Below are 56,827 nucleotides of genomic sequence, written 5' to 3'. Positions count from 1 at the left end.
GCTGCCCGAGAACGTCTGGGGCTCGAACCTTCGCGGAATCCTCACCCGAGCCGAGTGGGATCGGCTGCGTATTCCGGCGTGCGAGCGCGCCGGGAACGTCTGCGAGGTTTGCGGCCGTGCGGGATACGACCCAGTCAGCGGACGACGTCGTCGGCCAGACTGCCACGAGCTCTGGTCGTTCGAGATCCGGGGCGACCAGTTCGTGCAGCGGCTCGACCGGCTCATCGCGCTCGACGCGGGATGCCACCGCACCCAGCACATCGGTCTCGCAGGGATCAGGGGCGAGACGCATTTGGTCCGTCGCAGACTCGCAGAGGTGAACGGCTGGGACGCTCGGGTGTCCCAGTCCGCAATCGAAGAAGCGGTCGCAATCTACCGCCGCCGAGCGAGCTTCAATTGGGACCTCAATCTCTCCCTGCTCCAAGGCCAGATCCACGTCGAAGGCTTCCCTCAGCTGTTCATTCCCGCCGAGGAAAGACAACGGTTGGGGAATTCCTACTTTGGCGGATAGAACTAGAGGCCAAGGGGGCCAGGAACACCTAGTGTTCCTGGCCCCCTTGGGGTGCCGCGGCTTGCCCGGCTGCGGCTTTGAGCGAACACGGATGGCAAATGCCCCGAGCTCTTCGTGCTCGGCACGGTACAGGATTCGGGAACCAGCGATTTGGCTGGGCATGTCGAGGTTCGGGTAGATCGCCCTCGCTCTCGTAGTAGCTGTAGCGTGCGTTCCCACTTCTCGGGGAGTCAAGATTCCTGGTCAGCAAGTAGTGCCGCTCAAAACGGTGTGCGTGACGACAATCAACCATGAGTCCCAGCGACGGCAGCCTCGTGTGAGTACAGGTCTTCTCAAGTAGGACTATGACAACGGGGGTTGTTCGATACTGGACCGCTGCCACTCGGCAGTGATGGTGAAGTTGGCCTCGGCTGCAGCCTTCGCAAGGATTGCCGTCGTCTCTCCAGTGATCTTGACTCCGAACTGGATGGCAATTCGGTCCGGCTTCGACGGAGTGCCACGGAGCTGCTCCACCACTTCCTCGACTGCGGGCGTGATCTCCGAGAACGCCTTCCGCAGGGTCCGGACAGTGGTAGCAGTCGCGTCAGCAACCCGTCCGACCGGCTCGATGAAGGCTTCAGAGTTGTCGGTGATCTCAATGTCGACACTGCCACCACTCTCTAGCGGCATGGTCACGATCCTGGTACTCACGGTTGCTGTACCGTCCCTTGAGATTCGCGTTGGTACGATCGTGGATCAGTGTAGATGCCGGCCACCCCTGTCACGGCCCGCTGGCGGATCGGAGCCACATCCCTATGGCCCAAACACCACGCTTGCCGAGCCCTCTCGGCACGGTAGTCGCACGCATACTCGGCTCACACGATCGCCCGGTCGGCACCGCGTTCCTCGCAGCCCCTGATCTCTTGCTGACGGCCGCCCATGTCGCGAACCTGTCGCTCGGCTACGAAGTGGGCAGTACAAGACGACCGTCTGGCATGGTCGTGCTCGATTTTCCCCTTTTGGCACCAGGACGGCGCTTCCATGCGGAGATTGAACACTGGGTACCTCCAGGAGAAGAGCGACTCAGCGACATCGCTGGACTGCGACTGGTTGCGGGACCGCCCCTACCTGCTTCACCCGCTCCCATCGTTGAAGCTGAGACGTCCTTCGACTTGATGGCAACCGTTCTGGGGTTTCCCGCCCGCGCCGACGACGGCGCCTGGAGCATCGTTCGCCTACGCGGCGGCCAGGGCACCGGCAGAACACAGATCGATCTCGACCAAGTCAGCCAGTTTCCCATCGAGCAAGGCTTCTCTGGGGCCCCCGTATGGGATCCCACGCGAGGCACCGTCCTTGGCATGGTGACACACGCATGGAGCCGCGGAGGACCCCAGAGCGCATACATGGTCCCTGCCGAAGGCTTGTTTGAGGCCTGGTCAGAGTTGAGGGATCTCGCGCGTCCCCCGTCACCGTACCCTGGCCTTCGACAGTTCACCGAAGGTGACGCTGAGGTTTTCTTCGGCCGAGAGGCCCTTGCTAACCAGATCGCGGAGCTGTCGACGACAAATCCGGTCGTCACGGTAACGGGAGGATCGGGAGTCGGGAAATCCTCACTACTCGCGGCAGGTGTCATTCCGCGTCTGCGAAACAGGACCGACACCCTGACAGTGCGTTGCATCCCTGGAGAGGCGCAGACACCAGTCCGAGCACTCGCGCTCGCCCTAGCAGAGGCATACGAGCCAGATGCCGACACTGAAAAACGCTACCAAGCCGTTAATCGGTACGCAGATGCGATGCTGCGCGGCCAGACTGCCGAGATCATCACTGATCTGCTCCACCGACGGAAACGCCGCCAACTGGTGGTGATCGTAGACCAGTTCGAACAGGTACTAGCAGGCTCCAAGGAGCAGATCGCGTCCTTCGGTGCCGTGCTGGCAGCCCTCGTCGCCACAGACGGGCGCCCCTGCCTGCTGCTTGGCATCCGACACGATTTCCTTCCGATAGCAGGGAAGTACCAACATTTTGACGAGTTGATCGCGCGGGCCTATCAAATCCCTGTTCCCGAGCTCGACACCACCGGTCTTCGCGAGGCCATCGAGCGACCTCTCCAGCGGTTGCAAACCGTAAGGTTCGAGCCGCAACTGGTCGACCACCTCATCTCCGAGGTAGAGAACCAGCCAGGAAGGCTTCCACTGCTGCAGTTCGCGCTGAACCGCCTGTGGGAACGGCAGCACGACGGCCTGGTCACGTACTCCTCCTATCGAGAGCATGGCGACCTTCGCTCGATGCTCACCGACTATGCCGATCGAATCTGGGAGGGACTGACCGAGTCCGAGAAGCCACTCGCTCGGCGCCTCCTTTCCCAGCTTGTCCACCCGATGCCAGGTAATGACCGAGCGTTCACCCGGCGAATCGTGCAGCGCAGCGACCTCAGCGATGAGCTGTGGGCTGTCGCTGGCCGCCTCGCCGCTGACCGCCTCGTCCAACTCAGTTCCGCTGATTACCGCGATGAGCATGCCGAGTTTGCTGTCGAGCTCGCGCACGATTCTTTGATCGTCCACTGGAATCGGCTGGCGGCCATCGCAGTCGAGGACCGCGAGTTCCGGCTCTGGCAGGACGCCATACGGCATCGGGCTGATCGGTGGGCACAGCGTCCTGCAGACCGGCCCATCTCGTACTGGAGCCAGGTCCTGCGGCCTCACATTCCCCGCAGGAGCGATTCAGCAGGTTCCAGGGCGCGACTGATGTCGATTGGGGATCTTTGGGAGGCCCGGCAGTGGCGGACCCGTCGCGACGATCTCAGCGATGTCGAGTTGAAGTACCTCGCGGACAGCCGAACGCGGCAGTCCGTGTTGTGGACCCGCGCTGCTGCCATAGTGGCGATCTCCGCGATCATTCCGCTTTACTTGATCGTCGATGCCAACCGCGAATTGAGCGAGATCTACGACCTGAGGAGGTCGCAGGAACTGGCCGCTCAGAGCACGGAAATCGCAGCCACCAACGGGCCCCTTGCGCAACTGCTCGCCGCGTCCGCCTGGCAAGTCAGCAAAACTGACGAGGCATGGAATGCTATGAGTAACGCTGTTAACAACCCGATGATCGGACTGCTCGACGGCGGCCACCGTGCGCCACTTACTACCCTCGATCTCAATTCGGATGCCACCACCATGGCCACGGGTGACGACGACGGGGCTCTGGTCCTCTGGGACACCGCGACCTGGATACCGACCATGATTCCCGAACAGCTCGGTATCGGAATCGAAAACCTCGAATTCAGCCCAGACGGCACGCATCTGGCGGCCGTTTCGGCTGGAGAAGTGCTGATCTGGGATGTAGCGAACGACAGCCTGCTGCACCGGTTTAACGCAGACGAAGGCAATACCTACGATACTTCAATCGCCTACAGCCGAGACTCAACCATGCTGGCGACCGGAACGAACGACACCACAGGAGTACTCCGAATCTGGAACGCGGCAACCGCCGAGATGGTGACCGAGATTTCCACAGGCAACGGGATCACCGAGCTAATGTTCAACTCGAAAGGCGAGTCGATTCTCGCCGGTCAAAGCGATGGTATGCTACGCCAGTGGGAGATCGCGACCGGCAATGAAATATGGCAGGACGACCACCAAGCGCCTGAGCCAATTGAGTCACTTGTATCGAGCCCGACAAACCCAATGCATATCGTGGACTGTGGCACGTACTGCATGTTCACCGATGTCGAACAGAACAGGGCCACAGTACTGTCGGAACGTTCCGGAGGGCGCAGTCTCTTCAGCCAGGATGGGTCAATGATGCTGGTGCACAACACGTCAGGAATTGCCATCTGGAATGTCGAACAACGCTCGATTATCGGCGTCGCGCCGACCGATATTCGAATCTCCGACCTTGATTTCGGCCCTAACGGTGTCATCACCGCAGCAACCGACGACGGAGTACTGCTCTGGAGCATTGACCGGATGCAGAAGGTCACGATGTTCGACATTGATCGCACAGGAACCGGCAAGGACCTTGAGGTCCTCGCCGATGGAACCGGCGTCGTGACAGCGGGTGACTTTGGATCAGTGACTGCAGACATCGTGACTGGAGAGACCGAGGTCGAGCACAGCCCTACCGCTGGCATGACTCTTCTGTCAGCCCAGGCAAGCCCAGACGGTTCGAAGACCGCACATGCATTCGTCGGAGCTGGTGCCCCAATCACAATCACCGATATCAGCAGCGGCGGCGGGATGCTGACCATCAACGCGTACCCCGTCGATACAGAGGCACTGCTGAACTACATCATGACCATGGAATTCAGCCGGGATGGAAGCATTCTCGCCGCTGGGTTCCGAAACGATTTCTCCAGCGCCCCTGAAGATCTCCCGCAATTGAGCCTTTGGGATACCAATTCCGGCGAGTTGATTGCGCCACTGGGTGAATTCGATCTTTCCGGACTGAAGGCCGTTGCCTTCAACCACGACGGATCCTTTATTGCAGCAGCGGATGGAAATGGCATCGTTCGTATATGGGAAGTCCGTAGCGGAAATCTAATAAAGGAGTTCCTTCCCGAAAGCTCGGATGTGTTCGCTCTCGAGTTCATCGGAAACACGCCGGAGCTAGCCATCGGGACCGGAATTGGATTGACAATCTTGAACCTACACGATGACGAAGCCATCAATTATGATCTCGGAGACGATGAGATGGTCGAGGAAGTGCGCTCCTCACCGGATGGGAGGTACCTGGTACTCAATCTGTGGATCTCCTTGCAGACGGCAATCTGGGATACTTCAACGGGCGAAATTGCGGCCACATTTCACCTGGGTACCTTTCCGAGATTTACCCCCAACAGTAATGCACTGCTGATGCTCACGGACGGCTACATGCACGACATTGACATCTCGTTCCTTCGCGACCCCTATAGCGCCGTTTGCGGTCAGTCTGGGCGCACGTTCACGGACGATGAATGGGATCTCTACCTGGGCGACTACGATCCCTCGTCGCTAAACGTTTGCGGCGCATAGGGTAGACATAGTTGCCGACCTCGCGCAACTGTCAACAAACCACACCTCGCCTCTTCACCGCTCCGCCTGAAAGTTAGACTCGCGACCTTGGCATTAGTGGGCTTCCCGGGTTGAGCTCTGCAATCTGTTGAGGATCTTCACCCGGTACCGCGGCACGGTCGGACCACATGACGCGCAGATCAGGCATGCGGTCGGCGGAGGTGCGAGCCCTGCTCGACCGGCGCGTTCACGAACCGCTCGAGCAGGGCTCGCACCTCCGCCTCGAACCGATCGAGCTTCTTCGGCTTCTTGCTCTGGCTCTTCCCCAATTCGTTTCTACCTGCCTTTCAAACGCGCCGCTCTGACACACACCTTCCACAGGTCGCCCACGGCGTGAAACATGTTATCCACAGGCCGTGAAACAAGTTATCCACAGGGATCTAGCTGCACTTACGCGAATCGGGCTACATATGCGCAGGTCAATGCCCCAGTGTGGGACGTTTTCCTGTGTCACGGCCGTTAGGTACAACGGAGAGATGGACTTTTCGACGCTCTCTCTCTGGATCGCAGGGGGTTTGGCCGCCCCAGCCGCAACTGTCGCGTTCGTCTCGCTGCTCGCGCTCCGCGGCTCCAAGCCTGCGGAACGGGCAGAGATTCTCCGCGCACTCGCGGTTCTCGCCCTAGCGCTCCTGGCCCGTCGTGCGGGGACGGCTACTCGGCCCCGGAGAAAGAATTAGGCCTTGGGCTGTACTCCTTGGGCGCTATGGAGCGAGTTTCGTGTGGAGATTTCGGTAGAGGATCGTGGAGCTGGCCTTTTGTTTGTCGAGGAGGGCGATCGCGGCGGGGGCTGTGACGCGCATCCATTCGGTGTCGTCGTTGATCCACCAGTGGCCGAGGTATTGGACGCAGTTGTCGATCTGGGGTGAGAGCGGGGTGACCTCGCCTCGTAGCCAGGCGATGCGGATGCGCTTGGTGGTGATGACGTGCGGGAGCGGCTTCGGGGTCTGGGCCCGTTTGGTCGTGGTCTGCGGCTGGCTCATCGGAGGCCTCCGCCGTGGCCGGGCAGGTGCGTCTCTGTGGCCTGCGGGCCGGGTGCGGTCGTGCCGAGGTTGAGGTTTTGGGTCGCGGTCAGGTCGTGTTCGAAGGGTGAGAGGGCCGTGGAGTACTCGGCGCTGACGCGGGCGTCTTGAGCGGCGATGGCGCGGGCGGATTCGGTGCCAGTGTGGACGGCGGTGGGGGTCTCCCGCAGACGCTGCACGTAGGCGGCGTCGGGTTCGGGGTAGTCGGGCTTTTCGTATCCGGCATTGACGAGAAGTTGTTCGGCGCGGCCGAGTTGGTAGAGCAGGTCGAGGTCGGAGGCCGCATCGCGGTTCCAGGCCATGGAGGCGACGAGTTCGTAGACGGTGCGGCTGCGGAAGTCCTGCAAGGTCTCGGGCGGGGCGATCTCGACGACGGTGCGGGCCTGCTCGGGGTTCGCCAGGAGCGAGGCCACGAGCTGTTCTTCGAGCGCGGTGCGGCTGTCGTTCATGGGCGCGGGTCCGCTGTCGGTGCTCTGGGTGTAGTCGCGGTCGAGCAGGTCGAGGCGTTCGCCGCTCTTGCGTTCCATGAGTTCGAAGTCGCGTTGATGTTCCGGGCTCAGGATCACACCGTCTCCGTGCAGCGTCTCCCGGGCGAGTTCGCGCCATTCCCGCATGAACGCGGCTTCCTTGACCATGCCCGCATAGGAGAGGAGGTGTTCGCGGTTGTCCGGTGCCTCAGCTCGCATGAGTTCGAGAACGGGTTGGTCGATCCCGGGGACGTCGGCAATCTTGGCGACTTCGGAGGAGAGGTCGGGGCCTTTGCGGTAGCTCTTCTCGCGGACGTAGCCGATTGCGGCGTAGACCGCGCCGTAGGCGGGGTTTGAGAAGTCGTCGGCGGAGATCGACTCGCTCAGGTCGATGCTGCGGTCGGCGAGCATCGCGCCGAGCAGGCGCCGCTCGGCCTCGGTTATGAGGGTTGACATCGTTCCTGCTCCTCCTTGTCTGGTGTCAGGGCCTCAAGCATCAGGCCCCGTCAGGGCCGTGACCATCGATCTGCATATTTGACAAATCCTGGGGCTCGGAAAGCTTCGTATCCTCGCCTTCGAAGTCTTCGGCGAGGAGGTCGAGTTGTTCGACAATCCGCTCGTCGTCGACGCGCTGCCACATGCCGGTCTCGAGGTTGCCGATCCACCAGTGCCCGCGTGAGGCAACGACGCTGGGCAGGCCAGCGGGGTGGACCTCGGCTTCGCCGCCGGTGATGCGGCGGCGCATGTCGCGCTCGGTCAGCTCGAAGACCGGCTCGGGTGCGGGGTCGGGTGCTTGGACGCCGCCTAGCGGGTCGGCCGCGGCCCACTTGGTCCGGAGGTCATCCTCGGGGTAGTCCTCGGCGAGGGTTGAACGCTTGTGCCCGGTCAGGCACTTGGGCGCGTAGAACTTGATCTGCGCGGCGAGGGAGCGCAGTTCGTTGTGCCAGCCGCGGGTGTAGAGGGCGAGCGATCCGGCGCGGCGGCCGTGGGTGACGCCTTCGTTGGGTTTGGTCGTGTACAGGGCTTCGCGCCAGCATTTGAGCGACCAGAGTTCCTGGACCAGGCCGGGGTGTTCGGGCCAGCATTTGGGGAGTCGGTATTCGCGGCCGAGCTCGTAGGTGTCGTAAAGCCAGATGACCCAGTCGACCAGGTCGCCCCAGTGTCGCTGGCGGTCCTCGGGCTCCAAGGCGTGCCACTCGGTCAGGCGCCCTTGGATCGACAGGACCGCCGACTCCTGCTTCTTCTCGTCGTTCTCGGCATCGGGTGGGGGCGCGTCGTCGGGGCGCCCGCGCTCGTCCATGATCTCGTTGCTCACCAGCGCCGCCCAGGCTCCTCAGTCGTGACGGGCTCTGCGACAACTGCACCGCGACCCAGCAGCTGCATGGTCTCCTCGACGGAGGCGGCGTAAGTGGCGGCGTCTTTGGATTTGTAGTGGCGGACCATGCGGGTCTTGACCGGGGCGACGCCGCCGGCGATGACGAGGGCTTCGCCCCGGTCGGCGTCAAGCTGGCGGACCTGGGAGGCGGTGATGACGTCGCGTTCCCGGTCGGTCGGGGCGTGGCTGGTGCCGTTCGGTCCGTACTGGACGCCGGGGACGTGCTCGCGCCATTTCCCGGCGAGGTCGGCGAAGTCCTCGGCTTCGTCGCCCGACAGGCCGCCGAGCGCGATCTTCACCGTCGCTGCACCCCAAAGCATGTCAGCGCCGTCCCTTCCCCAGCCGGCGCGGGCCTGGGCGCTGTTCTGCAGAATCGCGGCGATGAAGATCCCCGAGCCGGCGGCGTAGGACATCAGGTCGGGCAGCCGCTCGTAGGGGGTGACGTTCTTGACCTCGTCAAGGGCCATGAGCAGCGGCGGGTCGAGCCGGCCGGTTGATGCCTTGTTGGCGAGGTCGGTGGCGATCTCGGTGACCTCGTCGACGAACGCGGTGATGAGCGGGGCCATCTCCGAGGCCTTCGCTTCGGGAACGAGGAGGTAGGCGGTGCCGGATTCGCGTAGGAACGTCACGATGTCGAAGTGCTCGCTTGGGCTCGGGCAGAACACGGCGCGGGCTCGCGGGGAGAGGATCGGGGTGAGCGCGGTCTGGACCGTGGCGTAGAGGCTGGAGCGCGTCTCGGGGGCGAGGTTGTAGAGCCCGTCGACGTTGCCCGCGACACCTCGTGCGGTCCCGGGGTGCTGTTCGAGGATGACGGCGGCTTGACGGTCAGTCTCGTCGAGCGCCCATGCGGCGATGTCGCCGAGATCCTTACCGTCGAGGGCGGCGGCGTGGAGCCAGGCGGCCAGGAGGTTGACGGCGTTGGCGCGGAAGAACCCGGCGTTGTTCGAGTCGGTGCCGGACTTGCCGACGGTGACCATGACCTTCGCGCGGCGGCGGGCCTTGTCGTAGTCCTCGCAGCCGATGACCGGCGACCACCGCAGCTGGTCAGGCCAGGCGATGTCGGAGATGTCGAGAACGGCGACCGGGCCGAGTGCCTTGCGGTGATTGTAGGTGTTGAGCACGATGTCGGGCCGGACTGAGGTCGCGAGCGCCGGTCCCTGCCAGTGGGCGAGCCAGGGAATGACGACCTGGGACGACTTGCCCTGGCGGGGCGCGGCGAAGACGAGCACCGAGTTCTCGATGTCTGCCGCGAGGCGCATGCCCGCGCCGATCGCCTTGCCGAGGCTGACCGCGACATGGTCGACGGTGGCGCGCACCGCAAGGCTGGGCCGCAGTCGCTTCGCCTTCTTCAAGGCCGCAGCCGGGGAGAGTTTCCTACTGAGTTGCGCGCTGGTCGCCATGCCGCGTTTGCCCCCACCGCCACCGAGGCGACGGTAGACCTTGAGCGCGCCGACGAGGCCGATGACGGTGATCGCGAGCGCGAAGACCGCGGCGACGGCGAACCCGGTCTGTCCAGGGAGGTGCGGGCGGGTGTGCGCGGGCCATGCTGCGGCGGGGTCGCCAAGATTGGCCGGGAGGGCGAACGCGGCGGAGAAGACCTCGGTGAGGCCCACGTTGATCCAATGGAATCCGAATAGGAGCCCGGCGATCTGGCCGGTCAGCCACACCCACACCACTAGGCCGACTACCAGGCCGGTGCCCAGGAAGAGCAATGCGTCGCTGGGGGTGATGACCATCTTCGTATTCGACTGCGTCACTTCGACACCCCGTTGTTCTGACCGATGGCCATGCGCGCGTCCGTATCCACCAGGGGTTCTTCGGCGGCCGAGAGGATGGTCTGCACGACATGGGAGTGGTCCCTGCCCACCTTCCACAAGGCTCGGCCTTTGGTGAGGGCTGAGAACCCGGCGATCTGGGCGGCCTCGGTGTCGGTCAGGCCAACCTCTTCGCGGATCACCTTGAGCGGCTTGGTGTCCTGGGCGAGGCAGACGCGGATGTCGCAGGAGGCGACGATGCCGCGCGCGATGGCGACTTCCTCGGAGTCGGCGGCGCCGACCGCTTCGAAGTCCGAGAGGCGGTGTGTGCTGAGCAGTTGGATGGTGCCCTGGGAGCGGGAGAGGCGCAGGTCGGAGTCGAGCTTGCGGACCATCGCGGGGATGCGCATGGGCCGCCACAGCTCGTCGCGCACAATCAGGCGCAGCGGCCCTCCCGGTTCGTCGATGGCGGCTTGGCCCCAGGTGGAGACGCACGCGAGCGTCATCGACACGGTCTCGTCAGCTCGTCCGTCGAGCCGGGAGATGTCGACGGTTTGCAGGAAGGCGTCGAAGTCCGGGGCCACGGTGGTGGGGCCGTCGAACAGCCCGGCGAGGGACCCGGAGACCATGATGGCGAGCGCGTCGGCGGCGGGCCGGATCGCTTCGCGCAGCTGCTCGACGTTGGTGAAGCGCAGTTCGGCGGCCATGTCGTCGGTGGGGTCGCGCAGCAGCGTCCACACCTGCGGGATCGTCGGGTCCTTGAGGGTCGAGTTGCCGTCGTGCTCGCCGGAGGCGTGGCGGATCGCCAGGGAGACAGCGACTTCTTCGGTCGGCTCCAGGCGGCGTCCGAGCCGGACTTCGAGGAGCGACGCCAAGAGGGTGAGGCGGCGGCGGTGAATGTCATCGAGGCGTTCGCGCAGCTCGGTCGGGTCGGTCGGCAGGTTGCGTCCCGCTGGGCCGGCGTCGAGCGGGTTGATGCGGTTGCGGATGCCGGGGCCGAGCTCGACCGGTTCGACGCCGACGGCGCGGGCGAGCGCGGAGTACTCGTTCTTCAAGTCGCCCAAGACGAAAGCGCGGACGCCGCTCGCCATGAGCCGCAGCATGAGCACCTTCAAGAGGGCGGATTTGCCGACGCCGGGGTTGCCGGTGATGAGCAGGTTCGGGTTGGTGGTGATGCCGCGTTTCAGCCATTCGACCGGGTGGGCGGAGAACGTGCCGCCGGAGAGGACGTCGACGCCGATGTAGACGCCGAGTGGCGGGAGCGGTTGCCCGTACAGATAGGGGTAGAGGCCGGAGACCTGGCCGGTGCTGCCGCGGTGGACCGGGACGGCCGGGAGCAGCGGGGCGCGCCCGGCGTAGGGACGGGCCCAGCCGCGACCGGGCGGCGCAGGTTCGGTGAACGGCTTCGCTTGCGGCTTCGACGGCTTCGCTCGCTTGGCCGGTGTGGTGTTCTGGGACCATTCGGCGAAGCCGAGGTCGGCGGGGCGCAGTTCGCGCTCGGCGCGCGGGAGGCGGGTGCGACTCACGTTCACCACCGCTTCTTCGGCAGGCCGAATCCGAGCGGCAGCGACCCAGCGGCGAAGCCCATGTCCTGCCCGTACCACATCTTCCGGATCTCGATCCTGGCCGCGGAGGCATCGGCTTCCAGTTCCGCGCAGGCTTTCTCGAGGTCGTCCCGGTCTTCGACCGTGACCGTCAGGTAGGCGTTGAACCGCACGAGCCCGTGCCCGGCGGCGCGTTCGGCGTCCTGGCTGATCGCCCTTTCCAGCGCGGCCTTCTCGTGTTCGGGGACGACTTGGCCCGCCTTTTCTCGCATGCGTACGGCCACATCGCGTTCGGTGCGCTCGCGCATGACTTCGCGTTCGGCCTGGCGGGGTCCGAGTGGTTCGTAGTGCATCGAGTACGACCTGCGGTGCTCGCCTTCGCTGAGCAGCGGGGCGAGGACCGTCGCATGTGTCTGGGCGCGGGGCCACTCGTACACCCAGTAGGTCACCGAGAAGGCGCCGTCGTGGGCGTAGTAGCCCTGGTGGGCTTCGGCAGCAGCAGGTCCGGCGGCGCCGGGGTCCACGCCCGGTTCCATCCCGCCCGTCGCGACGCGGCGTTCGGCCATGAGCCGGGATGAGTGCGGGTCGTATGCAGTGCGGATGACCTCGGCGAGGCCCCGCACGGTCAGCCAATGGTCGACCTGGAGGTCGGCCACGCCGACCATCGACGTCAGCGACCGCAGATGCCGCGAGAGCACGACCATCGCGCCCGCCGAGCCGCCTCCGGCCTGGCGGATCGCGTGCTGGGCCTTCTTCGAGTCGAACACCACGGCCAGATAGGTCTGTCGCTGCGCGGTCGCCTGCGTAGCGGTCGACAGCAACTGCTCGTTGACCTCGCGGGCGATCGCGGGCGCGTCATCGGCGAGATGGTCGGCGTGCCAACGGCGAAGCGCCGCGCCGCTCTCGGGCACGAGCCGCTGGAGGACTTGGACGCGCACGATCGGGGAACCCTCAGCGCACAGTCCCGCGAGCAGACCGCCCCACCCGCCGACGCGGGCCTCACGCCGCTCCGAATCGACCAGGCCGATGCCGGCGAACCGGACGCTCGCAACGGCCGTGTAAGTGCCGTCGCGACGGTGCCGCACGATGGCAAGAGGTTCGGCGTTGTGCAGCCGTTCACCTTCAAGGATCTCCAGCGGAGCGAGCACGCCGGGGAGGTCGGCCCTGCGGCGGCGGCGCAGCCTGAAGGTGAACCAGCGCTTGCGCGACGGTTCGTCATCGGACGAGTCGGTCCCGGAGTTCGCAGTGTTCTCGTCGGCCTGGTCTTCGTCCGCGAGGGCCGCTTCTTCATCCTCGACGGCGACCGCTTCGACCATCGTGTGTTCAGGACTGAAGGGCCCGCCCGCGAAGCGGTGCCAGCTCAAGGCACGCCCGAGGTGGTAAGTCCCCCACGCGGCGATCCACTCGTCGACCGTGCGTCCGGCGAGCCGCATGAAAGCGCACCCCGTGATGAGGAAGGCCAGCGGCCAGCACACCAGGCCGAGCTCGAAGTTCGCCGCACCCAGCGGCCAGGCCGCCATCAGCACCGCGAACATCAGCATCAACGACCGGGAGACGGTCAGGCCGAACAGGAAGTTCACTCGTTCGGTCTGCCAACCGAAGTACGTCCTGGGGGTCTGCGCCCGCTCGGGATTGCTCATGATCGGACTCCGTCCTTACTTGTCATTGCCGGGTAGCGAAGCGTTGGGAGGCGTCGGCGGCACCGGGGGCGGTGCCTCGGGGCCGCGTGGCGCGCCCGAACCTTGCCGTTGATCCCCGTCTGCGGTTCCTCGGTTGGCTTGGGCGGCTTGGATAGCCGAAAGATTTTGGAAGCTCTGGCCTGCGGGGAGCGCGTACGGGTTCGCACCCTGCACGCCGGCGTGACCAGCCATCTGCTCCGTGCGCTGCACCAGCGTGTTCGCTCCCTTTTGCACCACTGATAGTCCGGCAGCTGCGGCCATGCCCCAAGGCCCGGCGAACTTCCCAGCACTAGCGGCCTTCCCTGCCGCACCGCTGGCTCCCGCGCCGCTTGCGGCGTGCTGCGCGCGCGCGACCGTGCTCTCGTTGCGGGCAGCGGAGGACTGAGCGAACTGGGCAGGGGCGATCCCCACCGGGCCGGCGACTTGCGTCGCCGCGCCTGCTCCGGCCCCGGCAACTGCCGCAAGCCCGGCACCACCACCCACCGACGAGGAGGCGAACGTCATGAACCTGGCAACTGCGGGCCATGCGAGCGCGGCGAGCAGCAGCACCAGCATCCCCGAAAGGGTTCCTGCGAGGTTCCCGCTCTCGGCTTCTCCGCCGAGCAGCCAGAAGCCGACTCCGAAAATCAAGGCGATGAGCGGCTTCAGGATGATCAATTGAATGGTGGTGCGGACCAACTTCGTCCACCACTCCGAAGTTCCCGAGCCCACCTGGCCGGCAGCGGCGATCGGGGAGGTGGCGATCAGGACGGCGATTGCGGCGTTGCGCAGCAGCAGCTCGAACCACAAGACGAGGGTGAGCACGATCCCGGCTATCGCCAGGATCAGCACCGATGCGATCGAGACCCCCGCGTTCGCGGAATACAGTGTCGCGAACTGCTCGCGCAGCACCTCCCCACCGCTCTGGTCCTCAGTCCCGAAGGTGAGCTTGATGATCTCCTCAGCGATCTGATCCGATGCCGCCAGCGCGGTCGTCGCGAAGGTCAAGGTCAGGATGAAGGCCATGAACGCCTTCATCAGGCCGATCAACCCCTGGGCGATCGGGCGGCCCGAGTGTGTGAAGGCCGTCATCCCGATCTGGACGAGGAACAGGATCACCGCGACGAAGATGCCCAGTCCCAGCGAGATCGCGTAAGCGCCCTGGAAGCCTTCGCCCGTGAAGTCGAGTTCCGGCATCGCGGTGAACGCGTTGGCGAAACCCTCCAACATCTCCACCGCCGCGTCGGCGAAGGAGTAGCAGATTTTTTCCCACGCGTCCTGGAGCCAGCCGGCGACCAGACCACCGTCTTCGGTTTCTCCGGCGGCACTCACGCAGGCTTGTGCGGTTTCTTTGCAGCTCATGGCAGTACAGTCCGGTTACCAGATGAGTTGTTGCCAGCCGAGGTGCTTGGCCTCGTCGCTGTACTCTTCGCCGACATCGACTTTGAGCGCGGTGTAGTCGGCGCTCAGGTCGTCACCGGAGTCGGCCCAGTCCTCCCCGGTCCAGACCAGCTTCATCGACTGCAGGGTGTTCGCCGAGGTCGACCCGTAGGGCGACGTAGCGGTGAGCCGGACGAGGAAGACAACCTCGATGCTTTCGGGTGTCGCGTTCCTGGTCTGGTAGGCCATGGGTGAGGCGTTGAGCCCCCATCCATCGGGCACCGATCCGGTCGAACCGAGGCCGATCTCCTCGCGACGCTTGAGCGGCCAGTCACGCCAGTCGTCCGGATTTTGGTTGGCGTTTTCGACCAGGACCGCGTCGCCGAGCTGTTCGGCGTAGTCCGGGTCGAGCGAGCTGCCGAGGGCGCTCAGCCAGTTGAAGGCCGCCGAGACAGCTCCGACGTAGCTGCGCTCGTAGCCATGGAAGATGTACAGGTCGCTGTCGTACTCGGCGCCATCGACGACTGTCAGCGGGTCGTAGACCTGGTCAGCACCGGGCAGCCCTTCGGCCCCACCCACGGAGTCCGACTGAGCCGCGCCGGGTTCATCGTCCGAGTCAGCTCCGGCACGGTAGGCCACCACGATCGCGGCGGCGATCACCGCCAGCACTACGACCGCCGCAACCGCTGCGCCGATCGGCTTGCCGATCTTTGGCTTCTCGAAGAACTCGGACATCGCAACTCACCTAGCCCAGCGAGTCGACAAGCGCATTGATCATGGGAATCGCGGTGAAGGTCAGTACCACGCAGCACAGCGCCACTGGAATACCGAACTTGCCGTTCGACAGTGCCTTCGGGTTGTCAGCGAACCGGCCGAAGATCAGGTAGTAGATCGAGATCAGCGCCCCGACCGCCGCGGCAAGAACGGCCCCACCTTTGAGCATCGCGAGCAGCACGGTGCCGCCTTCAGAACCGCCGGTGGGATCGACGGGCGCAGGGTTCTCGACGAATCCGGCTGCGATCGAGGCGCTGTCGAGCAGCGAGTTGGCGGCGTCCGCCAGGGCGAGAGCGTGGAAGACCACGGACATGGGGCATCTCCTTGAGTTATCAACCTGGGGGGTGGCCTCACACAGGAGGCCGAGCACGTTCAGCGAGAATCACTTGCTGTAGTCGCGGCGGGGGAAACCGTAAATGGCAAATGTCCGCATCGTCCAGCACCCTCAGGCGTAGCGAAAATTATCGTGATCGGATAGTTACATAAGATTCGGACATTCGATGCGCCTGCGCTGCATAGGTTTTGGCCCACGCGACATCGGCAGGCGAATTGCATGGATGGCATTCGCGCCTGTCAGCCCTCAAGCCAGTGGGCGCGGATCGGCGGGCGCTCGGTGAGATCTAGGTCTCTACTGACGCCTAGGCGAGGTACCTGTCGGTAACGAGTTGGCTTCATTCATTGGCGGTGCTTTGACCTGCTCTTACCGTGGCTCTCCACTGGGCTGCGCCGTCCCCGCGAGGTCTCCCCGCCTCTGCTGCGCGCAGCTCGGCGTCGTTCCCCGTTCCCCGGAAGCGAGAGCCGGCCTTCATGTCGAAGATCCCCGTCGCCGTCGTCGGCGTGATCTGCACGCTCGTGCTCGCCGTCGCCATCATCGGCGGCGGCATCGCGATCGACGCGGGCTTGATCTTCCAGGCGTCGAGCACGACCTCCAGTACCGGCGGCGAGTACGAATGCGAGATCGAGGACCGCGACGCTCTGCGTTCGGCGATCACCGGGAACACCGGCTGGGACGAGGCGCAGCTCGACAACGCGATCGTCGTCTACCTGACCGCGGCCCAGCGTGGTCTCGGTGACCAAGGTGCGATCATCGGCATCATCACCGCCTATACGGAGTCGCACCTCTACACGTATGCCAACTTCAACGTCGAGGAGAGCTTGGGGTACGAGCACGACAAGATCGGGGAGGACCATGACTCCGTCGGTGTCTTCCAGCAGCGTCCCAGTGCGGGCTGGGGCACCGTCTCGCAGCTGATGAGCACCGACTACGCCGCCGGAAAGTTCTACGACAAGCTCGTCACGATCGACGGCTGGCAGTCGATGCCTCCTGGTGAGGCCGCCCAGGCGGTCCAGATCAGTGCCTTCCCCGACCGATACGCCGATCACGTCGACATGGCGACCACGATCCTCGATCACTTCAAGACCTACGTCACCTGCACTCCGGTCGGCGGCGACTGGGTGAACCCCTTGCCCAGTGGCACCTTCTGGGGCGGGTATCGAACCTCGGACCGACCGGACCATCAAGGGATCGACATCGGGGCCGACAAGGGCGCCGAGATCCTGGCCGCCAGTGCCGGTACCGTCGTGACCTCCAAATGCGACGCGGAGCTCCACGGGAACGAGTACTCGTGCGACATCGACGGTTCGGGCGAGGTGCTGGGCTGCGGATGGTATGTGGACATCGAGCATGCGGGCGGTTTCGTGACCCGCTACTGCCACATGGTCTCTCAGCCGCTGGTCGCGGTCGGCGACACGGTGTCGACGGGGCAGCTCATCGGCTACGTTGGCAGCAGCGGGAACTCTGGGGCAGCGCATTTGCACTACGAGACCCATGTTGGCGGAGCACCTGCCACCAAGGCAAATTCGCGTGAGCCCTTGGCGTTCATGGCCGAACGCGGGGTCGACCTCGACTAGTCCGCTCATGGCCGCCACTGACACTGGTAGAACACCGAGGTCAGGAACGCGTGCACCAACCTGTCGGCCAGCTCTTCCCCGTATCCCGAGCTCTCGCAGATCGCGCGGATCTTCTTGGAGTCGCGCCGTAGCCGCTGGCGCAGCTTGTAGTCCGAAGCGTAGTCCTCGCGCATGATCGGCTTCGGGAACACGTCCGCGATCGACTTCCAGTAGGCGCCGCAGTCGGCTCGCCCTGCGTCCCAGATGAAGTCAAGCGGCTGGTCGTGCAGGTATCCCGGATCAATGTCCGGGAGCAGGTCGCCGATGAGGTGGTATTCCTCGAGCGCGGTCCAGTCCACGTCGTTGTCCTCCCACTCGCCTTCCTGGTAGAGCTCAGGCAGCGATGGCATCGGCCGCAACGCCTTCCAGTGCGACGCGGTCCTTGCGCAGCACGCCCTGCACTTGGTTCAGGTGCTGTTCGATAGCCTCGACGGCGTGTTCGAAGACGGTCCAGGCCGAGCCGGTGAAGTAGAAGCAATGCTCCCACGATCGGCGTGGCTGTCCGGTCTGGCAGAGCACGCCAGCGGTCCGCAACTGGCGCATCAGCTCGGCGCGGCCCCACTCCCATCCGCACCGGACCCGCAGGAGCGCCGCGAGCTCGGCGAACGTCAGCGTCGGCGTCTCAGTTGCGGCCTCGTTGTACAGGACGTACGCGCCTGAGCGTCGTAGACCCGGTAGGACCTCGTCGAAGACCCACTCCTGGAACCGCTCGACCATCGCGCGAAGGTCCGCGTCGGCGATGCGGGAGGCCAGCCGTTGGGAGATGAGGCGGTAGAAGCCTGGCTCCGTCACGGCGGCGACCTGTTGCGTGCCGCCGGGAGTCGCGATGATCGCGGTCGTCTGATGCTGCTCCGGCAGCATCCGGATCATGTCCCGGTGGCGGGAGAACCCGAGTGCAGTCGCGAGCGCCGCTGAGGGCACTTTGAAGGACTGTCCTTCATAGATGATTTGGAGCTTGAACTCCTCATTGGACATTTGCTTGACACAGATCACTCGGGGAAGCCCTTTCATTGAGGTGGTGGGGATTCAAGCTCGGACGGCGGAGAGGGCCGTATCGATGTAGGCGCGGACGAGGCGGGCAGTGAGCCCCTCGCCGAGTCCCGCGTCCAGGCAGACGGCCCTGAGACGGGCGGCGTGTTCGCCGAAGCGCATCCAGCGGCCGGTCAGCTCGGCCAGGCCGAGTCGGCGGCCGAGGTCGTCGAGTTCTTCGAGAACCCGCGCGTAGTCCTCCGGGTCGCCGAGCACGCCGGGCTCGAGCTCACAGTCGTCTTCGTTGAGGTGGTCATTGCCAGTGAGGGCGGCTTCGTAGTAGTTCACGCCTGCCCTCCGCGCTCGGTCTCGTCGAGGTAGTCGAGGAGCCCTTGGACGGTGATGAGGTACCGGCCACCGATCTTGCGAATTGGTGTCGGCCATTCGTTCTCGCGCGCCATCCGGTAGGCCAGCGTCCGGCCGATCCCGATGATCTCGGCCGCAGTCTCGACCCCGCAGGTCATGCCGAGCGCCTTGATCCTCTCCCTGGTCCAGGGGCCGCTGTAGCGGCGTGCCTTCGTGGTGCTGAGCGCCATCGTCGTGCCCTTCAATCGTCGTCACCGGGGAGTCGTTCTCCGTGGTGCGACCAATCCTGTCGAGAGAACAAGTCCCCTACAAGACCGAAGGGGTTAATCTGTTTATATGACAAATTCGGACGAGCAAGCCGGGATAGAGCCGGGGCCGACCGTCCTCACCCCCAACGAGGTGGTCGTCATGCGCATGCGCGATATCCGCAAGGCCCAGGGCCTCACGGTCGATGACCTGGTTGACCGCCTCGCCGATATCGGCCGCCCGGACATCACGAACCACCGGATCTTCAACATGCAGGCCGGCCGCGTCAAGCCCTACTTCGACGTCGTCCTCGCGATCGCCAACGCCCTCGGCGTCTCGCCGCTCACCTTCTTGACAGTCCCCGACGACGCGAGCATCTCCATCGAGGTCGCTCCGAGCGTTGAGATCTCCCCGATCCGCTTCAACGCCTGGTCCACTGGCGCCCGCCCGCTCCCCGGCGGCGACGAGGAGGTGTTCGCCGAGTACCACCCTTACGGCACCGGCCTGACCAGCCGACAGGGAAACCCAGAAGAGAGGGCGCAGGCACTGGTCACCCGCCTTACCGCTCGGCTCAGCGCAGTGAACGAAGTCGTGGCCGCGCTCGAAACCGAGGCCTCCGAGTTCGCGGCCGGATTGCAGGAGCTCGACGGCGAAGACCTGCCGGAGGAGCAGCGCCGTGCCATTGACGCCCTCATGAGAACTCTACGAAGCAGCTCGCCGAAGTCGGGCTTGCAAGGCATACAAACACCTACCGATTTTGCAGATTGATGAACTGGCCCTGCCCTCCGACCACGGATTCGATTCGGACAATGTAGCTTCTTCGATGGCAATTGCCCTAGGGAGCGGGGCTATCGGTTCAGCGACACATCGCCTCGCCCATCTCCCATTTTCGTAGTTGACTGCAGCGATCACGCTAACCTGCTGCGTCGCCTACGAGATCCGGGATCGGCTGTCGTTCCTCGAGTGGGTGGGCACCGACGAAAACTGGCGGTACCAAGTTAGCGACAACTATCGAGTCCTGCTCACCCGAGAATCACCGGCCGGGGCCGGGCGATAGCAATCTTGATAAGCCGTCGATTCAGCACTGTTCCTGGGAAGTAAATTCCCTGCGGCAGCCTAGCCACGTTCTCGTGGATGGATTCAAGCGGTCGGAACGAGTCGAGAACGTATGCATTCAAGACGTCGGCCTCAGATGCGCACCAGATGCTCTCCTCGGTAGGGCGCCCAAATCCGTCCAGCTGGCTGAAGAACAGGTTACCTTCATCGCGCCCGACGAAGTGGTGGTAGTTCGGCTGACCTTCAACTGCGAACCGCACCTCCTGGCCGAGCACCAGTGACTCCACCTGTCGTTTCACATCAGTACGAGTCTTCACGTCAAGTCCTTGCCAGGCTTGGTCTCTAGCAATAGCATCAGCGATTGTGCGTTCTTTTTCTTTGGCCTGAGTTTCTGCCTCCCTCCGAGCCTTATGTTTCGCTAGAGCGGCTTCAGCCTCAGCTAGTACCTTCGCGGCAGCATCCATTACCTCCTGTGCCTTCGCTGCAGAGACGGCCTTGGCGGCGTCACGTTTGCTTCGTTCTTCACGACTCCAATGAAGCGCGTTTCGAATGCGAGACAACCTGGCATGCAGCATCGTCGCTCGCTCCTTCGGAAATTTTCGCCGAACGTTCGCAACGCCTGGCAGTGACCCTTGAATCCGATCAATTTCCATAATGGCTTGCTCAACAACCGAAGGATCAGTCTCAACAAGCTTCGCCTGGACTTCGGAGGCAGACGCTGGAAGCGATTCGCCAACAAACCACCGGAAAAGTGGACCGCGACCCGTGTCGAACTTCCTAGCAACAACCTTGATCTCGTCAGCGACATCCCGGTATGGAATGAGCTTTTCGCAAGTTCCGAGAACTAGTGTAAATGACGCTATCAATAGCACGACTGATTCGATCAAAATTACAAGCACCAGCGGCACAATCCACCATGCGCTCTGCTCGCCGCCAAACGAGTACACGCCCATCACTACGCCGCCGACCGGGAGCACCAACAAATACGGAATTCCGAACCATTGATTGTTTTGATCATGCATGATCCGGCACAGCGCGAATGCAAACGCAGTACCCGAAGCCACGATCGCAAATGCAACCAAAATAAGACTTGTGTGCCCAAGCGCACCCCAGAAGGTCAAGTCGCCCTCCGATACCCAGGCCCACAGCCGGGTTGCGTCCAAATTCGGCTTGTCATCCGCTTGAATCTCGTCAACGTCCGGCAAGGTGGCGGCAACTTCGATTTGCGGTGATCCCTCCTCCGAAGCATCGTTTTCTGCCGATTCGGAAGATGCCCGCTTATCTTCGGGCCCAGAGGAAGCATCGGATGTAGCCGAGTCCATGGGCTCAGAAGCATTCGAATCCGCAAGCATCCCTTTTGCCCACGGTACGCCTCCGAGGTCGTTGAAGACCATCCATGCGGTGCCAATAAGGGTAAGAGCGGCCGAAACAAGTGCGATTTTCACAGCGATGCGGGAAATACGCAGTGTTTCCTTGTTGAACTCGTCCTGGCGCATCGCGCGCTGCCTTCCAATTCGGGATCGGGCAAGTTGAGTTTCCCAGGCTTCGGTCACATCATGTGACCCGGACCCGTTGATTCCAAGATGATCGCACTGCCACAAATAGACTTAGCACTTGTTCTGCCACAACTGAATCTAGCTGAATAAGGAGCACCACCCTTATGAGTGAAGTAACCGCTCTCGCGCGCCGCTACGCCATCGACATCAACACCGGCACGACTGCCGCGCCCGCTTGGTCGCGTCTACTCGGCGTCCGCGAGTCCTCGACGCGTGGCTCGCCGAGGACCGGCCGCGCCGGTCAAGCGCGGCGTCGCCGAGGGCCGGGCCGACATCGCCCGCGCCCTGAAAGGCCAAGCCGTCTGTCGCACGGAGGAAACGAAGTAACCGGACGTAGAGCCCACCACATCCGACTCTGTTCCGCGATGCGCTACAGTGCGAGAACAGGCGTTGACCCGGCCATCACCGGTGAGCCTCCGGAAGAACGGTTCCAGTGGAATCTAGTAGAACCGGACGGGAGCGGCCCGTGACAGCCGTCCAACGAGCGGTTGCTCCGAGCGAGCAGCAAAGTGAGGTGGTACCGCGGATCGTCGGGGGTGGCCCGGCGGTTCGTCCTCGCACGGATTACACCTACCGATGCCGAGGACCAGAATGCCTGCCGAGCCCGTAGTGCGCGCGTTGCCCGCTCGAATCGACCTGCCCGCCGTCGACCACGAAATCCTTGCGTTCTGGCGTGAGCGCGAGATCTTCCAGCGGAGTCTGTCCCAGACCGAGGGCGGCCAGGAATGGACGTTCTATGAGGGCCCGCCGACCGCCAACGGCCGCCCCGGGGTCCACCACGTGGAAGCGCGGGTCTTCAAGGATGTGTTCCCGCGCTACAAGACCATGAAGGGCTTCCATGTGACCCGGCGTGCGGGCTGGGACTGCCATGGCCTGCCGGTGGAGATCGCCGTCGAGAAGGAACTCGGTCTCTCCGGGAAACAGGACATCGAACGGGTGGGCATCGCCGAGTTCAACGCTCGCTGCCGGGAGTCCGTCCAGCGTTACGTGAGCGACTTCGAGGCGATGACCGAGCGGGTCGGCTACTGGGTCGACCTGACCAAGCCCTACCGGACCATGGACCCCGAGTACGTCGAGAGCGTGTGGTGGGCGCTGCGGCAGATCCACGACAAGGGGCTGCTGGCGGAAGACCACCGGGTCGCCCCGTATTGCCCCCGCTGCGGAACCGGCCTGTCCGATCACGAAGTCGCCCAAGGCTATGAGATGGCCGAGGACCCGTCGGTGTACGTGCGTCTCCCGGTAGAAGGCGAGATCGCCGGTGTCGCTGGCGCCGAGCTGTTGGTGTGGACGACCACCCCGTGGACGCTCGTCTCGAATACGGCGGTCGCCGTCCACCCCGAGGTCACCTACGCGGTTGTCCGCAGCGAACGCGGCACGTTCGTGATTGCGGAAGCTCTGGTCTCCAAGGTGCTCGGGGATGAGGCCGAAGTCCTCGCGACCATTGCCGGGCGCGACCTAGAGAAGATCCGCTACCGTCGACCGCTCGACTTGATCGAGGTGCCGGACGCGCACTTCGTGATCCTGGCCGACTACGTGACCGTCGAGGACGGCACCGGCCTGGTCCACCAGGCCCCGGCGTTCGGCGCCGACGACCTCGCCACCTGCCGCCGCTACGATCTGCCGGTCGTTAACCCGGTGAACGCCGACGGCACGTTCGAATCCGGGATCGAGCTCGTCGGCGGCCTGTTCTTCAAGGACGCCGACCCGGTGCTGGTCGCCGAGCTCGACCGCCGTGGGGTGCTGCTGCGGGCCGAGACGTTCGAGCACAGCTACCCGCACTGCTGGCGCTGCCACACGCCGCTGATGTACTACGCACAGCTGTCGTGGTACATCCGCACCACCCAGATCCGTGACGCACTGCTGCGGGAAAACCAGCAGACCGGCTGGCACCCCGAGCACATCAAGGACGGGCGCTTCGGCGACTGGCTAAACAACAACATCGACTGGGCGCTCTCGCGCAACCGCTACTGGGGCACACCGCTGCCCTTGTGGCGGTGCGAAGAAGGCCACATCACCTGTGTCCAGTCCCGCGCCGAGCTCGGCGAACTCGCCGGGCAGGACCTGTCCGACCTCGACCCGCACCGCCCGTACATCGACGCGATCCACTTCGCGTGTCCCACTTGCGGTACGGACGCACAGCGGGTGCCGGAGGTCGCTGACGCCTGGCTCGATTCCGGTGCGATGCCGTTCGCGCAACTGGGCTACCCGTGGGTCGAAGGCAGTGAGAAGGCGTTTGCGAAGTCCTATCCGGCCCAGTTCATCGCGGAGGCGATCGACCAGACCCGCGGCTGGTTCTACACGCTCATGGCCGTCGGCACCCTCGTGTTCGATCGTTCCTCCTACGAGCACGTCCTGTGCCTCGGCCACATCGTGGCCGAGGACGGACGCAAGATGAGCAAGCACCTGGGCAACGTCATCGAGCCGATCCCGTTCATGGACAAGCACGGCGCGGATGCGCTGCGCTGGTACATGCTGTGCGCCGGCTCCCCGTGGGTCTCCCGCCGCGTCGGTGACACCGGGCTCGAGGAGGTCGTCAGGAAAGTCCTGATGAGCTACTGGAACACCGTCTCGTTCTTCACCCTCTACGCCGAAGCCAACGCCTGGGACCCGAACACTGCTGTCCCCGGGTCGGACTTCACGCCGCTCGACCGGTGGCTCCGGGCCGAACTCCATCACTTGGTGGGCCAGGTCAGCGAGGCGATGGAGGACTTCGACACCACGAGCGCCGGGCGTGCGCTCAACCAGTTCATCGACGACCTCTCCAACTGGTACGTGCGTCTTTCCCGGCAGCGGTTCTGGGCGGGTGAGCCCGCCGCACTCGCCACCCTGCACGAGGCGATTGACGTCCTCACCAGACTGCTCGCCCCGTTCACGCCCTTCATTACCGAACAGGTCTGGCAGCAGGTGCTCCGCCCTGTCAACCCTGCCGCCGCTGAGTCGGTGCATCTGGCGTCCTGGCCGGAGCAGGACCGCGCCGCGCTCGACAGCGACCTGCGCGAATACATGAGCGTTATCCGGTCGATCGTCGACGCCGGCCGGACCGCGCGCAAGACCAACAGCCTGCGGGTCCGTCAGCCTCTGGCCCGTGTTCTCGTCGGTGTCCCTGGTCGGGAGCTTCCGCCGCAGGAGCTGCTCGCCTATGTCGCCGATGAGCTGAACGTCCGCGTGGTCGAAGCGCTGGAATCGGGCGGCGAAGTCGTCAACGTCGAGGTGAAGCCCAACTTCCGTGCCATCGGCCAGCGGTTCGGCTCCCAGACCCAGCAAGTCGCCGCGGCCATCAGGTCTGCCGACGCGGCTGCCATCGCGGCCGCAGTTGAGGCCGGCACGACCATCGAGCTCGACGCCGATGGCCAGGCAGTTCAGATCGGCGCTGATGAGGTGTCGGTAGTCCAGACACCGCTCGAAGGCTGGGCGGTGGCGACCCAGCGGGACGTGACGGTAGCGCTGGACACCACGATCACTCCTGAACTTCGTCGCGCGGGGCTCGCACGCGAAGTGGTCCGCCTGGTCCAGGAGGCGCGCAAGCAAGCCGGCTTCGCCGTGACAGACCGCATAACCCTGGTCTGGGAAGCTGAGGGCGAGATCGCTGCCGCTGTCGAGGAGTTCGCGGCCGACCTCGCCGAAGCGGTGCTGGCGGTCTCCGTGGAGCGATCGGACCCGGGCAACGATGCCGAGGAAGCCGACGAGCTTGACCTGCGGTTCGCAATCGAGCGGGTCGAGCAGACAGGCTAGACACCTTAAAGGCGGCGGGGCCGTGGAACCGATATCGGTTCCACGGCCCCGCCCTTGCTCGGCTCCTGGTCAGTTGCTGCGGCCTAGCGCTGCCATGTATAGCGGCGAGTGGTCGACGTCGGAGACGCCCAGCGTCTTGCACATCGCCATGTCGTCGATGGCCGGGGTGGCGAACGACCGCAGGCCGATCGCGTTGGCGAGCACCTGGACCGTCTGCATGAACGCGCCGCATTCGGTCAGCGCGAATCGGTAGGCCCTCGGGAACCGGTACTTCCACATGTACTGCTGCCAGTCGACGCAGATGACGAGCATTGCCGGGGCGTCGTTGACATAGGACTGGCTCCACATGAGGTCGTCCAACTGCCCGATGCCCGTGTCGGCTTGGACGAGGCCGAGCGCATGCTCGACGGGGTCGTAGTGGTAGACCGCGAAGTCCTGTCGGATCTCGGGCGGGGCTCCGGAGCCGCCCGTGATCACGAAGGCGTTGAACGGGGCGCCGAGGCTGTAGGACTGGGTCGTGTACAGGTACGGGGACGATTCGGGGAATCGCGGTTTGAAGGTCAGGCCAAGGATCGTGGCGAGGTCGCCGAGGTCGATCGACGTGCCGCTGAAGTTGCGGTGGGTTCGCCTGCTGTCGTGGACGTCCCAGAAGTCCGCCGGGATCGGGCCCGGTGCGGGAAGCGGCAGTGATTCGGTGATCGACGCCCGCCAGCGTTCGGGTCGGGGCGTGTCGGGTTGGACGTTTTGGTCGACCAGGTTGCGGGTCATGACCTGTGGGGAGCCGCTGTAGTCGTGGCTCCAGATCGTCCTGCTCGACGCGCGGTGGTAGTCCAGGGCGTCTTCCCAGCCCAGGCCGATCCAGGTTTGCTCCCCTGTGGAGAGGCCGCTCGGTTCGGTGCACCAGTAGCCGTAGTCGAGCAGGTTCCGGACCACCTCAACTGCGGCGGTGCCGGAGGCCCCAAGCTTCTCGGCGATGAGCTGCTGGGCCCGCGCGGCGCTGACGGTCTGCGGCATGGAGATGAGCAGTCCGGCGAGGTCGGCGGAATCGGTGGCGAAGTACTCGCGGTCGGAACCGCGGCCCCAGGCAAGGGTGTAGCCGTCCTTATCAGAGGATTGAAGGACGATGCCGGCGGTGAGGTACAGCGTGGTCTGGTCGCGGAGTGCAGGCGTCATCATCGAATCCCTTCAGCGCCGATGCCGATGGCGTACAGCGGGCCCTCGATGCCGTCGTCGTCCAAGCCGAGGAATTCGAGCATGGCCGCGTCGTCGACGGAGGGGCAGTGGTAGGCGCCGAGCCCTCGGGCCGCCGCGGTGAGATTGAACGTTTGGACCAGGTGCCCGAGTTCGAGCATGATCATCCGGTAGGACCGCGGGTAGCGGTACTTCCAGCTGTGCCTGAGCCAGCGGCAGGTGACTACCACGACGGCTGCGGCGGTGGCGATGCCGCCCTTGCCGAAGCAGATCGTGTCGATCTCCTCGGGTGCGCCGGCGCCGGGGACGGGCCTGAGCCGGTGGTCGGTCGGCTGGAAGTGGTAGACGCCGCCCGGCATGCCGTTCAGGTGTTTGGCAACCACATAGCACTCCAGCGGGTGGCGCGCGCCGCCTGAGGGATGTGCCTTGATCAGGTGTTCCCCGAGGGTGCCGCCGACGGTCCGTTGGGCCCCGGCGGCGTCGCCAAGGAGCCCCACCACGTCGGCGGCATCGAGCATCGATCGTTCGAAGTGGTTGATCGGCATAAGGCCGTTCAACACCGTCTCGGCGGCGACGGGAACCCTGTCGGTGGGTTCGACCTCGACCGGTTCGCCGTAGAGGTCGACGGGCTTCACCGCCGGGGGCTGCTCGCCGACGTCCTGGCTGTTTTCGAGCAGCTGCCGGTAGTAGGTCGGGTAGTCCATGCCGTCGAGCGTGTCGGGGTCGAACCGCTGTCCGAAGGTCGCCGAGTGGAATGCCGCCGGATCGAACCAGCCGAACTCCTGCCAGCGCTCGGCGCGCACCCGGGCGAGGTCGCTCGAGTCCTTTTCGATGAGCGCTCCGGCCTCGATCAGCTCCTTCAGGACCTGTTTGGCCGCATCGGTTTCGATACCGAGGTCGGCGCGCAGCGACGCGAGCAGCCCGGATTCGGTGGCGGGGCGGCTGGCTTTCAGCAGCCAGGTGATGAGTTCGGCGGGTGACGGAGCGTCGACTTCGACGCCGTAGCGGTCGTGTCCTGAGCCCGTCCAAACGAGCGGGGCATTGCCGGCCCGAAGCCGACGCACCCTGAGGTCCGGTGAATGAACGTACTCGGTTTCCATGACTGGCACCTGAGTCCTTCCTGCGAGGTGTATCGGCTCCGGGTTCCGGAGGCTAGTTGTTCTGCTGGATGGCGAAGGTCGCCGAGGTGTTGCGGCGGGTCAGTCGGATGACGCCGGACTCGGTCGGGATCACGGTCGAGACCGCGGCCTTCTTGAGCTCGGGATCGGTGTCGGCCTGCCCGGCCTGGGTCGGTGAAGTGGCCATTTGCCCTCCTCTTCGTGTTGTCGGATGCTTTTCAGTCTCGGACGGTGTGCGTGTTCGGGGAAGGGAGCTTTGGGGGGATGCCTATGGGATGCTTGTAATCTCCCCCGGACCGGCAGTCGCGATCCGCTGCCGCGAGTGATCGCAGGAGCCCACCGTGAACAACGCGTACGCGAACAACCGATTGCGGCGCCTTCGCGAACAGACACGCTCGGAGGAGGCCCCGGCACAGTCCATGTCCCGCATCGAACTGGCGGGTGCGGTGAACGCATGGGTCCAGGCTCGACGTGGGCGTGAGTGCGACCTCGACGCGAACTACATCGGGAAACTCGAGCGGGGCAATATCCGCTGGCCGCAGAAGGACTATCGCGATGCACTGCGGGCGATCCTTGGCGTCGACACCAACGAGGAACTCGGGTTCCAGCCTCCGCAGCGTCAGGTACTACCAGCAGTATCCGAGGAAGAGCAGCAACGGGAGTTCACGCCCGTGAACAGCTCGGGGGCTAGACCGTTTCCATCGTGGGGCGAAAGCAGCCGGGGTCGCACTGCGCACCTCATGAAGCAACTGCGACAACATCACGCGCGTCACTACCATCGGCCCGAACCGGCGGTTGCAGCCTTCGACAGGTTCCTGGCATCTGCCGACCGGGCGCTCCTCGTCACCGGTCCGGCCGGCACCGGGAAGACCAGCCTTACTCTCCACCTCGCTGAGCGCCATCACACCGAAACAGTGATCCAACTCCACAACGGCAGCGAGTGGGACTCCAGCACTGACCTTGCCCGCGAGATCCTGCGATACGACTCCCGGTCCTGTGGAGACGATTCGCTACTTTCCTTGGAGCATGCGCTCTTCAATGCGGGAGCGACGACGGTCATTGTCATCGACGGGCTGGACACCCCCGAACGCCTCGACACCGCCGCCCGAGGGTGCGACACCCTCATCCGCTACATCTACGACCACCGCCTGCGCTTCGTGCTCTGCTTCAGGACCCCGCCGATCCCTGACCTCTCTCGTTTCCCGCTCCTGCAAACCAATCTCCACACCGTGGGAACCGAATCAGGGATCCTCCTCGACCGCTGGACCGAGGCCGATGCCCGCCGCATCTGGTCTGAGCACGCCAATCCCCATGAACCCGACTGGGACCGGCTTCCTCCGCTGATGCGCCGCATGGCGCGAACACCGCTCTTGATGCGCATGATCAAGACCCAGCTCCCCCAAGGACAAGCCCGCGAAGGAAACACGTATACCTTCATCGAGCAGTGGCTGAACTCGCGGCACTTGAACGAGCCGGTGATAATCGAACACGACGTGCTCGACGACTTCGAACAGGCGCGTCGGCACCTAACCGAACTGCAGGTTCTGCGTGAACCCGGTCGCGCGATCCAGAAGCTCAATGCGCTGGCCACCACGAGCCTGACTGACGCCCGCTCACGTGTAGCGCTCGCCTTGACCCTTGCCGGCCTCGCATTCCACCAACCTGAACTACTCAGCAGTGCCGCGCTCACCCCCGGCTGCGATCCCGAGACCACGCTTCCGATGATCCTCGAGATTGCAGCCGAGCACGACCTGGAACTCAATCGGGAGGTCATCCGCACCGCCGCAGGCCAAGCGCTCCAGGCCGACCGCGTGAGGTTGGCTTCCGCCCTCCTGGGATACCACCGACCCGGCCTTAGCGAAGCTGAACAAGCTCAGTGGATCTGCGACGCCCTCAACCGCTACGGCAGCCAGCTCTGGCCCGCGATCAACCAGTTCGTCGCCGAGTCGGCAGGGCCAGTGGCAACAGCCCTTCTGACGAAGCTCAACCTGAGCAACCCCTCGCATGCGATCTACATGGCCCGCTACCTGGGTGAATCGACCCCACTCGGCGAGCACGTCATTTCAGAACTGCAGACCCATCCGGATTGGCGAGTCCGCGCCGCACTGGCGGAAGCCGCCGCCGACCACCTCTCGACGAACACCACGAGCTTGACCGCGCTTGCGCACGACCCGGATTACAAGGTCCGCAGTAGACTTGCCGCAGCGGTCGCTCGCACGTCCGGCGGCCTGGCCGAGTCGATCACCGAAACCCTTCTCTCGGACCCGAACTGGCATGTCCGCACCACGCTCGTGCAAGCCGTCGCTCACGAAGCCGACCCGCGGCTTGACGCAATCATCCTCAGCCACTGCCAAGGCCCGGAATGGCGTCGTCGTCCCCCTGCCGCAGCAAAGGCACTCGGCGAGATCACCGCTCGAGGCGCCGCCGATTCCAACCAACACGTCCTTGCGACAGAACCTCGCAGCGATCGGCGGATCGACCGGAGCGGCTACCGCCGCCTGAGGGTACGCAGATCACTCCAGATCGCCCTGGACCTCTACGACCTCGAACGGGCCCGAGAGGTCGCATCCGCAGTAGCGAAGGCCGGCGTCGACCTCATCGAAGTCGGCGACCCGCTCATCAAGACCAACGGTGTCGCGGCGATCGAAGCCATCCGACAATCCGCACCGGAATCGCTGATCATCGCCGAGATGATGTCGGCGGACTGGGGCCGAGACCAGGTCGAACTGGCCGCCAAAGCCGGAGCCGATGCCGTTCTGCTCATCGGCCCCGCCAGCTTTGCGAGCATGGATCAGGCAGTCACTGCCGCACGTAAGTACGATCTCCCGGTCACCATCGACATCCCCGACGCCCATCGCAACCGAGAGTGGATTCAACAGGCTGAACACATAGGCATCGACGGCTTCACCATCACCACGAACATCGACCTCGGCATCGCCGGACCAACCCCGCTTGAGCAAGCCAAACAGGTCAGGTCACTCACCCAACGTCCGATCGCGGTAAGCGGCGGGTTCAGCCTCAGCGACCCCGAGCTCGTCCTCCGGGGCGGCTGGGACATCCTCATCGTCGGCCGGGCCGTGGTCGACGCGGTCGACCCAGCCCAGGCTGCGAGGCAGCTGCTCGACCTCATCGACCAACCAGCGACACCAGAAAGAAGGCACAATGGAGCTGACGACACTCCGTAAGGAACACATCCCGGCCCTCACTCGGCTCATGGAGCAGGGGGAGCCGTACGTGCGTGTCCGCGGCGAATCCGACTACTGGCTCTATTCTGCGCTCTTCGCCGATACCTGCCCGATCATGATCGAGGACGGACAGGTCATCGGCGCGGTGCTCGCCTTCCACTCGCAGGTCGATTCGTTCGAGACATATATCCAAGATGTCATGGTCCATCCTGATCATCGCCGCAAGGGCATCGCATCGAAGCTGATCGCCGTTCTTGCAGATCGGACACGTGACGCCGGGAGGACCCTGATCTATCTCACCTCCGAACCCGACAACACCGCCGCTCACGAGACCTGGACGCGACTGGGATTCCAGAACAGGCCAGGGACTCGCAAGGACGGTGCCATCGAGATCATCGAGAACTTCAAGGGCGCTGGCAAGGATCGCGCCGTCTACGATCTGGATCTATCGACTCCGACCGCATCATGACCTGATCCTCGCTTCCTTCAGCCGAAGTAGGCAGAAGGGTTGGGGCATTTATACGGAGCTGCCGAAGATCGGGGGGTCGGCGAGGCGCCCGTAGTCGCCGAACGCTCGGTTGACGGTGGCTTCGTCGAGGCCGTAGCGGTCGAGGGTGTACTCGTGGGGGCGGCCGGGGCCGCGGTCGGTGGCCGCTTCCACGCGGGCTCGGTCGGACGGTGTCCATTCGAGCCCGAGGGTGCCGAACAGCTTCTCGACGGTGCCGAGCGGGTCGGCGGTAAGCTCGGGGTAGCGCAGGTCGATGACCTGGTGCCGGGGAATCCTGGTGCGGTCGTCCCTCCCTTTGGCGACCAGGGCCGACATGGTGGCGATGGCCATGCGGCCGATGTCGTGGAGGTCGTCGGGTTGGAGCCGCCGCTGGTGCATCGCGCGGCTGGTTTCGACCAGGGAGGAGATCGAGCCGACGACGGTGACCGGGTCGCGGTGGGTCCACACGATCGTCGCGTCCGGGAAGAGTTTCAGGATCAGGTCGAGGCGGCCGAGGTGCGTGGGGCACTTCAGGACCCATCTCCTGTCCGCGCGGTTGTGTTGGAGGACTTGGAGGCCCTGCCGCAGATACCGATAGTCGGGCTCGAAGTCCCGTTCGCGCAGCCACGCCTCGTACCCAGGCAGTGGTACCCGCGCGAGGTGCTGCTCTCCGTGCGGGAGGAAGAAGGCGCATTCGTCTGGGCGCCTTGCGACTTGCGGGTGGATGTCGCGCATGGCCGGCGCGAGTGTGGTGACGAGGCGCATCGCGTTGTCGACGCTGCGGATGACCTTGCGCTGCGCTGGGGCGGGCAGCGGGACGCTGGTGTGCAGCAGCTCCCACAGCATCGGGCCGCGGGCGCCGGGGGCTCCGGCGAGGATGTTGTGGGCGAGTGTGGTCGCGGTGCGCGGGAGGCCGACGACCACGATCGGCCGGGCGATCGGTTCCTGTTCGATCTCGGGGTGCGCGGCGAGGATGCACAGCACTCTGGCCCGGTTGCGCAGTCGTCCCTCGATGTCGCTGTAGAACGAGAGCCATCCCAGGTTCGAGAGGCGTTCGACCCGGGTGACCTCGCGGAGCAGGAGCCGCATGTCGTTGATGAAGTCCGGGTCGTCTTCTTCCCGGATGTTGTTGCGGCGCAGGATCTTCTGTATGAGCCGGTTGGCGTCGCGCGGGGGCGTGAACGGTGTGAGTCCGGCGCTGAGCACGGGGGTGAGCGGACTGGTGCGGGGGTGCATCGAGTCTGGCCTTTCAGGAGTCAGGCGAGGTAGGTGGTGGCGTAGCTCCAGGCGCCCACGATGGCGGCGATACCGGCGCCAGCCCAGGCCAGCTGCGCGAGGCGGTACTTCATCTTCGCGCGTGCGTAGGAGCTGAAGATGTAGAGCGCGATGAGGATCATCGCGATCCCGGCGATGATGCCGGGGGATGCTTCGAGGTCGCTGATGAGTTGGTCGTAGTTGCTTTCGTCCATGGTGGATCAATTCCGGTCGGGGGTCTACAGGTTCGGTTGCGGGGGTTGGGCGCGGCGGTACTCGCGGACATTGCCGACGGCCCAGGTGATGCAGGCGGCGACGCCGAGCGCGATCACGGCGAGGAAGGCCAGGGCGTATTCGCGGTCGAGGGCGCCGTTCGCGGTGTCGAGCGCGACCTGGATGCCGCAACCGGCGAGGACGGCGCAGGCGAGGATGGGCCAGAACAGGTGGGTCAGGTACGGTGCGGCCCGCAGCAGGAGGGCCAGGATCAGGCCGCCCATGCCGCCGCCTCCGTCCCACGGGTCGGCAGGTCGCTGGGGATCAGCGAGCGCGGGTCGGGGGTGAAGTCCCATTCGCCGTCGAGGCCGTCGCCATCGAGGGCGGCGGCGATCTCTACAAGGAACCGCATGAGCACCGGGCCGCCGGCCCCGGCCAGGCCGAAGCCGAGGCGTTTGGCGTCGGCGTTGAGCCCGGGGTAGAGCATGCCGCCGCGGGTGAGTCCGACCTCGCCCAAGGGCGTGTCCGACACGCTCCCGCCGAGGGAGCGGATCGCGAAGCGGCGGGTGCCGTTCTCGGTTTCGTCGTAGGTGACGTGCAGGTCGTAGCCGAATGCGTGGAGGACACCGAGGTCTGTCGCGGTGGGGTCAGCGGTAGTCGGCATGGCCGGTGCGCCTCCTCGCGGGGAAGGTCAGTGGGTTCAGGCCGGTGAACGGGATGAGCGCGTTCGCGACTGAGGTGAGCCCGAGTGCACCGAGCGCCTCCAGACTCAGGCCAAGGAGGGCGCAGGCGGCGGACCAGCCCGTGGCGGGGGCGAGGCCGAACAGTTCGCGCAAGGCGACCACCATGAAGACGGCACCGGTGGCGAAGACGAGCGCGAAGATGATGAACAGCACCATCGCGACGGTGAAACCGACGCGGGTGAGCTGCGGTGGAGGTGGTTGATCCATTCGGGACAGACTCCGTTTCGAGTTAATGGGTCGGGTGCGGCGGCAACGGCGGGCGGATGGGAATCAGGGACCGCCGTTCTTGGGAGGCGCCGCCGCACCCGAGCGGGTGACGGGTGGCCGGTAGCGGAATTCGCGATGACCTTCCGGGCGTGGGAGACCTGGCCCGGTGATCGCGTCGCGGGGTCGCTACCGCGGTATGTGGTCTGGTTGTGTCGAGGCGTCCGGCTCGCGGTCGCTTCCGGCGGCCGCGGCCTCAGCGATGACCCGCTGGGCCTGTAGTTCGATCCAGGGCCGCCACCAGTCCAGGAACCAGCCCGAGAGCCAGCCCGGGGAGGTGTACGGGTTGTAGATGTGGCAGACCGGGATCGGGACCGAGTCGCCCTCGCGGGCCTCGACCCGGTGGACCTCGCCGTCACGGCGGAGGGTGAAGACGTACTGGTCGCGGGTGAACTCGCCGACCAGGTCAGCGTCGTCATGCATCGGGACCCCTCCGGTTCGCCTGGTTCGGCAGCGCGGCCGGGCACCAGCGGTGGGCCGACCGGGCGAGCGTGGAGGCGGCGCGCGCGAGCCGGTACCGGGCCGCCTGGCCCGTCTCCCCGATGACGTCGGCGCCGAACACGTCCTTGTAGACCGGGCTGGTGGAGATTTGGACCTGCATGTAGTCCTTGTGCAGCGCCGTCAGGGTGGCGACCCACCGCGGTTCGGTGCCGTCCTGCTCGTCCACGACACGGACGACGCCCGATCTCGCCTCGGTGGACATGACGAACACGAAGTCCCCGAAACGGATCGACGCGGTCACCCTGAGAGCGCGGCGGTAGGCGTTGACTATGGCGGTCTCAGCGAGGTCGGCGTTGCCGTTCGCTGCCCAGGCGGCCGGGAAGGTGAACTTCGTGCGGTGCTCGTCGTACCTGTCGAGGCGTGTCGCCTCGGCGATGCCCTGGCCCCGTTCGGGGTCGGGATAGACGCGGTTGACCTTCACCGCGTTGTCGTCGTGGAGGTACATCCGGTACGTCCACCCGCCACCGCTGGCGGTGTCGAGGTGGAACTCGCCGATGTTCAGCCCCCGGGTTTCGTGTTCCGGTCCGGCCTCGGGGGTCGCGGTCTCACTCATGCGGCACCTTCCTCTGCGTGTCCCTAGAGGACCGCCACACGTTCCCGGCGGCCTCCTTGATCTCCTGTGAGAGGTCCGAACCGCCGAAGCGCGCGGCCCAGTACACGGACTTGAGCCACAGCTCGGTCTCGGCATCGCCGGCATCACCGACGCGGCGGGCCTGGCCGATGTAGCGAGGGGAGCCGACCGCGGTGTGAAGCGAGACCGCTCGGTGCGCTGTGTCGGGCGTGAACGCGATGCGGAGCCCGTCGACGGTGAGGACCGTCGAGTCCTTCCCTGGCGCGAGGATCAGCGGCGGCGCAGGCTCGGCCGGTGCCGCTGCTTTGAGGGCTGCCATCGCTGCCTCGTATGCGGCATAGGCGGCCTCGCGCACGTCGCGGCGCTCGTCGGTGGTGAACGCGGGGGCGAACTCGGTCTCGACCCGGAACTGCGGGCGACGCAAGTGCAGGGCTGAGACCGTCCCGGCGAACTGCGGCTCGCCGCCGGTCGTGGAGACCGTCACCAGGCCGTCTCCGGCGAACACCCGCAGGCGTACTTGCCGCTCCCGGTCGCCTTCACCGATCGTGACCGTCTCGGTCGAGGGAGCGATCACGGCACCGATCTGGTTCATCGGATCGACCTCGCCCGCATCGTGTTCCGGTAGTGGCGTTGCGCGGTGCCGCGGATCTCCCGGCGGTAGTGGGCGAGCCTCTTGAAGTAGGCCGACTCGAACGCGACGCACGGGTAGTCGCCCCCGGCGAGGCCGTTGATCGCGCCGACCAGGGCGTCGTCGGCGTCGGCGTCCGCTAGGAGGACGTGGTCTAGACCGGGGAACGCGATGTAACGCAGGCGCATCCGGTCTTCCGGGCCACCCGAGACGAGGACCACCTTCGCCACGGGTTCGTTCTCGCCGCTCATGCGCCCACCCCCGCCGGAGACTCGCGGCGGCGATCGGCACGGGGCCGAGATGCGTCTCGTCGTTTGCGGCGGTGGGCCCGCGGCGGCCGCTGCTCAATCGGCGACGGCGGGCGCTGCGCAGGGATCGGTGCCCTCGGCACCGGAGAGCGACCGACGACGGTGTGGAGCTCAGTGTCGGAGAACAGACCGGCGTACGGCTGAGCGGTGTACTTGTCGCGGTCGCGCTCGTCGGCACGTCTTTGGAAGTAGGACAGCGCTTCGCGGCGAATCTCGCAGCCAGCGCGTTTGCAGCGCTCGGCGCACCACTCGCAGCGCCACAGACCGAACACGGTCCGGTACGGCTGGTGCAGGTCGATGTCGATCAGGGCGACGCCGAGATCGACGTAGGATTGGGTCAAGGTCATGAGAGAAGGCCAATTTCTCCCGTGGCCGCTGAGCGGCCCACGCCAGGACGGATCTCCGCAAAAAGTTCCCGATCTGGCGTGGGCCGCCGTCTTGTGTGCGGCCGTGGATACGAACACGTCTGCAGTTTTCGAGGTGGCCCGCCCGCCCCACCGTCTTCGTGACCAACGTCAGAAGCGGGCGGACCATGGGCCGCATTTGCGGCGGGGCGCGTCAGCCAGTAACCCCTCTCGACCGGCTGGCGCTGTCAGCACCGTTCCGATCTCGCAGCCCTGAATCAAGTTGTCGATGCCCTGGGCCCTGCTATCTAACGCGTAGCCTCAAGGCGCACATCCGAACGAAGTTGGTTACGGCTGCCTCTGGCGGTGGAGGCCAGCTTTGGACTGACTTGCTTGACCGATATGGAACGTCACTACGGGTACTTGCCACAAGGCATTCCTTCGGAAGGTTGCCGGAAACTATGCGGAAGTCCTTCCGACTCTCCCTGCGCTACGATCGAACTCTGCCTGGTCTGAAAGCCTATGGAGCGCCAATGTCCGAGGAACGCACCGCACTGGTCAAGCGGCGCACGCTCGTCGGGCACAGTCAGGAATCACTTGCCAGAGCAGTTGGCTCCACCTCCCGTTCAGTCCGGAACTGGGAGCATGGGATTAGCACTCCCAGCCCCCGGCTTCGTCCCTCGATTGCCAGAGCGCTCGAAATCAGTCTCGAAGTGTTGGACCGCCTGCTGAACGAGGACTCCCAGCCCTCAGTCCCAACTCCGAATCACCTCGTGCCCATACCGGCGGATGTGCATCCAGCGCCCGAACTGGAATACCTCTTCGCCAAGCTCATCTCCCGCTCACACCAGTCCGAGATTCCGGAGGTCGAGACCACATCCCCGGGTTCAATGTTCGAGCTCCCTGATGGCACACCGCTGCCGCTGGACTCGCTCGGAACCACTAGCGATCTTGACGAGCTACTGCTCGGACCGTTGGCTAGCTGGGCGGCAGCTGACAACAGAATCGGCCCGCATCCACTTCGAGGCCTCGTAACCTCTCACTTCAGAGTCATTGAGTCATTCCTGGACAGCGCCCGTGGGACCGACTTCAAGCAAGTCACCTACGCAGCCGCCCGTCACGCTGAGCTGGGGGGATGGCTGGCTCAAGATGCTGGAGATCTCCCGGCTGCCGCGGCTTGGACCAAGAGCGCTCTCGATGCTGCGCGGATCAGCAGCAACCGTGAACTCGAGTCGTACATCCTCATGCGGCAAAGCAACATCGCCACCGACCGAGGCGACGCCAAGCTCGCCATCGCGCTCGCTGATGCCGCGTGGCAGACGGCCCGGAGCCAATCGGAAGCGCTCCATGTCCTAGCGCTACGTCAGCGCGCTCATGCTCATGCCGCTCTCGGGGATTCTGCAGCGGCACTGCGCGATGCAGAACGCGCTCGTACCCTGCTGCTGCATGACTCTCCGGAACTGAGCGACCTAACCGGGTATTGCACGCTTGAATTCCTGACCATGGAGTCCGCGTCGTGCCTGGTGGACCTTGGGTTCGCAGCCGAGGCGATTCCGATTCTCGAGAGTGGCCTGCAGGATTGGGACCCGACGCGTAGAAGGGATCTCGGCCTGTGCCTGGCGCGCTTGGCGCTGGCGTATGCTCACTGCCGCGAAACCGAAATCGCAATGTCAATATCGCAGCAAGCCGCTGACATCGCAGCCACCACTCGTTCTCACCGTACTCTTCGTGTGCTCCAGCGGGTTTGCGACGAGTTCCAGCGTCTAGGCTCCCTGGAGCAGATGCGAGACCTTCGCACAGTGCTGGGAACCTGACGCCGATGTTGAGGGAGATACCCCGTGGCACAATTGCCGTCAATCACCGCCGCTGACATCGCCGAGATGAACCCACCCATCGCACTGTTGCCGGTCGGAAGCTGGGAGCAACATGGCGATCACCTTCCGCTAGCGACCGACGCGCTCATTGCCGCCACCATCGCAAACCGGATCGCCTCCAGATATCGACTACTCGAGTTGCCACCGGTCACGATCGCCTGCTCCCATGAACATGAGAACATGCCGCAGCGCCCGGGGACGGTCTCAATCTCGGCGACCACGCTCGCTGCGCTCATCAACGACGTTTACGCTTCCCTCGCCAGGTCGGGAATCCACAAGCTGATCCTCGTCAACGCTCACGGCGGAAACTACATGTTGTCGAATCTCGTCCAGGAGGCGAACGTCGCCGGCCAGCGCAACATGGGTCTTTACCCAGGCAGGTCAGATTGGGAGGCAGCGCGAGCAGCGGCGCGCATGGAAAGCGACCATGTTAGCGATATGCACGCCGGAGAGCTGGAGACCTCGATCCTGCTGAGCGAGCACCCTGAGTTGGTACGCGACTCGTTCAGAAACGGCGATTTTGAGGCGACGGAACGACCACATCTCCTCGTCCTGGCTATGGCCGGATACACCTCTACCGGCGTCATCGGGAAGCCTTCAGCCGCGACAGCCGAAAAGGGCGCCCTCGCGCTTGAGAGTCTCACGGAGCGCTTTCAGCCGCTTCTGCAGCTGTTCGACGAAAAACCGACCTCCTGAACCTGGTCATAACGTTGAGACAGGGTGGCTTCTCCGGCGGAAGGAGGCCATCGTGAACTCAGACTTCGGACTCGAGGCTCACAGATCCGCGAGGTCGGCGATCTCACCCTGGGCGAGCACGGCGGCGAGGTGATTATCCCGGTTGTACTCAGCAGGGTCAGCGAGTGTGGCGCTGAGCTGCGTCCGACCGCCCGGTGCGCGTTCGATCAATACCTCAGCCTCACCGAAAACCAGAAGGCCTGCGAGATCGGCAGTCTCGTTGAGCTGCTCGACAATCGCACTGAACAAGTCGTGATCGGCTCGGTTCTCTTCTTCCGCGGAGAGGCCCTTGGAGGGTTCGAAGATCACCATGACCATGTCGTTGACGTCGACGCCGATGCGGGCGGCCTCAGACTCCCAGTCCTCATCCGGATCGTAGGTGCGCACCCACCATCGGTCGCTCTTCAAGGGGAACGGGGAGTCGCCTTCGACGCGCGTCAGCTCCAGCCGCTCTGCGAAGTAGGTCGACAGGTCCTCCTCCGGAACGGCAGGACGGTAATAGGTGTAGTCAGACAACATTCAGTTCACGCTCTCAGTTTCAGATCGTGGACATGACCGTCCTTGATCACCTTGAGTTCCTTGAGGTTCTCGAGGGGTTTCCGTTGCAAGAGTCCCTCGATGTCAGCCGGCGCAAACCGTGATCGCTCAGCTTCGGGCCCCGCGTCCAGATTCACGACGATACGGTGCGCCTGTACCTTCCCGTCCTTGGGGTTGACCTTGCTCTTGATCGCTCTGCGAACTTGATCCAGGTTGCCGGTATGCGGCGTGTAGCAGTCCCAGTAGTCGCCCTCCATGAGGTAGTCGGGCTCTTTGCCGTTCGGCTTCGGTGGCGGATTTTGCTCAATCCGATAGCCCGAGCGAGCGAGCACCGCCGCAGCATCGTTCTCGGACTGGATGTCGAGTTGCTTCGACAGCTTGGCGCGTTGCGGGATTGGAGTATGGCCTCTATCGGGCTTGCGGTCGAAGTCTGGTGGAAGCGAAGGCTTGGTGACGTGGCCAAGGGGATGATCCGACCCTGTCGCAGTGCCGGACTTTGATTGTGTCGCTGGAAGCGTCGCAGGAACAGCACTCGGCTTCCCTCCTGCAGCCCGGGGCGAGGCCAGTAAACCGCGCCAGGACTCGATCTGAGATTGCAGCCCGTCAAGAGCATCGGCGATTCCGTTGGCTTGGCCGCTGAGCGCCTCGGCGCTCTCCTGCGCGGCATTCGCCTCGCTCGCCCTGGTCTCCAGGCCGATCGCTGCCATCGCACCGGCCAAGGATTCTATGGTCTCTTTCGACGCCTGGATGCTGGCGGCGAGTTCACGCGCCTGCTCGGCGTTGCTACCAACAGCTCCGGACGCCTCGTCGATGCTCGACACGGAGGGGGCTCCTCGATCAATGGGGGACGGTCAGACTACTCGATCGCAAGGTCGGGAACCGGACGGGACTTGGCCTGCATGGAGAACGAGGTCGCCAGCCCTCCCCCCAGTAGCTGTCGGTCTTTAAGGTTCGCTCGCTCGCGAGACGTCTAACAGGTCGCCCGCGCGACACGACCCTCACCCACGTCCATCCTTCCGACACCGGTGACATCGGGACAACTTCACAACAGGATCGGGTGTATCCGCTGGTCGCTGGCGCGGATTGCCGCCGCCAGGATACCCGGCGGCCGGTCGGGCACGCTGCGCTCGCACCGTCCTCGCTCCTTCGTCGCGAGGCATGCGCGTCCCTTCCTTCCCCGCCGGGTGGGCGGACGGGTCAATCCGGCCGCGACCGATACGGGTCGCGACCCCGAACCCGGAAGGAGTCGAACATGTCCGACGACATAGGGACCGCCAAACTTCGTGACTGCGCGGACCGCTTCGCCGACGGCCTGTGCGAGCGCCTGGAAGGCGCATGGCATCGCACCGACCAGGCGCAGACGGTCGTGAGCATCACCGACGGCGAGCGTGAACTGTGGCTGTGGGGATTCGAGCATGCGGGCAAGGTGCGCCTGCGCGTGCAGGCGCAGCTGCCGGATGGCTGGACCCTCCTTGAAGAGCCTCCCGAAAGGCCGGAGATCACGGCCAGCTCCAGCCGTTCCGTCGAAGCGGTCACCACCGAGATCACCCGCAGGCTCCTCCCCGCCCAGGCTGAGGCCGCTGTCGCGACCAAAGCCCTGCTCGACCGCGACGCGGAGCGCAACGCCGCCCGCGACAAGGTCCTGAACCACTTCCTGGCGCAGCTACCCGCCAGCGAACGGAACCTGTACAGCCCATACGGGTCGGCCAACAGCCACGGACCCGGCCCGTTCACCGCCGAGATCCACCCCAGTCAAGACGGGCAAGCCGCCGATCTTCGACTCCGCTACGTCCCGGCCCCGCTCGTGCAGCGCATCGTCTCCTTGATCGGCTCCGAACTGCGCGACGGCGACGACCCTGCCAGCTCCGCCGGGGTGCTCGACGATCTCGCGAACGCCATCACCGCGCTCGCCTCCGCCAGGAAGACCATCGAGCTCAAGCACCTTCTACGCGAGACCGCGCTGAATGTCCTCATCCTCTCGCGCATCGCCTCGAACCGGCTCCCCGACCGCATGCGGCGCGAGGAGATCGAGTCCGCCACCGATCACCTGATCACCCAGCTCCGCCACGCCTCGTGGGAGCTGCCGGTCCACTCCACGTCCGACCTGCCGCAGCCCGAGCAGTCCTGATCCCGTCTGGAGCATCCAATGTCCGAGACCAATTCCTGGATCGTGGAAGAGCGACAGCGCCACGCGATCGCCGAGCGCTGCGCCGCCGGCCTCGTCGAGCACCTGCCCGATGATTGGGTCCGCTGCGACCCCAATGAGTACGTGGTTACGATCGCCTCGGACGACCGGCGCCTGGTCGTCCGCCCCGAACGCACCGGCACGCTCTGGCGCGTGGTGATCGCTACCGGCCTCCCGGACGGCTACCGCGAGCACACCCGTATCGAGCCCTCCCAGACCTCCGTCGCCGCAGACCGCCCACCAGCGCACATCGCCGGTCAGGTCCGGCGTCGTCTGCTCACACCCGAGTACGACGCAGACATCCAGGCCGTCCACGCGGCCCTCGCTGCCGAACGCGACCGCAAGGCCGCGCTTGCGGTGGCGCTCGCCGAAATCGAGGCGTTCCTTCCCGGCGCCGGCCCGTACCCGCACGACGGCGAGGGCTACACCCGGTTCACCGGCCCGGACCTCCTCCGCGGCTCATTCCGGTTCACCCACAAGGCAACCAAGGTCGACATCAAGCTCGACTGGGTCCCTGCCGACCTCGCCCGGGACATCGCCGCGCTCATCGGCAAACACCTCAGCGCGTACACCGCCTCCAGTACCGAGGAGTGAGCACAAGACCCGAACCCGCAACCCGATCGCTCATCCGGGCCGACCAGCACCCGCTGGTCGGCCCGTTCCCGTCCCTGCTTCCTAATGGAGTATCCGCATGTCTTTCTCTCCCATCTCTGTCGGCGAGATCGTCAAGGCCAGGCCTCGGCTGCGCGCCCCGCGCAGCCCTTCCAGCGTCCGCGAGCTGGTCTGGCCCTTCCACTACCCCGCCCGTGTCACCGCACTGTTCGGCGAAGACGGCGCGCTCCTCGAATTCCTCGACTTCGACCCCCGCGGCGCCCGCGACACCGTCATCACCCCCTGGGAACGCAGTCAGGGCTACTCGCTGCGCGAACTCCACACCCTCGACTGCAACTGCGGCACTTGCGACCCCGACGATGTCCTCCACGACCCGAGGATGCGCATTGACCAGCTCGAAGCCGCGCTCGCTGCCGATGCCGACCAGGCCACCACGGCACTGCAAGATGTCGGATACGCCGGACGGCTCCTCGTCCCCCGGGCCGACGCCCTCGCCCGCGGCGACTTCCTGCTCTTCCCCCAGCAGCACGTCCACGAGGTCACCGACGCGCACGGCGACATCCGCCTGTCGCTCTGCTCCGGGAGTCTCGTCGTCGGTGCGGCCAACCGGTTCGTAGTCTTCCGACCCGAGCACCCCGCGCCGGTCTGCGACCCGAGCCGCCCCAAGTTCGACGCCGCCTACAGCAGCGGCCTCGGCAGTGAGGACACGACCGCTTTGGAGCAGGCCGCACTCGTCGGTATGGCCATGCTTGGCCTAGTCTCGATCCCCGCCGGTCCGGTGGATAACGCTGTGCACGAGGCTTCCATCCCGGCGGTCGTGCCCCACGGTGGTTGATCGCTGTCCCATCTCCGACTGCGGGAAGCGGTCATATGCTCTCCGGCAGGAAGCAATGAGCACCGCCACCGGCATGCCGGAGCCCGCCGAGCGGCCTGAACGGACTGCGCGACCTGGCCACAGAAGGCCACTTTCGACCACAGGCTCCAGCGGCCGTCATGCCCGTGTGGAAGGCTCGATCAAGTCAGGTACTCGTCTTGGACTTCTTCGGTGCCGAGCGCCGTGATGATGCGGATTCGGGGTGCAGTCCAGGCTGGCGTCATGTCTCCGACAGCGTCTTTGATCGCATCCAGACTGGAAGCCTCCCATGCCTCCCGTGAAGTAGCGAGGACAATTTCGTCCGCCTGCAGTGTGTTCGCAAGTTGTACCCGCTTGCGCGCGGCTTCGCGCCTGGCTCCGCTCTTCGAGCCCAAGTTGTTGGAGCTCTTCGCTTCAGCAACCAGGACTCGACGGTCGCTCAGTGCAATGAGGTCGGCCTCAGCGATGGGCTTCTCCCCCTGGAGGAGTTCCATCTCTGGGGCATCGGTGTAGGTGGACGACTTCTGCCGGAGATGGTGGGAGAGAAGGACAGGGACTTCGCCGTTTTCATTGAGGAAGTCTCGGACTATGGGGTGGAGGTCATAGAACCATGTCGGCTCGATCCCGTCCCTATTCCAGCTTGAAGCGGTGAGTGGATTCGATCCGTCGCAGCGCACGCATCGATTGACCTGCGCGAGCCGGCCAACCGGAATGAACGCGACACGGCGGCAATGTTCGCAACCGAGAACGAGACCGCGTATCAGGATGCCGAGCGTAAGAAGGGCGTCAACCTCATCTCGCAGGGCCTCGGGCTCGCCGCCATGGAACTTCGCGATTCCCTTAAAACGCAGGAAACCCTCCTTTGGCTGGCTTGTCGACCCGCCTGAGGCGAGAACGACGCCTTCGCCGTCTGGGTAGCCAGTTATGGACATCTTCGCTGGCGTGTTGAATGCCTTCAGCGCCTTCAGCATCGGGCCAGCCATCGTCGATGCTACGGCTTCGGACGATCCCCAGAGTCGTGCCAGACTCATGAAACGCGATCCAGCCGTCGAGTAAGCCATAGACATTCCGAACGACTTTGCGGCAAGATCGGCCCATGTCGCGAGGCTCGGCCTGCGAAGCCTTGGGTTGGCAAGTTTCGATGCCCTGGACCAGCCTGCCTGGATGAAATCCCATCTCCGAGACTCGAAGGAGATGCCATCGCGGCCGCTTCGCACCCACGTGAGATAACGATGCTCGTCGCTGGCGAGCAGATCGTGGCCGTCGACTCCCCTGCCTGCGGGCACCGTGTGAGGGACGAAGGAGACGTCGACCTGCCACTGGAGCGCGTCGCAGCCGACCAGTGCTGGATGGGCGATGTCCGGGTATCGTTGCCCCGCAATCATCTCGATGCTGTCTCGATCGCTGCGGTGGACGCCAACGGGGAACTCGATGTCGAACTGCTCAGCTACGGCCCAGCGCATGGCCGAATCAGGATCCGCAATCACGGGTCGTACATTGATTGCGTCATTATGTCTCTGGGCCAGGTCTTGTTGGCGTTCAGGAACCATCGCGTTGAGCGCTGAGTTTCGAAGGTATTCTGCCATCCCCTCCAGGCTCTCGTCGGATTCTGAGAGAGAGGAGATCGAAAGCGCGTTTCGTTCACGAGCCAACTTGGAGATAAGCACGTGGAGATGGTGAAACCCAGCCCGTACGGACTCCTGGTCCCACACAGCTCGCGGCATCCATACGGATCCGCCGTACAGGCGCTCGGCAATGTGTGCCAAAGCGAAGTCATCAGCAGTGTCACCGAGAACTAGGTTCGCGGTTCTTCGGATTATTCCTGATTTACCAACTTGAACGAGCCCGTTCAACGTTTTTGAAAATACGAGCGGAAACTCTGTATCGCTACTTGCCGCACTAATCTTTTCATAATCCCAGGTTGCCATCTCCTGCACAATCGGCGCGAGCCGGTCAACCTTTCGATAGTCGTTCCCGAGTAGCCAGTTCCAGAGCTGACGTGTCTGATCCTCATCAAGCTCGGGCTCGGCCCCTGCTACCGGTCGCCGCGAAGCACCGCATCGAGCGGCGAACGCGACTCCGAGGGCACCACCCCAGTCCCCAGGCGCAGATATGTGAACCTCACCCCAGTCGGGACTACTAGTGGCATCCTCCACTGCCGTGAATCGTTGCCATGAATTCGAAGCAGAGATGTAGCGAACATCATCATCCCATCCTCCATCCCTGTCCCTACGCCGATGTGACCAGCATATGTTAGTGACCACCTTCCGTGCAATTTCACCAGCCGCATCCGGCAACGATTGATCACCGATCATCTCGAGGTATTGCTGTCGCTCCGTTTCCTCCTCAGGAAGCGGGATCGATCCTGGCTCAATCTGGTCGAGGTCAGCAAAGGTTTTTTCAAGCGCAACGACATAGTCGGGGTCATATGCGCGAATCAGCGGAAGAAGCCCGGATCGCACCTCTCCATTGTGATGCGGGATGACGACGAAGCCTTGCCCACCCCACATCCGCGTAGCGCAATGCAGAGCCATTCTCGCCCAGTAATGCCAGTGCTCACCCCCATCGAAGATGATGACGGCGCGAGGGGGTCGCAAAGCAACCCGGACCGGGACGTTGTCGAACTGCATTTCAAGCTCCACTCGACGAAGGGATTCTGCAAAGGCTACCTTCCGTCGCGCCATTTCGCCGTTCGTAAAGCACAGGCTCCCCCTACCGTCCCGCTCCAGCGGGACGCAGTCCCACGGGGTTTACCTGGTTTCGCGGCGGCGCTTGCTGGGCCGGCCCAAGGGTAGCCGCTTCGCGGCTGGGGACCGGGCCCTCAGCAAGCGCCGCCGACCCGATCGGGAAGGCGGCCGAACCGAAGGAGACTTCCGTGGAACTCATACAGATCCCGCCCGCGCAGCTCGCCCCGCACGAGAACAACGCGCACACCGAACTACGCGACATCGAATCGCTCGCGCAGACCGTGGCGAACTACGGCATCATCCAGCCGCTCGTCGTCCTCCCCGCCGACGAGGAAGGGCGCCACACGATCGTGGCCGGTCACCGCCGACACGCCGCCGCCACCCAGGTCGGCCTGGAGACGGTGCCGTGCGTGGTCGTCGACGACCCCGGCGCGGCCGACCAGGTCGTGACGATGCTGATCGAGAACCTGCACCGCGACGGCCTGACCCTCGCCGAGGAGGCACGCGCCTACGAGCAGCTGGCGCTCATGGACTGGGAGCCCGAGCGCATCGCCCAGGCCGCCGGCCGCGACATCGAACGCGTCCAGCAGTCTCTGACCCTGCGGGGACTCCCCGAGCACATCCAGGAAGCCGCGAACGCCGGAAGCGTCGACCTGGTCTCGGCCGCCGCGCTCACCGAGTTCGCGCATGACCCCAAAGCGATCGAGCGGATCATGAAGAAGGGCGGCGGGCATTGGGGCTACCAGCACGCGATCGCGGACGAGCGCGCACGCCAGAAGGCCAAGGACGCACTCGACCGGCTCAAGGCAGGACTCGTGCTCGACGGCGTCAAACTCACTACCCGGCCCCAGTTCGTGCAGGAAGGCGGGAAGGCCCTCCTCATCGAACAGCTCGTCGACGCCGCCGGCGACCCGGTCGACCTCGATGAGGTCAAGACGAAGCCGGGGTTCGCGGCCTACATCAACCGCGACTACACGCCCAAGCCGGTCTTCTACTGCCCCGACCCCGCCGCAGTCGGCCTGCGTCCCGCGCCGAACACGTATGCGGCGCAAAGGATCGAGCGGGAAGCGCTCGAAGCCGAGGCTGCGGTCCGCCGTGCGGCCTGGGAGACCGCCACGACCGTCCGCCGGGACTTCCTGCTCGCGCACTTCGCGAACGTCAAAGGCGCCAAGCGCCTATTCCGGCCCGCCCTGCGCAAGCTTGCCGCTGCCCGGGTGAACATGCCGTTCAACACGCTCCGCGAGTTCGCCGATGCCCTCACCGGCTGCCCTATCGATGACCTGCCCGAAAACGCGAGCGTCGACCGGCTCTCCCGCGCAGCCGTCGCCCGCTGGCTGGCCTACAACGAGGAGAACCTGAAGGAAGCCGCGTTCGGCCGCTGGGGCGACTTCGAAGAGGCGATGGCCTACCTCGACCTGCTCACCGGCCAAGGATACGAACTCGCCGAGATCGAGACCCAGCTGCACCAGTCGATCACCGACAGCCTCGCCGAGGAGGACGCCGAGTCAGAAGCCGACGAGGACGAGGAAGACGAAGAGGAAATCGAGGACGACCCAAAGGCAGGGACCGACGTGGACGATGAGGTCCATGTCGATCTCCAACAGGAGCACTCAGCCGAATCTGAGCCCACCGAGGCGCTTACAGCCGCCTAGCGGACCCGGGGCCGGTTTCGCGACCTTCGGCACCGGTCCCGGCGAGTACACCGACAGGCTCAGGCCGCGCAACGATGAGGGCGGCACCGCGATGCGGTGCCGCCCTTGATGTTTCAAGCAGTATGCCTTATCCGGCGTGCGCTTCGAGGAACGCGGCCACCGCGGGACGCAGCGCCTGCGAGGCCCACCCGCCCCATTGGCCCGTGAACCCGTGGTGCGCCCAAGGCAGGTCCAGCTCGGTGACCGGAACGCCTGCGCCGGTGAGCGCGTCGGCCAGAGCGCGGCCCTGCGCCATGGGGACGAGCCGGTCCGCCTCGGCTTGCACGATCATCGTCGGCGGCAGGCCGCTCCCGGCGTGCGTCAGCGGCGAAGCGGTCTCGTAGCGGCCCGGCTCGTCCTCCAGGGTCGCGCCGAGGAAGTCGGTGAGGTAGCCGTCGGCGCTGGCGGGCATGTCGGAATCGGCTTCGAGCGTGGTGAGGTCGGTCGGAGCGAACCAGGTCATCACCGAGGTGACCGGTGCTTCTTCGGCCTCGCAGGACGGAGCGAACTCGGGGTCGCCTACGGTGTAGGCGGCCATCATCGCGAGGTGCCCGCCCGCGGAGTCGCCGACGAGGTTGACCGACGCGGGGTCGGCGCCGTGCGCCGCGGCGTGGTCGCGGACCCAGCCGATCGCGCATTTCACGTCGCCCACGGCGTCCTGCCAGCGCGGCGGCGGCGCGAGCCGGTAGTCGATGGAGTAGACGGCGTAGCCCTGGTCGGCGATCCAGCGCTGCCACGGCGCGCTCTCGTCGCGGGACCCGCCGGACCAGCCGCCGCCGTGCACGTAGACCACGGTCGGGACGGGGTCCTCGGCGTCCTCGGGCAGGTAGACGTCGACCTTGAGCGCTTCGCCGTCGACGGTCGCGTAGGTCTCGGTGGCATCGGGTGCCGTGGTCGGCGCGGCGTCGAAGGACGCGGCCAGCGAGACGTCCGCGACGCGGGACGTTGCGGCCCAGGGCATCACGACCATGAGTGCGGCGGCCGCCGCGGTGAGCGCTCCGGCGGCCGCGAGCGCCTTCCGCCGCTTCCAGGTGAGCGCCGCGGTCGCGATGCCGATGAGCCCGAATGCGATGAGCACCGCGGTCATCCATGGGACCAGCATCGCGGTGACGCTCACGGCGTCCTCGGCGGGCCCGAGCGGTACGGGCGCGGCGAAGTACGCGAATCCCAAGAGGACGGTGAGCGCGGCGACGGTCCAGGCGATGACGCGCCCGGTCCCGGCGAGGAGCCGCGCGGCGAGCGGGTGCCGTTGCGGCGCATCGATGGTCGCGGTCGTTTCGCGAGCGTTCATGGGGTCCTCCTCAATTCGCGCGCACAGTGTGCGCGTCATGCGAACACTGTACCCATGAAGGTGGGAGATGCGCAAGGAGGGGTCCCGAATGCGAACCGGCGCAGAGAAAAAGAGCGGCGCCGAGGCGCCGCCCGAGATGGATGCGGCAGGTCAACCCTTGCGCTGCAACCGGGCCTCCAGTCCGTCAAGGATGAGGTCGAGCCCGAACGCGAAGCTGTCGTCGCGGTAGACGGCCGGGTCGTCGTACTCCTGCGCGGCGGGGGTCTCGTTCAGGTGCGCCTGGACCTCCTGCAGGCTCTCGACGAGCTCGCGCTCGCTCTTGCCGCTGCGCGCCACCATCGCGAGCCACGCGGACTCGCTCGTGACGGTGCCGACCACGAAGGCCACGATCGCGCTCATCGCCCGATCGGCCTCGCCCGCATCGAAACCGGCCGCCGTGAGCAGGTCGGTCATCCGGCTCGACGCCCGCGCGAGGTTCGGCCCCAGGTACGACAGCCCGACCTGCCCGAGTACGCCGGCCACCCACGGGTGGCGCAGCGCCATGGCGCGCAGGCTCCCCGCCGCCTCGGCGGCGTCCTCCCGCCAGCGCCCGGACGGGTCCCGGACGTCGACCTCCGCGTACACCTCGTCGACGACGAGTTCCACGAGTTCGTCCTTGTTCGCCACATGGCGGTACAGCGAGGTCGCGCCCGCGTCGAGCCGCTTGCCGAGGGAGCGCATGCTCAACGCCGCCAAGCCCTCCGCGTCCAGGAGTTCCAGCGCGGCCGCGACGATCCGCTCCCGGCTCAACCCCTGCGGCCGCCCGGCCTCGCGGACCCACACCGACGGAATCGACGACTCGGCCATGGCACCTCCCTGAGTAGGCCACAGGATAGCGCACACCGTTCGCTCGGCCGCTTCAGCCGGTCACGAGACGGGCACTGTGGACGGTCAGTCTTGGCAGGCGTCGGCCAGCGCGCCGAGGAGTTCAGCGGCGGTCACCGCGTCGATCGCCTTGCCCGGATCCGGAAAGTCCGTGGAGCGACAAGCGCACGCCCATCTGGGTCAGGGCAGAGCTTTCAGATTGCGCCACAACAAGTGTGACAATCCGCTCGCAGAGCACTAGGCTCCAGCAATTGAAACGGGTGTTCGAGAGAGGCTGGGAATTATCGTGGCGCGGACGGCAGCGAGAGCGACGCCCGCCGAACTGGCGGAGTCGCTGGGGATGCGCCTCGGTTCGGAACTGCGAGCCGGTGCACTGCCCGTAGTGACGGGCATCCCGCCACGGCGCCCGGTGTACCCGGTTCTCCAAGCACTCCAGCCGCTGCTGCCTTCCGGCGGTCTCGCCGGTCAGATCGGCGTCGACGTGAACCACCGGGGTGCGACGAGCCTGCTGTGCTCTCTGGTCGCGGCGGCGACGACGGCGGGGCTGTGGTGCGCGGTCCTCGATCGGCCGAGGCTGTACCCGCTCGCAGCCGTTGCAGCCGGCGTCCGCTTGGACCGGCTCGCTCTCGTTGATGTCCCCGACATCGAGAGCCGATTGGACGCGCTCGGCATCCTCTGCGAAGGCATCCCGGTCGTGATCGCCTCGACGCGAGGGTTCACGCCCCGGCAGCTCCAACGCGCTTCAGCCAGGGCCGCACGGTCGGGTACCGCCGTGATCTGGCTTGAGCAACAGCCGGTGCCGCGACTCGACGCCAGGATCGCCGTCACCGCATGCACATGGACGGGACTCCGACCGAACCTCGGGCGGCTGTGGGGCGCCGGTCGACTGGGGACATGCCGCCTGCGAGTGACCTCGACCTGGAGGGGCGGCCAGCGAGCGATCGCCGAACTCTGGCCGTACGGACGCGGCTCATCGATGGAGTCCGACACGCGCTTCTAGAGCACTGGTGTTCTCCGCTCCGCCGGGCGCACAGGCTTTCTTGCCGCGACGGACTTGTCACCTCCCCACAGCGACAGCGCGCTGCTGTAGGTGCGGCGCTTCCCGAGCTAGCCCAGGGCCACCGGGGACGAGGCCCGTGGTGCGCGTGCGACCAGCCTCAATTCGGAGCCGGCCCAGGTGCTCCTTGTCGTGCGCCTGACGCGGCCGATGCGTCTGCCCGGGTGTGCAGCTGTGGTGTGAGCACGCTACCCGACGGCCGCGAGCGCACCGCTCCTCCTTCGTCGTCGCTCGCAAGGGCACCGGCGCACTTTCTTCGCCGGGCCGCTCCTTCGTCGCTGCGAACAAAGTGCTGGGCGCCCTTGACGTCCCTCGCTTCCCCGCCGGGCTTAACGCGGTCTCACCACAGCGGCACACCACCCGGGGCAGGACCCCGGCCACCACGTCAGCCGGCATCCGACAAGGAGTCAATCCGATGGACCTCACCTGCATCATCGAAGGCCAGATCATCAAGCACGACCCCAAGAGCTTCGAAACCTCCGGCGGCAGCAAGGGCGTCCGCTTCGAGATCGCCCGCAAGCCCCGCTACCGCGACACCTCCGGCAAGTGGGTCGACGGCAAGACCGAGTTCTACGACATCGCCTGCTGGGGCGCCCTGGCCGACAACGTCCTCGCCAGCTTCAAACGCTACGACACCGTCATCGTCACCGCCTCCGGCCTCTACCCCTACGAGTCGGGCGGGTTCGCGCACCTCAAGGTCACCGCCTCCAACGTCGCCGCCTCACTCCGGTTCACCACCGTCACCCCCGCCCGCAAGGACCGCGTCGAGAACGCCGCCGTCCGCACCCCCGACGGCGAAGACCTCCCCGTCCGCACCGAAGACCCCTGGGCCACCGCCACCCCGGCCCGCGTCCCGGCCGCCGCCTAAACCCTCCCAGCGGGGCGGCCGAGAGGCCGCCCCGCGCCGCTCTCCAACAACCTTCTCGACTACTCGGAGATGTGCCATGAACGCTCCCGCTCAACTCAAGCTCAACGGCCCCGCCGACCTGCTCTCGGCCGTCCCCTACCTCCTCGGGTTCACCCCCGAACACTCCCTGGTCGTCGTCGCTCTCAAACGCGGCGAACTCCAGTGCACCTTCCGCGTCGACCTGCCCGGCAGCGTCGACCACCTCGACCACCTGCCCTCCCTTACCAAGCAGCTTGAGAACAACGACGCCGACACCGTCGTACTGATCGCCTACGGCGAGGACGCGATCGCCACCGCGGCCGTGCAGCGGGCCGCCATGGAACTCGACCTCCGCGATATCACCATCTTCGACCAGCTCCGCGTCACCGACGGCCGCTACTACAACCTCGGCTGCACCGGCCCCTGCTGCCCGACCGAAGGACAACCGTTGACCGACAACTCCGCCATCGGCACCGAACTCATCGCCTCCGGGGCGGTCAGACGAACCGACCGCAACGCGATCACCGAACTGTTCGCTCCCGCGCCCGCCGAGCAGCGCGCCGCCGTCACCCGCGCCATCGACGACGCCCTCCACACCGAAGCCGACCTGGACTGGGCCGAGCAACGCCGCCACGACCTCGCCGTCATCGACCGCTGGCTCGAAGCCGACACCCTCCCCGAGCGACCGGAAGACATCGCGACGCTGGGTCTGGCGGTCAGCGACCTCGACGTCCGCGACTACACCCTCCGCAACACCGACCCCCACCGCGAAACCGCCTCGGACCTGTGGCTGTGGGTCGCCCGCCACCTCGAAGACGACTTCCTCGCTCCCGCGCTCACCATCGCCGGCTGGTGCGCCTACCGCACCGGGAACGGGGTCGTCGCGATCGAAGCGTTCACCCTCGCCCTCAAGGCCAGCCCCCACTACCGGCTCGCGCAAATGCTCATGGCCGCCGTCCAGGCCGGCATCCCGCCCCGCGCCCTCGACTCCATGAGCGCCATCTCCGCCACCGCCTGACCCAACGCGACGGAGGGCCCGCCGTTCGGCGGGCCCTCCGTCATACCCCCAGCCATTCACCAATCCGTTCAGGAAGGACAACCGCATGAGCTCCTGCAACCCCGACGCCAAGCACCTCGACCGCGTCCGCCAGCTCCTCGCCATCGCCGAAGACCCCGCCACCTCCCCCGAGGCCGCCGAGGTCCACACCGCGAAGGCGATGGAACTACTCGCCAAGTACGGCATCGACGCCGCGCTCCTAGCCGACACCGGCGAACGGCCCGACACCGTGCAGGGCCGTCAGATCGACCTGCCCGCGCCGTTCGCGCTCGACAAGGCCCACCTGTACAACGCGATCGCCCGCGCACTGCGCTGCCAGTTGATCGACATCACCGCCCCAGTGGGCCAAGGCCACCGCCGCGTCCACGTCTTCGGCTACACCGCCGACCTCGACCGCGCCGCTCTGCTCTACACCTCGCTGCTCCACCAGAGGGAGATCGCGCTCATCGCCGCGCCCGGACCACGGGGACGCGAATCGAAGGCCGCCTACAAGCGCTCGTTCTACCAGGCCTTCGCCGGCACCATCGGCCGCCGACTCCGCGAAGCCGAACACCGCGCCCGCTCCCAAGCCGCGCCCGCCACAAGCGGCAGATCGACTGACCTGGTGCTGGCTGACCGCACCCGTGCTGTCACCGCCATGTTCAACCAGTGCTACCCCACCTACCGCAACAACGGCCGCCGCCTGTCCGGGACCGGCCGCGAGGCCGGACGCGCCGCAGGGCAACGGGCCGACCTCGGGGGCGAGCGCATCGGCGCCACCCGCCGCGCCATCGGCTCCTGACCTCGAACACGAACGAGGCCCCGTCCGCAGCACGTGCTGCGGACGGGGCCTCTCACATTCTCGATGGGAGGTTCCCGTGAACGCCACCGCCCCCCGACCCGCTCGACCACCTGGCCGCCGCCGAGGACGCCTTCCAGTCCACACGAGACCAACTGCGGCAAGCCGAGGCGGAGCGGTACGCCTCGAACTGGGCCGCCCTCACCAGCGGCGCCGACCTGACCGAACTGCGCGCCGCACTCCCGGCCACGGTCACCTCAAACTCCCTGCGGGCCGCTGTCCGCCGCCACGCGAGCGGCGACACCGATACTTCCAGCCCGAACTGTTCGGAGACGCCCCGGAGCGGGACGCTGAGGCCTCAGCTGAGTTCAACGAACCCGCGACCTCCGCACCCGAAGCACCACACTTCGAATGAGCTCGTCATGCTCGCGGTACCGGTGACGGCTGAAGAGCGGGTGCCGCTTGCAATTCCATCCCCAAGTCCATGTCGGCCGTGGGCACACCGGGCGTCGCCGGACTCGCTTGGAGTGCGGTCGCTGCTTCGATACCGGTTTTGGCGTTGACCGGGGTGTGCGCGAGCCGGTAGACGAACGCGGTGTCCTGCTCGTTCCGCTTCAGCTCCTCCGGAGTGCGAATCGGACCGTAGCCTGCCCGGAAGGTCGGTCCGCGCTTCCACCGCTCGTATGAAAGGCCCGAACTTCGCGTCGGGGGTTTCCTCACGTAATGCGGTGATCACGTCGAAGATCGCGCCGAGGGCAGGGTTCTGGAAGACTCTGCCTTCCAGGTGGGGCGCTGTCTGCGGCTGCGGCGACCTCATGAACTCAGCGACGTAGCGGCTCTCGACTTCGTCGAGCACGGTGTACACCTCAGGCTCCCTCGTCCGCAGACAACGCTGTTTCTACCCGTTCCCCTTGGAGTCCGCCCGTAGTCGCGGTGCGCGGCGCCCGGGCTCCGGTCAGCGCGAGCGCGGCCCGGACTTCGGTGAGGGTCATCTCACACAGGTCCGCGATGTCCCTCTGGCTCTCGCCCATGCGCCGTAGCTTCGCGATATCGCGGGCGGCGGCGTGCTCGGCGTCGACGGCGATCGCGCGGTTGGTCGCGATGTCAATGACGGTCTCGGTGATGGCGTTCTCTCGTTCGCGAGCGGCGCGGATGCGGTCGGCCCGGCGATGCCGTGCCCGTTCGATTGCGGCTTGGCGGACGGTGCCTTTTGTGGATTGCTTCGATTCGCTCATGCCTTCGAGGTTAAACACTGGAACCGCTATTCAGCAACCACTCGGTTTCACATGATCGACAGTTCTCGACAGCCTATGACAGTGCAAGTCAACGAACGCCAGCCAATGATAGTAATTCAGTCAGTTATTGACAGTACATGCTATCTACCAGCCTATTCATCAGATCAGTAGGTTAGGATGCTGAGATCCACACACCTCTTGCACGTTTCGTGAATAAGGATTCTACGACAGGACGGAGCCCGGTTTCCGGGGCTATGTTTGACCATCGTGAATTGTCTGTCGAGTGGCCTGAGTGGGGGTGGTGTGCGTTGATGACGGTCCATAAGCTCTCGGTCGGGGACGGCTACACCTACCTCACGAAGCAGGTCGCCGGCGGCGACGTCCAGCGCGCCCCGGGCCAGTCCGCCGCGGACTACTACGGGCAGGCAGGGAACCCCGAGGGCCGCTGGCTCGGCTCAGGCCTGGCCACTCTCGACCTCGCGGCCGGGCAGACGGTGCGCGAGGACCAGATGCGCAACCTCTTCGGCTCCGGCATCCACCCCGACGCCGAACAGATCCTCGACACCTACCTGGAGCAGCATCTCAAACCGGGCGCGACGAACGTGCAACGCGACCGGGCGTTCGCAGCAGCAAAGCGCGCCGTCAAACTAGGCCAGAAGTTCCCCCAATACGAGACCCTGGAGCCGTTCAAGGACCGGGTCGCGAAGCGCCTCGACCTGATCGCATCCGAAACCGGGCGGGCGGCGACGGCCGCGGAGACCGCGGCGGTCAAGCGGGAAGAGGCGTCCCGGCAGCGGACCTCGGTGGCGGGCTATGACCTGGTGTTCTCGCCAGTGAAGTCAGTGTCGATCCTGTTCGGACTCCACCCCGACGAACACATGCGCGCCGAGGTCAAGGCCGCCCATGACGCCGCCGTGGCGTCGGTCATCGGCATGCTGGAGCAGCACGCGGCGTTCACCCGTTCCGGTGTCGGCGGCGTCGCGCAGATCGAGACCACCGGGTTGATCGCCGCGGCCTTCGATCACTTCGACTCCCGCTCCGGCGATCCCGACCTCCACACCCACCTGGCCGTCGTCAACAAGGTGCAAGGCCGGGATGGGAAGTGGCGGTCCCTGGACGGGAGCGCGCTCTACGCGCTCGGGGTCGCAGCCTCGGAGACCTACAACTCCGCGATCGAAGCCGAACTCACGAGCAGGCTCGGCGTCGCGTTCGCGGACCGTCCCGGACCCCTCCGCAACGGCCGTCCCGTACGGGAGATCGTCGGCATCGACGAGCGCATGGTGAAGCACTTCTCGGCGCGGCGCAGCGCCATCGAGCACCGCTACACCGAACTCCGCTCCCACTACCAGGCCGCTCACGGGCGCGAACCAGATGCGAAAACCGCCTACGAGCTGGCACAGCAGGCCACCCTCGAGACCCGCGGCGCAAAAGACACCGTCCGCTCCCTGGAGCGGATGCGCACGGACTGGACCGCCGACCTCACCGGCCGGTTCGGGCGAAAGTCCATCGACCAGATCGCAGCCGTCGTGGGCACCGCGCTGGAGCCGGTAGCGGCCTTGGAGACCGAGCAGGTGCGCGAACTCGCAGGCCGCGTCGTCAACACGGTCGCTGAGGAGCGGGCGACGTGGACGCGGTGGAACGTCCACGCCGAAACCATGCGCCAGCTCCGCGCCGAACACATCTTCACCAACCCCCAAGCGCAACAGGAAGCCGCCGAACAGGTCGTGGCCGCCGCGCTCGGGGACGGTGTCTCGATCCGCATCGGCATACCCACGCCCGTCGAGGTCCCGGAAGCCCTTCGCCGCTCCGACGGGGTCTCCGTCTTCGAGAAGCACGAGGGCAGCCGGTTCACCTCGCAGCAGATCCTCGACGCCGAGACGCGCCTGGTCGACGCCGCCAGCACCGCCACCGTCTACATCGCCAGCGCATCGGCCGTCCGTGAACGACTCGATGTCTTCGAGCAGCAGGCTGACCGCGCACTCGACGCCGGGCAGCGGCGCCTGGTCGAAGCCTTCGCCACCGACGACCGGCTCCTCACGGTCGGCATCGGCCCCGCCGGGTCGGGCAAGACCACCGCGATGCGCGCCTATAAAGAGGTGCTTGCCGCCGACGGACGTCGTCTGGTCGGCCTCGCGCCCTCCGCGAAGGCCGCCAAGGTTCTCGAGAACGACTTGGGCGTCCAGTGTTCGACTGTCGACATGTTCCTGTGGAAGATCAGCTCCGGCAACCACCTCTCCGGCCCCGAACTCGCCACGTCCCTCCGACAGGAAGCTGTCTCCAGTGCTGACCAGGAGGGCGCG

52 protein-coding genes (2 of these 52 running past the window's edge) are annotated in these 56,827 nt (G+C 65.5%); 18 read left to right on the top strand and 34 right to left on the bottom strand.

What is annotated here, in order from left to right:
* A protein-coding gene (locus ACGGCP_RS21795) for a hypothetical protein (RefSeq protein ID WP_392969014.1) crosses the window boundary here: on the top strand, positions 1-511 show its 3' portion. 152 nt of this gene lie to the left of the window's left edge; only the last 511 of its 663 coding nucleotides appear in the window; its start codon lies off the left edge, out of view; it ends in the stop codon at positions 509-511.
* Positions 512-853: 342 nt separating this feature from the next.
* Here ACGGCP_RS21795 and ACGGCP_RS21790 read toward each other — a convergent pair whose 3' ends face one another.
* Positions 854-1,201, bottom strand: coding sequence for a CU044_2847 family protein (locus tag ACGGCP_RS21790; RefSeq protein ID WP_392969011.1), 348 nt, complete (start codon positions 1,199-1,201; stop codon positions 854-856).
* Between the two features lie 104 nt (positions 1,202-1,305).
* Here ACGGCP_RS21790 and ACGGCP_RS21785 point away from each other — a divergent pair, with 104 nt between their 5' ends.
* Positions 1,306-5,493 (top strand): trypsin-like peptidase domain-containing protein, encoded by a 4,188-nt coding sequence (locus ACGGCP_RS21785; RefSeq protein ID WP_392969008.1) that lies wholly within the window; start codon positions 1,306-1,308, stop codon positions 5,491-5,493.
* A 740-nt stretch (positions 5,494-6,233) separates the two neighbouring features.
* On the opposite strand, the gene ACGGCP_RS21780 is transcribed toward ACGGCP_RS21785, so the two are convergent.
* The 9 genes from ACGGCP_RS21780 to ACGGCP_RS21740 are packed head-to-tail and all read right to left on the bottom strand — an operon-like array spanning position 6,234 to position 15,816.
* Positions 6,234-6,512: a hypothetical protein gene (locus ACGGCP_RS21780; protein ID WP_392969005.1), complete on the bottom strand. Its 279-nt coding sequence runs from the start codon at positions 6,510-6,512 to the stop codon at positions 6,234-6,236.
* A complete protein-coding gene (locus ACGGCP_RS21775) occupies positions 6,509-7,474 on the bottom strand; it encodes a DnaB-like helicase N-terminal domain-containing protein (RefSeq protein WP_392969002.1) in 966 nt (321 codons plus the stop codon). Before ACGGCP_RS21775 ends, ACGGCP_RS21780 begins: the two co-directional genes overlap by 4 nt.
* A 40-nt stretch (positions 7,475-7,514) precedes the next feature.
* Positions 7,515-8,333: a hypothetical protein gene (locus ACGGCP_RS21770; protein ID WP_392968999.1), complete on the bottom strand. Its 819-nt coding sequence runs from the start codon at positions 8,331-8,333 to the stop codon at positions 7,515-7,517.
* On the bottom strand, positions 8,330-10,150 hold the full coding sequence (locus ACGGCP_RS21765) for a type IV secretory system conjugative DNA transfer family protein (protein WP_392968996.1): 1,821 nt from the start codon (positions 10,148-10,150) through the stop codon (positions 8,330-8,332). Before ACGGCP_RS21765 ends, ACGGCP_RS21770 begins: the two co-directional genes overlap by 4 nt.
* Positions 10,147-11,673, bottom strand: a complete 1,527-nt coding sequence (locus tag ACGGCP_RS21760) for a type VI secretion protein (RefSeq protein WP_392968993.1) — start codon at positions 11,671-11,673, stop codon at positions 10,147-10,149. Before ACGGCP_RS21760 ends, ACGGCP_RS21765 begins: the two co-directional genes overlap by 4 nt.
* Positions 11,674-11,675: 2 nt before the next feature.
* Positions 11,676-13,331, bottom strand: a complete 1,656-nt coding sequence (locus tag ACGGCP_RS21755) for an SCO6880 family protein (protein ID WP_392968990.1) — start codon at positions 13,329-13,331, stop codon at positions 11,676-11,678.
* A gap of 15 nt (positions 13,332-13,346) precedes the next feature.
* Positions 13,347-14,711, bottom strand: coding sequence for a hypothetical protein (locus tag ACGGCP_RS21750; RefSeq protein ID WP_392968987.1), 1,365 nt, complete (start codon positions 14,709-14,711; stop codon positions 13,347-13,349).
* A gap of 15 nt (positions 14,712-14,726) precedes the next feature.
* Entirely contained in the window at positions 14,727-15,464 is a 738-nt protein-coding gene (locus ACGGCP_RS21745) for a hypothetical protein (RefSeq protein ID WP_392968985.1), read from the bottom strand.
* 10 nt (positions 15,465-15,474) lie between these two features.
* The gene (locus tag ACGGCP_RS21740) at positions 15,475-15,816 is read right to left on the bottom strand and encodes a hypothetical protein (RefSeq protein ID WP_392968982.1); all 342 of its coding nucleotides are present in this window, start codon (positions 15,814-15,816) and stop codon (positions 15,475-15,477) included.
* Positions 15,817-16,310: 494 nt separating this feature from the next.
* On the opposite strand from ACGGCP_RS21740, the gene ACGGCP_RS21735 reads away from it, so the two are divergent.
* A complete protein-coding gene (locus tag ACGGCP_RS21735; RefSeq protein ID WP_392968979.1) occupies positions 16,311-17,414 on the top strand; it encodes a M23 family metallopeptidase in 1,104 nt (367 codons plus the stop codon).
* A gap of 5 nt (positions 17,415-17,419) precedes the next feature.
* Here ACGGCP_RS21735 and ACGGCP_RS21730 read toward each other — a convergent pair whose 3' ends face one another.
* Genes ACGGCP_RS21730 through ACGGCP_RS21715 form a run of 4 tightly spaced genes read right to left on the bottom strand, consistent with a single transcriptional unit; the run spans position 17,420 to position 19,018 of the window.
* Positions 17,420-17,803 (bottom strand): hypothetical protein, encoded by a 384-nt coding sequence (locus tag ACGGCP_RS21730; protein ID WP_392968976.1) that lies wholly within the window; start codon positions 17,801-17,803, stop codon positions 17,420-17,422.
* Positions 17,787-18,428: a Bro-N domain-containing protein gene (locus ACGGCP_RS21725; protein ID WP_392968973.1), complete on the bottom strand. Its 642-nt coding sequence runs from the start codon at positions 18,426-18,428 to the stop codon at positions 17,787-17,789. Before ACGGCP_RS21725 ends, ACGGCP_RS21730 begins: the two co-directional genes overlap by 17 nt.
* A 51-nt stretch (positions 18,429-18,479) precedes the next feature.
* Positions 18,480-18,770 carry a hypothetical protein gene (locus tag ACGGCP_RS21720; protein ID WP_392968970.1) on the bottom strand — a complete coding sequence of 97 codons (291 nt, stop codon included), beginning with the start codon at positions 18,768-18,770 and terminating at the stop codon, positions 18,480-18,482.
* Entirely contained in the window at positions 18,767-19,018 is a 252-nt protein-coding gene (locus tag ACGGCP_RS21715; protein ID WP_392968967.1) for a helix-turn-helix domain-containing protein, read from the bottom strand. Before ACGGCP_RS21715 ends, ACGGCP_RS21720 begins: the two co-directional genes overlap by 4 nt.
* 178 nt (positions 19,019-19,196) lie before the next feature.
* Here ACGGCP_RS21715 and ACGGCP_RS21710 point away from each other — a divergent pair, with 178 nt between their 5' ends.
* Positions 19,197-19,802, top strand: coding sequence for a helix-turn-helix domain-containing protein (locus ACGGCP_RS21710; RefSeq protein ID WP_392968964.1), 606 nt, complete (start codon positions 19,197-19,199; stop codon positions 19,800-19,802).
* Between the two features lie 254 nt (positions 19,803-20,056).
* Here ACGGCP_RS21710 and ACGGCP_RS21705 read toward each other — a convergent pair whose 3' ends face one another.
* Positions 20,057-21,586 carry a hypothetical protein gene (locus tag ACGGCP_RS21705; protein ID WP_392968961.1) on the bottom strand — a complete coding sequence of 510 codons (1,530 nt, stop codon included), beginning with the start codon at positions 21,584-21,586 and terminating at the stop codon, positions 20,057-20,059.
* 651 nt (positions 21,587-22,237) lie between these two features.
* Here ACGGCP_RS21705 and ileS point away from each other — a divergent pair.
* A complete protein-coding gene (gene ileS / locus ACGGCP_RS21700; RefSeq protein WP_392968959.1) occupies positions 22,238-25,378 on the top strand; it encodes an isoleucine--tRNA ligase in 3,141 nt (1,046 codons plus the stop codon).
* A 69-nt stretch (positions 25,379-25,447) separates the two neighbouring features.
* Here ileS and ACGGCP_RS21695 read toward each other — a convergent pair whose 3' ends face one another.
* The 3 genes from ACGGCP_RS21695 to ACGGCP_RS21685 are packed head-to-tail and all read right to left on the bottom strand — an operon-like array spanning position 25,448 to position 27,874.
* Entirely contained in the window at positions 25,448-26,551 is a 1,104-nt protein-coding gene (locus ACGGCP_RS21695) for a SagB/ThcOx family dehydrogenase (protein ID WP_392968956.1), read from the bottom strand.
* Positions 26,551-27,669, bottom strand: coding sequence for a SagB/ThcOx family dehydrogenase (locus ACGGCP_RS21690; protein ID WP_392968954.1), 1,119 nt, complete (start codon positions 27,667-27,669; stop codon positions 26,551-26,553). The genes ACGGCP_RS21695 and ACGGCP_RS21690 overlap by 1 nt, the downstream gene beginning before the upstream one ends.
* Before the next feature lie 52 nt (positions 27,670-27,721).
* A complete protein-coding gene (locus tag ACGGCP_RS21685) occupies positions 27,722-27,874 on the bottom strand; it encodes a hypothetical protein (RefSeq protein WP_392968951.1) in 153 nt (50 codons plus the stop codon).
* A 154-nt stretch (positions 27,875-28,028) separates the two neighbouring features.
* Between ACGGCP_RS21685 and ACGGCP_RS21680 the strand changes: the two genes are divergently transcribed.
* Together ACGGCP_RS21680 and ACGGCP_RS21675 are read left to right on the top strand one after the other, a co-directional pair.
* Positions 28,029-30,872 carry an orotidine 5'-phosphate decarboxylase / HUMPS family protein gene (locus ACGGCP_RS21680; protein WP_392968948.1) on the top strand — a complete coding sequence of 948 codons (2,844 nt, stop codon included), beginning with the start codon at positions 28,029-28,031 and terminating at the stop codon, positions 30,870-30,872.
* Positions 30,850-31,341, top strand: a complete 492-nt coding sequence (locus tag ACGGCP_RS21675; protein WP_392968945.1) for a GNAT family N-acetyltransferase — start codon at positions 30,850-30,852, stop codon at positions 31,339-31,341. The genes ACGGCP_RS21680 and ACGGCP_RS21675 overlap by 23 nt, the downstream gene beginning before the upstream one ends.
* Positions 31,342-31,389: 48 nt before the next feature.
* On the opposite strand, the gene ACGGCP_RS21670 is transcribed toward ACGGCP_RS21675, so the two are convergent.
* The 10 genes from ACGGCP_RS21670 to ACGGCP_RS21625 all read right to left on the bottom strand — a co-directional run bounded on the left by ACGGCP_RS21670 (position 31,390) and on the right by ACGGCP_RS21625 (position 36,188).
* Positions 31,390-32,595, bottom strand: a complete 1,206-nt coding sequence (locus ACGGCP_RS21670; RefSeq protein WP_392968942.1) for a sulfotransferase family protein — start codon at positions 32,593-32,595, stop codon at positions 31,390-31,392.
* Between the two features lie 20 nt (positions 32,596-32,615).
* A complete protein-coding gene (locus tag ACGGCP_RS21665) occupies positions 32,616-32,828 on the bottom strand; it encodes a hypothetical protein (protein WP_392968939.1) in 213 nt (70 codons plus the stop codon).
* A gap of 24 nt (positions 32,829-32,852) precedes the next feature.
* On the bottom strand, positions 32,853-33,110 hold the full coding sequence (locus ACGGCP_RS21660) for a hypothetical protein (protein WP_392968936.1): 258 nt from the start codon (positions 33,108-33,110) through the stop codon (positions 32,853-32,855).
* Complete coding sequence (locus tag ACGGCP_RS21655; protein ID WP_392968933.1) at positions 33,098-33,490, bottom strand: hypothetical protein; 393 nt, start codon at positions 33,488-33,490, stop codon at positions 33,098-33,100. Before ACGGCP_RS21655 ends, ACGGCP_RS21660 begins: the two co-directional genes overlap by 13 nt.
* Positions 33,474-33,776 carry a hypothetical protein gene (locus ACGGCP_RS21650; RefSeq protein WP_392968930.1) on the bottom strand — a complete coding sequence of 101 codons (303 nt, stop codon included), beginning with the start codon at positions 33,774-33,776 and terminating at the stop codon, positions 33,474-33,476. Before ACGGCP_RS21650 ends, ACGGCP_RS21655 begins: the two co-directional genes overlap by 17 nt.
* A 186-nt stretch (positions 33,777-33,962) precedes the next feature.
* Positions 33,963-34,256, bottom strand: a complete 294-nt coding sequence (locus ACGGCP_RS21645; protein WP_392968928.1) for a hypothetical protein — start codon at positions 34,254-34,256, stop codon at positions 33,963-33,965.
* Entirely contained in the window at positions 34,249-34,887 is a 639-nt protein-coding gene (locus ACGGCP_RS21640) for a hypothetical protein (protein ID WP_392968925.1), read from the bottom strand. Before ACGGCP_RS21640 ends, ACGGCP_RS21645 begins: the two co-directional genes overlap by 8 nt.
* Positions 34,880-35,497 (bottom strand): hypothetical protein, encoded by a 618-nt coding sequence (locus tag ACGGCP_RS21635; RefSeq protein WP_392968922.1) that lies wholly within the window; start codon positions 35,495-35,497, stop codon positions 34,880-34,882. The genes ACGGCP_RS21640 and ACGGCP_RS21635 overlap by 8 nt, the downstream gene beginning before the upstream one ends.
* Entirely contained in the window at positions 35,494-35,784 is a 291-nt protein-coding gene (locus ACGGCP_RS21630) for a hypothetical protein (protein ID WP_392968919.1), read from the bottom strand. The genes ACGGCP_RS21635 and ACGGCP_RS21630 overlap by 4 nt, the downstream gene beginning before the upstream one ends.
* Complete coding sequence (locus tag ACGGCP_RS21625) at positions 35,781-36,188, bottom strand: hypothetical protein (RefSeq protein ID WP_392968916.1); 408 nt, start codon at positions 36,186-36,188, stop codon at positions 35,781-35,783. Before ACGGCP_RS21625 ends, ACGGCP_RS21630 begins: the two co-directional genes overlap by 4 nt.
* Before the next feature lie 530 nt (positions 36,189-36,718).
* On the opposite strand from ACGGCP_RS21625, the gene ACGGCP_RS21620 reads away from it, so the two are divergent.
* Positions 36,719-37,999, top strand: coding sequence for a helix-turn-helix transcriptional regulator (locus ACGGCP_RS21620; RefSeq protein WP_392968913.1), 1,281 nt, complete (start codon positions 36,719-36,721; stop codon positions 37,997-37,999).
* Between the two features lie 24 nt (positions 38,000-38,023).
* On the top strand, positions 38,024-38,755 hold the full coding sequence (locus ACGGCP_RS21615; RefSeq protein WP_392968910.1) for a creatininase family protein: 732 nt from the start codon (positions 38,024-38,026) through the stop codon (positions 38,753-38,755).
* A gap of 78 nt (positions 38,756-38,833) precedes the next feature.
* Here the strand turns inward: ACGGCP_RS21615 and ACGGCP_RS21610 are convergent, their stop codons facing one another.
* A complete protein-coding gene (locus ACGGCP_RS21610) occupies positions 38,834-39,313 on the bottom strand; it encodes a hypothetical protein (protein ID WP_392968907.1) in 480 nt (159 codons plus the stop codon).
* A gap of 5 nt (positions 39,314-39,318) precedes the next feature.
* A complete protein-coding gene (locus tag ACGGCP_RS21605; protein WP_392968904.1) occupies positions 39,319-40,152 on the bottom strand; it encodes a hypothetical protein in 834 nt (277 codons plus the stop codon).
* A gap of 431 nt (positions 40,153-40,583) precedes the next feature.
* On the opposite strand from ACGGCP_RS21605, the gene ACGGCP_RS21600 reads away from it, so the two are divergent.
* From ACGGCP_RS21600 to ACGGCP_RS21590, 3 genes are all read left to right on the top strand, one after another.
* Positions 40,584-41,459 (top strand): hypothetical protein, encoded by an 876-nt coding sequence (locus ACGGCP_RS21600; RefSeq protein ID WP_392968901.1) that lies wholly within the window; start codon positions 40,584-40,586, stop codon positions 41,457-41,459.
* 18 nt (positions 41,460-41,477) lie between these two features.
* Complete coding sequence (locus ACGGCP_RS21595) at positions 41,478-42,110, top strand: hypothetical protein (RefSeq protein WP_392968898.1); 633 nt, start codon at positions 41,478-41,480, stop codon at positions 42,108-42,110.
* A gap of 97 nt (positions 42,111-42,207) precedes the next feature.
* Positions 42,208-42,963 carry a hypothetical protein gene (locus ACGGCP_RS21590; RefSeq protein WP_392968895.1) on the top strand — a complete coding sequence of 252 codons (756 nt, stop codon included), beginning with the start codon at positions 42,208-42,210 and terminating at the stop codon, positions 42,961-42,963.
* Positions 42,964-43,142: 179 nt separating this feature from the next.
* Here the strand turns inward: ACGGCP_RS21590 and ACGGCP_RS21585 are convergent, their stop codons facing one another.
* Positions 43,143-45,611, bottom strand: a complete 2,469-nt coding sequence (locus ACGGCP_RS21585; RefSeq protein ID WP_392968892.1) for a hypothetical protein — start codon at positions 45,609-45,611, stop codon at positions 43,143-43,145.
* Positions 45,612-45,856: 245 nt separating this feature from the next.
* On the opposite strand from ACGGCP_RS21585, the gene ACGGCP_RS21580 reads away from it, so the two are divergent.
* A complete protein-coding gene (locus ACGGCP_RS21580; protein WP_392968889.1) occupies positions 45,857-47,320 on the top strand; it encodes a ParB/RepB/Spo0J family partition protein in 1,464 nt (487 codons plus the stop codon).
* Between the two features lie 127 nt (positions 47,321-47,447).
* Here ACGGCP_RS21580 and ACGGCP_RS21575 read toward each other — a convergent pair whose 3' ends face one another.
* The gene (locus tag ACGGCP_RS21575; RefSeq protein ID WP_392968887.1) at positions 47,448-48,650 is read right to left on the bottom strand and encodes an alpha/beta hydrolase fold domain-containing protein; all 1,203 of its coding nucleotides are present in this window, start codon (positions 48,648-48,650) and stop codon (positions 47,448-47,450) included.
* A gap of 150 nt (positions 48,651-48,800) precedes the next feature.
* Entirely contained in the window at positions 48,801-49,496 is a 696-nt protein-coding gene (locus ACGGCP_RS21570) for a TetR/AcrR family transcriptional regulator (RefSeq protein WP_392968884.1), read from the bottom strand.
* Positions 49,497-49,800: 304 nt separating this feature from the next.
* Here ACGGCP_RS21570 and ACGGCP_RS21565 point away from each other — a divergent pair, with 304 nt between their 5' ends.
* The 4 genes from ACGGCP_RS21565 (at position 49,801) to ACGGCP_RS21550 (ending at position 53,295) form a co-directional block, all read left to right on the top strand.
* Positions 49,801-50,514 (top strand): hypothetical protein, encoded by a 714-nt coding sequence (locus ACGGCP_RS21565; protein WP_392968881.1) that lies wholly within the window; start codon positions 49,801-49,803, stop codon positions 50,512-50,514.
* Between the two features lie 472 nt (positions 50,515-50,986).
* Positions 50,987-51,439, top strand: a complete 453-nt coding sequence (locus ACGGCP_RS21560) for a single-stranded DNA-binding protein (RefSeq protein ID WP_392968878.1) — start codon at positions 50,987-50,989, stop codon at positions 51,437-51,439.
* A 76-nt stretch (positions 51,440-51,515) separates the two neighbouring features.
* The gene (locus ACGGCP_RS21555; RefSeq protein WP_392968875.1) at positions 51,516-52,475 is read left to right on the top strand and encodes a DUF4192 domain-containing protein; all 960 of its coding nucleotides are present in this window, start codon (positions 51,516-51,518) and stop codon (positions 52,473-52,475) included.
* A gap of 85 nt (positions 52,476-52,560) precedes the next feature.
* Positions 52,561-53,295, top strand: a complete 735-nt coding sequence (locus ACGGCP_RS21550) for a DUF2786 domain-containing protein (protein WP_392968872.1) — start codon at positions 52,561-52,563, stop codon at positions 53,293-53,295.
* A gap of 863 nt (positions 53,296-54,158) precedes the next feature.
* On the opposite strand, the gene ACGGCP_RS21545 is transcribed toward ACGGCP_RS21550, so the two are convergent.
* A complete protein-coding gene (locus ACGGCP_RS21545; RefSeq protein ID WP_392968869.1) occupies positions 54,159-54,527 on the bottom strand; it encodes a hypothetical protein in 369 nt (122 codons plus the stop codon).
* 311 nt (positions 54,528-54,838) lie between these two features.
* Between ACGGCP_RS21545 and mobF the strand changes: the two genes are divergently transcribed.
* Positions 54,839-56,827, top strand: the 5' end (the start) of a protein-coding gene (mobF, locus tag ACGGCP_RS21540; RefSeq protein ID WP_392968866.1) for a MobF family relaxase. 2,697 nt of this gene lie beyond the right edge of the window; 1,989 of the gene's 4,686 nt are visible here — the first part of the coding sequence; the start codon lies at positions 54,839-54,841; its stop codon lies off the right edge, out of view.

Origin of the sequence: Glycomyces sp. NPDC048151, from assembly GCF_043202775.1 — a bacterium.
GTDB lineage: Bacteria > Actinomycetota > Actinomycetes > Mycobacteriales > Micromonosporaceae > Glycomyces.
The sequence above is the reverse complement of the archived record's forward strand: the minus strand, read 5'-3'. Positions and strand labels throughout refer to the sequence as shown.

Bases quoted from the DNA above. Each gene is read 5' to 3' on its own strand.
- ACGGCP_RS21725 (WP_392968973.1), bottom strand. From the start codon at position 18,428: ATGTCCAATGAGGAGTTCAAGCTCCAAATCATCTATGAAGGACAGTCC.
- ACGGCP_RS21555 (WP_392968875.1), top strand. From the start codon at position 51,516: ATGAACGCTCCCGCTCAACTCAAGCTCAACGGCCCCGCCGACCTGCTC.
- ACGGCP_RS21545 (WP_392968869.1), bottom strand. From the start codon at position 54,527: ATGAGCGAATCGAAGCAATCCACAAAAGGCACCGTCCGCCAAGCCGCA.
- ACGGCP_RS21755 (WP_392968990.1), bottom strand. From the start codon at position 13,331: ATGAGCAATCCCGAGCGGGCGCAGACCCCCAGGACGTACTTCGGTTGG.
- ACGGCP_RS21780 (WP_392969005.1), bottom strand. From the start codon at position 6,512: ATGAGCCAGCCGCAGACCACGACCAAACGGGCCCAGACCCCGAAGCCG.
- ACGGCP_RS21785 (WP_392969008.1), top strand. From the start codon at position 1,306: ATGGCCCAAACACCACGCTTGCCGAGCCCTCTCGGCACGGTAGTCGCA.
- ACGGCP_RS21590 (WP_392968895.1), top strand. From the start codon at position 42,208: ATGTCTTTCTCTCCCATCTCTGTCGGCGAGATCGTCAAGGCCAGGCCT.
- ACGGCP_RS21675 (WP_392968945.1), top strand. From the start codon at position 30,850: ATGGAGCTGACGACACTCCGTAAGGAACACATCCCGGCCCTCACTCGG.
- ACGGCP_RS21595 (WP_392968898.1), top strand. From the start codon at position 41,478: ATGTCCGAGACCAATTCCTGGATCGTGGAAGAGCGACAGCGCCACGCG.
- ACGGCP_RS21775 (WP_392969002.1), bottom strand. From the start codon at position 7,474: ATGTCAACCCTCATAACCGAGGCCGAGCGGCGCCTGCTCGGCGCGATG.
- ACGGCP_RS21560 (WP_392968878.1), top strand. From the start codon at position 50,987: ATGGACCTCACCTGCATCATCGAAGGCCAGATCATCAAGCACGACCCC.
- ACGGCP_RS21660 (WP_392968936.1), bottom strand. From the start codon at position 33,110: ATGGGCGGCCTGATCCTGGCCCTCCTGCTGCGGGCCGCACCGTACCTG.
- ACGGCP_RS21670 (WP_392968942.1), bottom strand. From the start codon at position 32,595: ATGCACCCCCGCACCAGTCCGCTCACCCCCGTGCTCAGCGCCGGACTC.
- ACGGCP_RS21685 (WP_392968951.1), bottom strand. From the start codon at position 27,874: ATGGCCACTTCACCGACCCAGGCCGGGCAGGCCGACACCGATCCCGAG.
- ACGGCP_RS21630 (WP_392968919.1), bottom strand. From the start codon at position 35,784: ATGAGCGGCGAGAACGAACCCGTGGCGAAGGTGGTCCTCGTCTCGGGT.
- ACGGCP_RS21665 (WP_392968939.1), bottom strand. From the start codon at position 32,828: ATGGACGAAAGCAACTACGACCAACTCATCAGCGACCTCGAAGCATCC.
- ACGGCP_RS21645 (WP_392968928.1), bottom strand. From the start codon at position 34,256: ATGCATGACGACGCTGACCTGGTCGGCGAGTTCACCCGCGACCAGTAC.
- ACGGCP_RS21750 (WP_392968987.1), bottom strand. From the start codon at position 14,711: ATGAGCTGCAAAGAAACCGCACAAGCCTGCGTGAGTGCCGCCGGAGAA.
- ACGGCP_RS21635 (WP_392968922.1), bottom strand. From the start codon at position 35,497: ATGAACCAGATCGGTGCCGTGATCGCTCCCTCGACCGAGACGGTCACG.
- ACGGCP_RS21570 (WP_392968884.1), bottom strand. From the start codon at position 49,496: ATGGCCGAGTCGTCGATTCCGTCGGTGTGGGTCCGCGAGGCCGGGCGG.
- ACGGCP_RS21690 (WP_392968954.1), bottom strand. From the start codon at position 27,669: ATGGAAACCGAGTACGTTCATTCACCGGACCTCAGGGTGCGTCGGCTT.
- ACGGCP_RS21550 (WP_392968872.1), top strand. From the start codon at position 52,561: ATGAGCTCCTGCAACCCCGACGCCAAGCACCTCGACCGCGTCCGCCAG.
- ACGGCP_RS21600 (WP_392968901.1), top strand. From the start codon at position 40,584: ATGTCCGACGACATAGGGACCGCCAAACTTCGTGACTGCGCGGACCGC.
- ACGGCP_RS21650 (WP_392968930.1), bottom strand. From the start codon at position 33,776: ATGGATCAACCACCTCCACCGCAGCTCACCCGCGTCGGTTTCACCGTC.
- ACGGCP_RS21715 (WP_392968967.1), bottom strand. From the start codon at position 19,018: ATGGCGCTCAGCACCACGAAGGCACGCCGCTACAGCGGCCCCTGGACC.
- ACGGCP_RS21640 (WP_392968925.1), bottom strand. From the start codon at position 34,887: ATGAGTGAGACCGCGACCCCCGAGGCCGGACCGGAACACGAAACCCGG.
- ACGGCP_RS21625 (WP_392968916.1), bottom strand. From the start codon at position 36,188: ATGACCTTGACCCAATCCTACGTCGATCTCGGCGTCGCCCTGATCGAC.
- ACGGCP_RS21740 (WP_392968982.1), bottom strand. From the start codon at position 15,816: ATGTCCGTGGTCTTCCACGCTCTCGCCCTGGCGGACGCCGCCAACTCG.
- ACGGCP_RS21655 (WP_392968933.1), bottom strand. From the start codon at position 33,490: ATGCCGACTACCGCTGACCCCACCGCGACAGACCTCGGTGTCCTCCAC.
- ACGGCP_RS21695 (WP_392968956.1), bottom strand. From the start codon at position 26,551: ATGACGCCTGCACTCCGCGACCAGACCACGCTGTACCTCACCGCCGGC.
- ACGGCP_RS21620 (WP_392968913.1), top strand. From the start codon at position 36,719: ATGTCCGAGGAACGCACCGCACTGGTCAAGCGGCGCACGCTCGTCGGG.
- ACGGCP_RS21705 (WP_392968961.1), bottom strand. From the start codon at position 21,586: ATGCGCCAGGACGAGTTCAACAAGGAAACACTGCGTATTTCCCGCATC.
- ACGGCP_RS21745 (WP_392968985.1), bottom strand. From the start codon at position 15,464: ATGTCCGAGTTCTTCGAGAAGCCAAAGATCGGCAAGCCGATCGGCGCA.
- ACGGCP_RS21710 (WP_392968964.1), top strand. From the start codon at position 19,197: ATGCGCATGCGCGATATCCGCAAGGCCCAGGGCCTCACGGTCGATGAC.
- ACGGCP_RS21735 (WP_392968979.1), top strand. From the start codon at position 16,311: ATGTCGAAGATCCCCGTCGCCGTCGTCGGCGTGATCTGCACGCTCGTG.
- ACGGCP_RS21730 (WP_392968976.1), bottom strand. From the start codon at position 17,803: ATGCCATCGCTGCCTGAGCTCTACCAGGAAGGCGAGTGGGAGGACAAC.
- ACGGCP_RS21575 (WP_392968887.1), bottom strand. From the start codon at position 48,650: ATGAACGCTCGCGAAACGACCGCGACCATCGATGCGCCGCAACGGCAC.
- ACGGCP_RS21610 (WP_392968907.1), bottom strand. From the start codon at position 39,313: ATGTTGTCTGACTACACCTATTACCGTCCTGCCGTTCCGGAGGAGGAC.
- ACGGCP_RS21585 (WP_392968892.1), bottom strand. From the start codon at position 45,611: ATGCAGTTCGACAACGTCCCGGTCCGGGTTGCTTTGCGACCCCCTCGC.
- ileS (WP_392968959.1), top strand. From the start codon at position 22,238: ATGCCTGCCGAGCCCGTAGTGCGCGCGTTGCCCGCTCGAATCGACCTG.